Raw genomic sequence first — 57671 nt, 5'->3', positions numbered from 1 at the left:
CGGACTCTGCAATCAAAGAACGCGGAATACCAGTCTCGGCTGCGACAGTGTCTGCGACAACCTGCATCTGCTCCAGAATGTGGAATGCGCCCTCGTCATGCAGGGCATGGACTGCGTCCAGACGAAGACCGTCGACGTGGTAATCCACCAGCCATTGGCGCACTGCATCCAAAATATACGCACGCACCTCATCAGAGTTGTCGCCAGTGAGATTGACAACCTCACCCCAACCCGTCGAACCACCAGCGGTGTAGGGACCGAAAAACCCCACATAGTTGCCGTCTGGGCCAAAGTGGTTAAAGACCACATCCAAGATGACAGCCAAACCCTTTCGGTGGCACGTATCAACTAGCTTCTGTAGACCCCGCGGGCCACCGTAGCCCTCGTGCACGCTGTGCCAGGACACACCGTCATAGCCCCAATTGCGGTCACCGCCGAAAGGCTGCACTGGCATCAGCTCAATGTGTGTTACCCCCAGCTCAATCAGGTGGTCTAGATGTTCCACCAAACCTTCGAAATCACCAGAATCGCTGAAGATGCCCACATGCAGCTCATAAATCAGACCGCCTGGCAGAATCCGGCCCGACCAGGCCGAGTCCTTCCACTTATAGGCACCCAGGTCAACGACCTCGGAGAAACCATGCGGACCATCCGGCTGGGACTGGGAACGCGGATCCGGCAGCGGTATTGTCCAGTCACCGACAGCGGGGGAGGAGTGGTCCCCCGATTCGTCGTCAGGCGCGCCGTATCCCGCATGTGCCCGCAGCGAAAAGGCGTAGCGATCCCCCGGTGTGCGAGCCACATCAGCTTCAAACCAACCAGAGTTGGCGCCGTAGTCATCGGTCGCGTCAGCGATGGGATGCATATCAAAAATCGCCGGCGCGTCAGGATTGCCCAACAGCAGACGAACTTCGGAAGCGTACGGGGCCCAGACTCGGTAGTTGCTCATGGGCACCATGGTAGGTCAGTCAGCGGATTGGCACAGGGAAACGTTTTCGAACACCGCGGATTCGAGGGGAGTCAAAGGTGAGGTCGAGAAAAGTACCGAGCGGCGGTGATTGGGTGTGCACTAAGCCCATAGGCAACAATGGACACTATGACCACCGAGCCATCCACTTCGACCGAAGCGACGCAGAATCAGCGTGACATCGAGCTGATTGTCCCCGCCGACGGTGACATCGTCACGAATGAAATCGAGATTAAGAAATCTCGCTTCATTACGTGGATCGCGCGTGCCGACGACGAAGACAGCGCCCGAGAGGTCATCAATTTGGCCAAGGCGGAGTACCCGGATGCTCGCCACCACTGCAGCGCATACATTCATGAGGTCGTCGGAGGGAATCGGGTGGAGCGATCCTCAGATGACGGTGAACCTGGTGGCACGGCAGGGCGCCCGATGCTCGATGTGCTCCAGGGCTCTGGAATGACGAATGTCACCGCCGTAGTGATCCGCTATTTTGGCGGCATCAAATTAGGCACGGGTGGGCTTGTGAGGGCCTATTCGGATTCGGTCTTAGAGTGTCTAGAAAAAGTCACGCGCATGCGACGCGTGCAAAGAGCCTTGAGGGTAGTGAGTGTCTCCGCCGCAGATGCCGGTCGCATCGAAGCGGAATTGCGTGCTCGTGGTTATGAGATCGTGGAAACGCGGTGGGGCCAGAACGTGGAGTTTTCCATCGCGGTGACTGCCGATGGGATTGCCCAGCTTGACGGCGAAATGCAGGCGCTGACTAAGGGAGCTAGCGAGCCGTCTACGGACGGTGGCGAAATCTGGTGGGAGCTGCGCGCTTAACAGCCACTAACCCTGGTTCGGGGATTCCTCGCCGTTGTGTGCGCCGCGATGGCGCTTGAGAATTTCCACCAGCTCGTCCTTATTTTCCGCAATCTTTTCTGGCCGACCGAAGACGCAGACTGCCGCGACAGTAGCACCGTCTTCCTCCACTGCGATAGAGACACCGTCAACGCCACCGCCTTCGGCAATACCCGGGGCAGCACAGACGCCGGTCTCTGCGATTTCCCCGGCCTGGCGGAGGAAATCATCCACATAGACCTGGTCTTCCGGCCGCGCGGAGTTCAGGTAGGACCACAGTTCGCGCTTCTCAAACCGACTCATCAAAACCCAACCTGCAGAGGTGCGCAACAGCGAGCGCGGCAGGAAGTTCTCCGTCAGGTACTGGTAGCGCATGGATTCACCGACGGTTTTGAGGTAGAAAAGCTTGCCACCAACCGGCAGCGCCAGCACGGTAATCAAGCCAGTTTCGTTGTGAATCGCCTCGAGCTCAGCCGTCGGAACGTTGACCATGCGACGACCGGCCATGACATTGAGCAGAAACGGCGCCATGCCGAGCGTGTAACGCTTGTTGGACTCGTCAAGGTAACCTGTCACAGTCAGACCGTTGACAAGGCCCTGCGTGGTACTGAGCGGATAGTTCAGCGTGTGGGCGATGTCAGTGAGGGTTAGACCTTCGTTAGAGCGCGCAACGAGTTCGAGGATCGCCGCAACGCGGTCGACCATGCGGTGGCGGGGGCGGACAGTTTCTGTCATAGGACTAACACTAGCAATCAACCTACGCCATTGTGTTAATTACCTACCCAAATAGGAATATCTAGCAGGTTTGCTATAGCTGTAGAAATTTTTCCCGAATTGTACGCCCTATCGACCTATGCGATGCGTCAGGGCGACCAGAACGCTCTAATATGTACTCCATGAGCTATCTTCAGCCCCAACCTCAGAACCCCATTGAGCTCCGCAAGAACGCGGTGCGAAAGTACTCCCGCAATGCCGTTGTATGGGCAGGCAGTGGTGTCGTCGGCGGTGCAGTGCTCGGACTTCTAGCCGGAAGCATGTCTCTATTCCTCATCCTGGCAGTAGTCGGCCTGGTCGGTGGTTTTCTCAATTGGCAAAAGGTTCAGCGGATTGTGAACTACAAGGATCCGCAGTAAATGCCTGCTCAGCAGCAATTGTCTACCGAGCCAGTGCGTATTGATGCCTGGATTTGGGCGGTCAGGTTGCTGAAAACTCGCTCATTGGCCGCAGATGCGTGCCGTGGCGGCCACGTCAAAGTCAACGGCGAAGCCGTGAAACCCTCAGTTCTGGTCGTTCCAGGGGATAGAGTGCGACTGTGGGCAAACCACCGCGAACACATTGTTGAGGTCACCAAGACGGTGAAGAAGCGGGTCGGAGCTCCGGTGGCCAGGCAGTGCTATATCGACCACTCTCCGCCGCCGCCCCCGAGGGAGATTCTCGCATCGATGCCGACGCGCGACCGCGGTGCCGGGCGGCCTACGAAGCGCGATCGCCGTCAGCTCGATCGTCTTCGGGGACGTCGCTCATAGGCATCCCGGCCTCCGCTAGTTGCTGCAACCGTGCGCGCAAACGGGCTGGTCGACGCTTCGGGTTATGGCTGGTATCTGCAGTGGCCTTGATGTGCTTTTCACCGCGAGCCGCTAGTAGTAGGTCATCGATAACACGCACATGGCCTGGGTTAAAGCGGTACTTCATAGCCTTGCTTACCGCGCTGAGGCGCTGCGGATTAAGTAGCTCTCGCAGCTGCCCGACAGTGCGAATGCCATTGCGCTCCAGCAGTTCTTCTGCCCAGCCGTAATGTTCTGATTTCGATCGGGGCGCATCTGGAAGCAGCATCGTCAGCACGCCGGGTAGGGTTTCCTCAGTCACCACAATGTCATCGGCTGTGGTCTTTGCCGGAGCTGAGGGCTGTTTGCCCTCTCCCTGCGCGGAATCGTCCGGCGTGGATTCCTCCAGCACGGCAACGACTTGGTCGAACTGCTGATCCGCGAGCTCAATAAGGCCAGCGGCCAGCGCAAAAGCTCGATCAATCCGCGGGTCTGTCGCTCCCTCAGGGGCCTTGTAGCGAATATCGTGCTCAAATTCCGCCCACGCATGCTGCAGCACAGTGCGCAGTTGCACCTCAAACTGCATATCCGCATATGGAGCTAGCTCTGACGGCGCCGCCGTCGACACCTTGCAGATCAAGTGCTGGGAGCCGTATCCCAACCGGCCGCTGATTCGTGTCTCCGCGGTTTTGTCAATCCTCCGCAGCACAGTCAGCGAATCTCCCAGCGCATCCATAATCGCGGGAATCTCCGTCGAATGGTACGTGGTTACACGCACACCGATGATGTCGTGGATACCGTGCCACGGGTCAGGGTAGACGTAGCTGCCATCCGCTTCACGACGCAGGGCCTTCTGCCGCAATGAGCGGAAGGACTTCACCCGCGCCGTGACATTGTCGAAGGCCAAACCGGCATCGGAGAGAATCTCTTTAATCGCATCGACAAAGTCCTGCGCGGCAGTGGGGTGTCGAGTTGCCCACGAGTCGTACTTCGACTGCAGCGCACGTGTAACCTCTCGATCCTCCGCCAACTGAGCCTTGCGGGTCTGATCGCGGGAACCGTCGGCAAGCGAATCCTTCATGCGCTTAGTCGTCATCGTCCTCGCGTACCAGCAGTGCTACTGGGAAGGAGCTGAACAGAGAAGCCACGGTGATGGTGCCCGACCAGGTATGGCCGGTGAAACGGTCGGTCCAGAATCCCTTGGGAAGTGTCACTGTAGTGTCGCCCCAACCGCCTTCGCGCTGCAGTCCCAGCGGACGGCGCGTCACCAGCGCGATAACATCTTCCGGCTCGCCCTTCGGTCCACGCGCCGCGCCGACCAAATGACGCTCGCCGACACCCACGGCGAATACTGGCTGGTAGGCACCGCCAACGAAGGACTCCGGGCGTTCCGCACGCAGCTTCACGCCGTGGTGAGTCACCATCAGCTTTGCGACGTCCGCATCGGCATCCGTAAAGTCCTCCGGCAGCTCAGCGGGGTGCTCTGGACTCTTAGTCACCGACGTGACCTCATCGCGGGCGACCTTATCCAGCGCCGCGACGCGCGCATCGTAGTCGACGAAGCGGCGGTTGTCGGGATCGACCAGGGAGTCCTCTGTGAACTCCGTCCCCTGGTAGGTATCGGGGATGCCGGGGCCGACAAGCTGGAGGAGCTTGCGCGACAGAGACGTGGTCAGGGCAGCTGGCGCAATGGAGCGGACGAACTCTGTGATGGAGTCGGTCAGGGGGCCGTCGAGAAGCGCGTCAATCCAGCTGCGGATGCCGAGTTCGAACTCCTCGACCGGCTCCGTCCAGGAGGTGTGCACATCTGCCTCGCGGATGGCCTTAATGGCGTAGTCGTGGAGGCGTTCGCGCAGTTCATCGGTAATCACGCCGTCGGTCGGCCAGACTCCGATGATGTTCTGCAGCAGGAAGTAGCCGGTGGCATCGTCCGGGGCGGGGGTGATGGCCATCCAGTTGCGGACATTTTCAGCCCAGTCGCCGGAGACATCGGAGAGCTGGAGAATGCGGGCTCGGACATCTTCGCCGCGCTTGGTGTCGTGCGTGGACAGCGTGGTCATGGTTCGTGGCCAGAGGCGAGCACGTTCCGACTGCAACAGGTGGAACTCCGCCGCCGACATGCCGTAGCGACCCAAATCACCGCCGACTTCGTTCAGGCTGATCAGGCGGCAGGCGCGGTAGAAGGTGGTGTCTTCGACACCCTTTGCCATGACCGCACCACAGACCTGCGCGAACCGCGTGGCGGCCTCACCACCGGCTACCAAACCTGCCGAAATGAGGTCGAGGGCAAAGACACGCGAGGGGAAACGCGCTGCCATTTCACCAATGACCGTGGAAGCCACTCGGGACAGGGAGACATAGTCCGAACGGTAGACAGGCATGGCAGCGACCAACTTACGGATGGTGTCGATAAGTACCTCATCGCTGACGCTGGTACCGCTGATAGACCAGTTATCGCGGCGCAGGGCACGTGCTAGACGACGGACTTCTGCAGCCAACTCGTGTGCTGCGACATCGTGCTTGAGCGCCTGCGCAGTTGCCTGCACGGCAGTCTTGTCCCAGGTTGAACCGGACTGCTGCAAAGCCAACATGCTCATGGCGTCTCGGGAGTCGCGGTTGACGAAGACATTGTCGAACTCACGCAGGGCATCGTAACCCGTGGTGCCGTCAACCTGGAGCCTCGGATCCAGTGGCTCTTCGGCACCCAGAATCTTCTCGATAACCAGCCACTTGTCATCGCCGAGTAGACGGCGCAGCTCACTGAGGTATCCGAATGGGTTGCTGAGGCCATCCGGGTGGTCAATGCGGACACCGTCAATGATGTCCGCTGCCAGCAGCTCGCGGATGATGCGGTGTGTGTGCTCGAATACCACCGGGTTTTCCTGGCGGATGCCGGCCAGACCGTTGACGCTGAAGAATCGACGGTAGCCAATGACCCCGTCCTTCCAGTACATCAGGCGATAGGCCTGGCGATCATGTACTTCCTGCGGGGTGCCGTCCTCGGTGCCCGGGCGCACCGGGAATGCATTGTCGTAGTAACGCAGAAGTGGCTCGTCACCAGACGTGTCGAGCTCCAGCTTGTCGATATCCTCCGGGGAGCCCAGAATCGGCAACCCCATCTTGCCGTTGGCACCGTTGTCCTCGTGCCAGTCGATATCGAAGTATGGCTCGAACTGAGAATCCTTGCCATAGGTCAGAACGTCCCACCACCAGGCATTGAGCTTGGGCTCCTCAACACCGAGGTGGTTCGGTACCAGGTCGATAATGATGCCCAGACCGGCCTTGTGCGCCACCTGCGCGAGCTTCTGCAGCTCTTCCATGCCGCCGAGCTCCGGGTTCACCGTCGTCGGATCGATGACATCGTAGCCATGGTTAGACTCCGGTACGGCGGTGAGGATAGGCGACAGATACAGATGTGAAATTCCGAGGTCTGCCAAGTAGCCGACCTGTTCAGCCGCGTCAGCGAACGTGAAAGCGCGCCCGTTTGGGTCGGCCTTGGGGCCACGGAGTTGGAGACGGTAGGTGGACGTAATTGGTCGGCGACTCATGTTCCCCTTTATACCGCCGACCAGGAAAAGCTGCTGCCTGACCGCTGTGGCAGCAGCTAGCCCCAGAGTCTGCGCCCGCCGTCCGAATGCGAATTTCTTCTCGTGAACGTTGCCTAGAAGGGTGGCATTCCGTCATCGCCCGGCAGGGAAGTAGAACCGAACAACGGAACCGACTCACTGGAGTTGTCCCCGGCACTGGCGCTAGGTGTTCCTTCCGCAGTGTCTCCTGCTTCGGACGCGCCATCCTCTTCCGGATTCAGCCCGAGTGCGGTGAAGAGCTCCTTCTCAGTCCAAATCTGGATTTCCTGGCCTTCGGCCTGCAGCTGTCGAGCCCTCTTCTCCTTCGACGTCACCGAATCCCACGGACCGGCGACCAAAATGGTCGTTTTCTTCGTGACACCCTTATTGATATTCGCACCTGCAAAGGCGATCTTATCCCACAGAAACCCCTTGTCATACGGTGCAAAATCGCCGGTCAGTGTCACCCGCTGCTGGTACAGCAGGCCGCTTGGATCCGCGTCCGGATTCGGGTCTGGAATGGTGTCCGGTGTCTTGGCCGCATCCCATTTCGCATTGCGACGCGGCCGACGTGACGGCGCGGAACTGCCGGACTGCGCACCAGCACCAGTGCCCGCGTTGGTCCCGGCACCAGTGCTGGCGACACCGGACGGGTCATAGCGCACCATCCGCACTCGTCCACTGCCAATCTGGCCCAAGCTCAGCGAGACCTTCTGGCTCAAATCAGCCACCGATGTCGCGCGCTGCTGCTCCATCAACCACAGCGCTACCTCAGCACATGCGACCGCATCCGCCGTCGCATCATGATGATTCTCCAGCGACGCCCCCGCGGCCTCCGCCAACGTCGGCAGCTTCAAATTGGGCAGCCCCAACTGCATCTGCCGAGCCCACATATAAGTACACGCAAAATTCAACTTCGGTGCTGGAATGCCTTCCGCCCGGCACGCCCGCGACAGGGCAGTGAAATCAAACCGCGCATTGTGAGCAACTACGTCCAAATCCCCAACGACGTCAATAAACTTCGCCAGCTGCTCCGGAAATGACGGCTCACCGGCCACATCCGCCGCCGTGATGCCATGAATCGCGACATTGGCTTCATCAAAATACTCCAGCCCCTTTGGCGGACGGCACATCCAGGAATAACGATCCGTCACCTTCCCGCCACGCACGACCGCAACACCAAGCTGAATAATCGAGCCGGTGTCTTCGTTCGCTGTCTCTACATCGAACGCCGCAAACGGTGCGATGTCTGACACCGCAACCTCATCCCCAGTAGGAAGCGGTGCAAAAGGCACAGAGTGCTTTACGACGTCGCCCGCGCCCTCAACCACACTCACGCCTTCGGTGACCGCCGCGCGCTGTGCCACCCACGGCATCAACGTGGAAGTAAAAGCATCTGCTGAGTTGTAGAACTCAGGATTCTTGGCTATCTCCGCCACGAGGTCTGCCAGCAACTGCGCTGCTGCCTGACGATGAGGCATCACACGGGCCTTTGGCAAAGCTACCCCGAGGTCTACCGTGCCGGGGAAAAAGCGGTTGGCCGGAGTGTAGACACCGTTTTTACTTGCCGATGCGACCTCGGCAACGTCGGCAAGCGGGAGGGGCTTCGCGGGGGCGGTGCTAGCCGTGTTGATGGTGTGGGTAAGGCGGAGCCCATCTGCGGTAATAGTCACCGTGTCGCCGGTGAGCTCGAAGACGACGGCGGGCTCGGAGGATGGCGTGGTCGTAGTCATGCACTAGATGGTAGCGCCGATGGCGGATTGAGCCCCATAGAGGCTGCGGTACCTGCGGTTCTCGCCGAGTACACATGGCTTCCGACAATGTGGAAATGCCCACAAAAATAGGAATATTTATGGAGCGTTCGGACAGTGGGGGTGTCTGTACCCCTGAAAACCACATGTTTTGGGGGGTTAAATGTCCGGATGCATTTTGAGCGGGCGCTCCTTATACTTTTCGACGAACGGCGGTAACTGGTCGTTCGAGCTTTCGAGCTCAAGCGTAGGGCAAAGCGGAAACAACGTATGCCAGTGAAGCGATGAAATAAGGAGTAAACATTTTGAGCACGCATCCTGTGCACCCTGGTTCTATCTTGAACGATAATTTCCTCGAGCCGCGACACCTCTCTATCTACCGACTGGCTCTTGCCATTGGCGTGCCAAGCTCAACTCTGGAGCGCTTTCGCACCGGCCGCACTGCGGTCACTACTGACCTCGCAAATCGACTGTCCGACTACTTTGACACCGAGCCGGAGTACTGGTTGAACTCTCAGGCGGAGTTCAATATGCGCGCATCTGCGTAAGAAGACTTCACGCCAGCTCGGCTCCCGCGGTGCTGTGTTGACCCAAACCCTGTTTTGAGTTGAACTCAGAGCCGAAAATCCCCTGTCAGTGGAAGAAAAGCCTTCCGCCGACAGGGGATTTTTGTGTAGGAACCAACCCAGGCCCAGGCCCCTACACCCAACGCGGACGCGGCTAGTGTCGCTCGATCAGCACGATGGTAGAACGGGCTGGCACGCGGAGCTCGCCTTCTGGCTCAACGATGCGCTCGCGGGTCGGGCGACCCGTGATCTCTGTGGTGTCGATGATGACTTCCCAGCTGTGTGCGTATTCGGTGCCCGGAATTTGGAACATGATGTCCTCGTGGTGGGCGTTGAAGCACAGCAGGAAGGAGTCATCCTCAATCCTGTGACCTCGGCGGTCAGGCTCAGTGATGGCATCGCCGTTGAGCCAGACCATCAACGACTTGCCGAAGTCGAAGTTCCAGTCATCGGTCGTCATGACACGACCCTCATAGGTCAGCCAGGCAATGTCACGATCGTCGGTTTCCGCACCGAGCGGGCCACCGCGCAGGAAGCGGCGGCGTCGGAAGACTGGGTGTTCCGCACGCAGCTCAGTCAGGAACTGGGTGTATTCGACCAGTTCAGAGTTGGTACGAGTCTGATTCCAGTCGACCCAGGCCAAACGGTTGTCCTGGCAGTAGACGTTGTTGTTGCCCTTCTGGCCACGTCCCATTTCGTCACCGTGGCTAATCATCGGAGTGCCCTGGGACAGCAGGAGAGTGGTCAGGAAGTTACGACGCTGGCGGGCGCGCAGCGAAATGATGCGCTCGTCGTCGGTCGGGCCTTCCACACCGCAGTTCCACGAACGGTTGTGGGACTCGCCATCGCGGTTGTCCTCGCCGTTGGCCATATTGTGCTTCTCGTTGTAGCTGACCAAGTCGTTGAGGGTGAAACCGTCATGCGCGGTCACGAAGTTAATCGACGCAGTTGGGCGGCGGTCATTGTTTGCATACAGGTCCGAGGAGCCGGTGATACGTGAAGCGAACTCGCCGAGCGTGGATGGCTCACCGCGCCAGAAGTCGCGGATGGTGTCGCGGTACTTACCGTTCCATTCAGTCCACTGCGGTGGGAAGTTACCGACCTGGTAGCCACCTTCGCCGACATCCCACGGTTCTGCGATGAGCTTGACCTGGCTGACAATCGGATCCTGCTGCACCAAGTCAAAGAAGGCGGAGAGGCGATCCACATCGTGGAATTCTCGAGCCAGGGTGGATGCCAAATCGAAGCGGAAGCCGTCGACATGCATCTCGGAGACCCAGTAGCGCAGCGAATCCATAATCAGCTGCAGCGAGTGTGGGTGGCGCACATTCAGGGAGTTACCGGTGCCGGTGTAGTCCATGTAGTGCTGGCGATCGCCTTCGACCAGGCGGTAGTAGGCCTCGTTGTCGATGCCTCGGAAGCAGATGGTTGGGCCCATGTGGTTGCCCTCGGCGGTGTGGTTGTAGACCACGTCGAGGATGACCTCAATGCCGGCATCGTGAAATGCGCGCACCATGCCCTTGAACTCGCTGACTGCTCCGCCTGGCTTCTGGGAAGCCGAGTAGTCCTGGTGTGGTGCTAGGAAACCGAAGGTGTTGTAGCCCCAGTAGTTGCGCAGCCCCTTTTCGCGCAGGTGGTCGTCCTGGAGGAACTGGTGGACCGGCATCAGTTCGATAGCCGTGACACCAAGGTCCTTGAGGTAGTCAATAATTGCCGGATGCGCGAGACCGGCATAGGTACCACGTAGCTCCTCCGGGATATCCGGGTGAGTCATGGTCATACCCTTGACGTGGGCTTCGTAAATCACGGTCTCGTTGTACGGCGTGCGAGGTGCGCGGTCAGCGCCCCAGTCGAAGAATGGGTTGATGACCACGGAGGTCATGGTGTGTCCCAGGCTGTCCTCGGTGTTGCGCTTCGAGTGGTCATGAATGTCATAGTTGAACAGTGATGGGTGACCGTCGAATTCGCCGTCGAAAGCCTTGGCGTATGGGTCGACCAGCAGCTTGTTGGGGTCGCAACGCTTACCGTTGGCCGGATCGAATGGGCCGTGTACGCGGTAGGCGTAGCGCTGGCCCGGCATGATAGACGGGATGTAGCAGTGCCAGATATGCGCATCGACTTCTTCCAACTCAATGCGTGTTTCTTCGCCTTCGGCGCTAATCAGACAAAGCTCAACCTTTTCCGCAACGTCGGAAAAGAGTGCAAAGTTGGTGCCAGCGCCGTCGTAGGTAGATCCGAGCGGGTAAGGCTCACCCGGCCATACTTGATAATCGCCGACTGTATTTGCTTGGTTCATGTGACTACCTTAACCGTTTTGTAAAAAACATGAGCCTTTTTCGGTCCCGTGTGGGCGCGCCATCCGTCCCATCTGTCGAGCGCACTTCGCAAAAACGACCCCCAAGGAAAAATTCGAGTCGAACGGTTAAGAGCATAAACTTCGCGCGAAAATAAGTATTTAACCCTGCAAGTGGGCAATTTGACACTCTAAACGCACCTTGGCGGGCGCCGAATCACCAATATTCGCGGTCACCAACGCGCGAAGATTCCCAAAGGCCTTTACTTTTGGAGTTATGAGTCCACGAACCATTGGTGTAACGGAAGTAGCGTTCCGAGACGCTCATCAGAGCCTCATGGCAACGCGAATGGCTATGGAAGACATGGTCGATGTCTGTGAAGAAATGGACAAGGCCGGTTTTTGGAGTGTGGAGTGCTGGGGCGGCGCAACCTTTGACGCCTGCATCCGCTTCCTTAATGAAGATCCCTGGGAGCGCCTGCGGACATTCCGCAAGCTGATGCCGAATAGTCGCCTGCAGATGCTGCTGCGCGGCCAGAATCTTCTCGGTTACCGCCACTACGAGGACATGGTGGTTGACAAGTTCGTCGAGAAGTCCGCTGAAAACGGTATGGACGTATTCCGTGTTTTCGACGCGCTCAACGACCCACGCAATCTCGAGCACGCCATGCGCGCGGTCAAGAACGTCGACAAGCATGCGCAGGGCACGATCTGCTATACGACGTCTCCGCTTCACGACGTCGACGGGTACGTTAAGCTCGCTGGTCGTCTACTGGATATGGGGGCGGACTCCATTGCGTTGAAGGACATGGCAGCGCTGCTGAAACCTCAGCCGGCTTACGACATCATCCGCGGCATCAAGGAAACTTACGGCGAGGACACCCAGATTAACGTCCACTGTCACTCGACCACCGGTGTCACGATGGTGACTTTGATGAAAGCCATCGAAGCTGGTGCGGATGTCGTGGACACGGCAATTTCGTCGATGTCGCTGGGCCCGGGGCACAACCCGACCGAGTCGCTGGTGGAAATGTTGGAGGGAACCGACTACACCACCGACCTGAACATGGATAACCTGATCACCATTCGTGACCACTTCCGCAAGGTGCGTCCGAAGTACGCAGAGTTCGAGTCGAAAACCCTGGTCAATACCGACATTTTCATGTCGCAGATTCCTGGTGGCATGTTGTCGAACATGGAAAACCAGCTCAAGGCCCAAGGCGCGGGTGACCGCGTCGAAGAGGTTATGCGTGAGGTACCGATTGTCCGAAAGGACGCCGGTTACCCGCCGCTGGTGACTCCGAGCTCGCAGATCGTCGGCACGCAAGCTGTGTTTAACGTGCTGATGGGACGCTACAAGGTTATGACGGCTGAGTTCGCTGACCTCATGCTCGGCTATTACGGGCAGTGCCCGGGTGAGCGCAACCCAGAGCTGATTAAGCAGGCAGCGGAACAGACCAAGAAGGAAGAAATCACGGTTCGCCCGGCTGATCTCCTCGAGCCCGAGTGGGACGACCTGGTCAAGCAGGCCAAGGAGCTCGACGGTTACAACGGCACCGCCGAAGACGTCCTGACCAACGCACTGTTCCCATCCGTCGCACCGGGATTCTTCACCACGCGCGGCGAAGGGCCGAAGAACGTCGGTAAGACTGCCGAACAGCTCAAGCGCGAGGCGGAGCAGGCCTCAGGTGCTGCCAATGCCATTCGCGAGCCAATTCGCTACAAGGTTACCGTTGGCGGTCGTTCGCAGACCGTCCAGGTGGAACCCGCCTAGGAACATCGGGAGAAGAGATAGCAATGTCGCAAAGTTCAGCAAACCAGCCGAATTCGGCGGATGCCGTCGCGCCGGGCGTCGATGCCTCGATGGCGGAGCGCCTGGATTATTTGGATGCTCAGCGTCGCCGTGTTGAGTCCGGTGGCGGTGAAGCCCGCCAGGCCAAGCAGCACGAACGTGGGAAGATGACTGCCCGCGAGCGTATCGACAACTTCGTCGACGAGGGCACTTTCCGTGAAACCGGGATGTTCATGACTCACCGCACCACCGACTTCGGCATGGATACTGCCGACGCGCCTGCCGACGGCGTGGTCACCGGCACTGCCGCGGTTCTCGGCCGGGCAGTACACGTGGCCTCCCAGGACTTCACGGTCATGGGTGGCTCCGCTGGTGAAACGCAGTCCCGCAAGGTTGCGGCCACCATGCGCGCTGCTGCCGACAACGGCACTCCGTTCGTTTTCATCAACGACTCCGGTGGCGCTCGCATTCAAGAGGGGATTGACTCTCTGTCGGGCTATGGCCAGGTCTTCTACAACAACGTGTGGCTATCCGGTCTGGTGCCGCAGATTTCCATCATTGCAGGCCCATGTGCTGGTGGCGCTGCCTACTCGCCAGCTCTGACCGACTTCATCATTCAGACGCGCAAGGCGCAGATGTTCATCACTGGTCCGGGTGTTATTAAGTCTGTGACCGGCGAAGAGGTCACCTCCGAGCAGCTCGGTGGCGCTGATGCGCACATGGCCAAGGCCGGCAATATCGACTTCGTTGCCGACGATGACGAGCAGGCCATCCTGATTGCGCAGAAGCTCCTAAGCTTCCTGCCACAGAACAACACGGAAGAGCCACCAATCGTGGATCCGGTATTCGACGCCGAGCCGGATCCAGAGCTACGCGACATCGTCCCCGTCGATGGCAAGAAGGGCTACGACGTCCGCGAGGTCATCATCCGTATTGCGGACAATGGCGATTTCCTCGAGTGCCAGGCGGGTTTTGCCACCAACCTGGTTGTCGGCTTTGGTCGAGTTTTGGGCCGTACCGTGGGCTTTGTCGCCAACCAACCGAACGTGATGTCCGGTGTGCTGGACATCAATTCCTCGGACAAGGGCGCAAAGTTCATCCGCTTCTGCAATGCCTTTAACATCCCGCTGGTCACCCTGGTTGACGTTCCTGGCTTCATGCCGGGCGTCACCCAGGAGCATGGCGGCATCATCCGCCACGGCGCAAAGATGCTCTACGCATACTCCGCAGCGTCTGTGCCCAAGGTGACCGTCGTCATGCGTAAGGCCTACGGCGGTGCGTACCTGGCGATGTGCTCGAAGGACCTCGGTGCGGACTACGTATTCGCATGGCCGACCGCGGAAATTGCGGTGATGGGCGCAGAGGGTGCGGTCAACGTGGTCTTCCGAAAGGAAATTGCCGCCGCGGGCGACGAGGAAGAGCAGGCGCGCGTGCGCGACGAGCGTATCGCCGAATACAAGACACGCTTCTCGACGCCGTATGTCGCCGCCTCGCGCGGACTGGTCGACGACGTGATTGACCCGGCGGAAACCCGCCTGCGTGTGGCTGACGCACTGTCGGTTCTGCGTAACAAGCGCGAGGTTCGCCCGGCCAAGAAGCACGGATTGGGGCCACAGTAATGTCTGACGGCATCGGTGAGATTAAGGAGCTGCGAGCGCTCGTCGCTGAACTGACCGACCGGTTGGATGCGACCTCGACAAGCTTGCAGAAGGCCACGGCACGACTGAATCAGGCAGAGAGCGAGTTGGCTGAACTGCGCAAACGCGTGGACGCAGATATCCCCGAGGATACTGTCATCGCCATTTCGGCAGCGGTGTCTGCGTACCTGGGCAATCGCGGCAAGGTGAAGGCAATTCGATACAACCGCCATAAGACGTGGGCTGCGCAGGGACGCCAGATCCAGCAGCAGCGCAACCTGCGTTAGTTGGAAATTTTCGATAACCGACTTAATTGAGTCTGACTCATTGACTTTTGCTACGTGAGGATTGTTGAGCCATGAAATTGAAAGTGACTGTCGGCGGCATTGCCTACGATGTCGACGTTGAAGTAGTTGAGGAGCCCAAGCGTCTTTCGCCCATCGTGTTGGGTGGATCGTCGAGCGCTTCCGTTGAGCCGGCCACCGCTAGTGTCTCGGGTGTCTCCGCCAATTCGGTGGTGGCGCCACTGGCAGGTTCGGTCAGCAAGATTTTGGTCGAGGAAGGCCAGAAGATTGAGGCTGGGGAGGTGCTGCTCATTCTCGAGGCAATGAAGATGGAAACCGAGATTACGGCCCCGGCTGCAGGCACCGTCGGCTCTATTCATGTTGAAGTCGGCGACGCAGTGCAGGGCGGCCAGGGACTCGTCTCGATTGATTAGCCGCATTAGCCGGGGGTAAAGATTTTGGGGTGAAATCTTTCTAGCCCCGGTTGCTGGAAATACTTAAGGTTGCCTTAATATTTTCCTTATGAATGCCGTTCTTCTCGCCGTTTTGGTGATGCTAATCCTGGCGGTCTGCCGGGTACACGTTGTGCTAGCGCTGTTTATTGGCGCCTTAGTCGGTGGTCTTTCCGCCGGTATGGGGCTCGATGCCACAATGGTTGCCTTCCAGGAAGGCCTCTCTGGTGGTGCGAAGATTGCCCTGAGCTATGCCATGCTGGGTGCCTTTGCCATGGCAGTGGCATCCTCCGGGCTGCCCAAACTGCTGGCCGATTGGCTGATTGCCAAGATCGGCACGGAGGATGAAGGCGCTAAATCTAAGGCAGAGGCATGGACCAAGTGGGGCATGGTCGCCGGCATTTTGGCCATGGCGATCATGTCGCAGAACCTCATCCCAGTTCACATTGCGTTTATCCCGCTGATTATTCCGCCGCTGTTGCCGGTATTTAACCGCCTCAACATCGACCGTCGAATGATTACCAGTGTGATGACCTTCGGTTTGGTCACCACCTACATGTGGGTTCCGGTCGGATTCGGTTCTATCTTCCTGAACGACATCCTGCTGGGGAACATCGAGAATGCTGGCCTTGATGTTTCCAATATCAACATCATGATGACGATGGGCATCCCGGCTCTCGGCATGCTGGCCGGTCTGGCCATTGCCGTATTTTTCTCCTACCGGAAGCCACGGCATTACGAAGATCGGCCGATTGCCCAGTCCTCACACGCAGAAACCCAGTCTGACGAACCGGTGTCGAAGTACCGAGTTATCGTTGCTCTCGTTGCAATCGTGGTGACTTTCGTCGTCCAGATTGTGATGAATTCTATGGAGACCGATGCCGATCCGTTGCTGATTGGTGCACTCACTGGTCTGGCAATCTTCATGCTCACCGGTGCCGTGCGCTGGCGTGAGGCGGACGACGTGTTCACCGCCGGTATGAAGATGATGGCCCTGATTGGTTTCATCATGATTTCCGCACAGGGCTTCGCCTCGGTGATGTCGGAGTCCGGCCAGATCGAGCCGCTGGTGACCGCTACTGCAGAGCTGTTTGCGGGCAACAAGCCTGCCGCTGCATTCGCCATGCTGGTCGTTGGTCTGGTGGTCACGATGGGTATTGGTTCGTCCTTCTCGACGCTGCCGATTATCGCCATCATCTATGTGCCGTTGTGTGTATCGCTGGGCTTCTCGCCGATGGCTACCGTCGCCATCATTGGTACTGCAGGTGCTCTGGGCGATGCTGGTTCGCCGGCATCGGACTCGACGCTCGGCCCGACGATGGGTCTCAATGCCGACGGGCAGCACGACCACATTCGCGATTCGGTTATTCCGACCTTCCTGCACTTCAACCTGCCGCTGCTGGCAGCTGGTTGGGTAGCAGCTCTGGTGCTCTAGCGCCGCGGCTTGACCGTGAGTGTGATTGCTCCAGCGGGGCTTAATGACCTGCGATTCCCTTAGTCCCCGCAACCCCCGCAATTCCGGCGATAAAGAGCTCGGTTCCCAGTGCAATGCGCTGGCGGCCGAGCTCTTTTGCCTGTGCAGCAGCATCTTCAGAGGAAGTCTCGACCTCAAGATCCTTATCATCGGCGTTCTCGCCACTGGTGTCGCCCTTGTTGGAAACGCCCTTGGCGCCGTTCAGGTCAAGCGCGATGGCTGTCTGCTGGTCGACTGTCGCACCGAGAATGAAGTACACGAGGACGGATGCGGTATCAGCCGCTGATGGGGTGCTAATGGAGGTTTCGGGGGCATTCTCCAGGACGTCGGCAAGCAGTTGTTCGGGGCGAATCGTGGCGGTGCCCGTAGCGAGTGCGGCCGAGACGACCTCGGCGCCATCCCGATGAGCGGTGAGGCAGGAGTAGAGCAGCTCGGCGACGGCTTCGATGTCGGCACGCCAATCGCCTGTGGCGGAAAACTCTGTGCAGGGAGCCAAGATGCGGTCAGCGACGGCGCCCAGCAGTGCCTGCTTGGAAGGGTAGTGCCAGTACATTGCGCCAGCGGCAGTACCCAAGTGGCGAGTCAGGCGGCGGATCGTGAGATCGCCGAGTCCGTACTCGTTGAGAATGGTGAGAGCTGCGTCGACAATGATGTCCTTGGTCAATTGCACACTGCCTACCGTAGACGAAAGAAGAATCATCTGGAAGATGTCTCAAGGCTGAAATGGGGAGCGTAAATCCGCGACACGACGGGAATTGAACCCTGTTCGACATTCTGTAGCTGCGGTATTAAGTTTGATAACTGAACAACTTCTGAAACGGTGTTCAAGTTTTATCCCCAGCCTCAAGGAGCGTCACCCCCATGACTCAACAGCAGCAGGACATTTTGGAACTCGCCCGAGAAAAGGTGCTCGGCCGCGGTGAGGGGCTGAACTATGAGGAGACCCTGGCAGTTCTGAACCTCGATGACGACAGCATCGAGGATCTGCTGGCACTGGCTCATGAGGTGCGCTTGAAGTGGTGCGGCGAAGAGGTCGAGGTTGAAGGCATTATCTCGCTGAAGACTGGCGGCTGCCCAGAGGACTGCCACTTCTGTTCGCAGTCGGGTCTGTTCGAGTCTCCGGTGCGTTCGGCATGGCTGGATATCCCGGCACTGGTGGACGCCGCCAAGCAGACCGCAAAGTCGGGTGCGACTGAGTTCTGCATCGTTGCTGCAGTAAAGGGGCCGGACGAGCGACTGCTCAGCCAGATGGAACAGGCCGTCGCCGCCATTCAGGCAGAGGTGGACATTAATGTGGCCGCCTCTATGGGCATTCTGACGCAGGAGCAGGTAGATCGCCTGGCCAAGGCTGGTATTCACCGCTACAACCACAACCTCGAGACCGCCAAGAGCTACTTCCCGCAGGTCGTGACCACCCACACTTGGGAAGAGCGCCATGACACCCTGCGCATGGTTGGCGAAGCCGGTATGGAGGTCTGCTGCGGCGGCATCCTGGGTATGGGAGAGACCCTTGAGCAGCGTGCCGAGTTCGCTCAGGACCTGGCGGAGCTCAACCCGACCGAGGTGCCGATGAACTTCCTCGACCCGCGTCCGGGCACTCCGTTCGCCGGTCGCGAGCCGATGCCAGCCAAGGACGCACTGCGCGCCATTGGTGCCTTCCGTCTGGCACTGCCGAAGACCATCCTGCGTTTTGCTGGCGGTCGTGAGCTCACCCTGGGCGACCTGGGCGCAGAAAAGGGGCTGCTCGGCGGTATCAACGCTGTCATTGTCGGTAATTACCTGACCACTCTGGGCCGTCCGGCGGAGCAGGATCTGGACATGCTTGGCAAGGTACGACTCCCAATTAAGGCCCTCAATGCAACTGTCTAAGCCTCGGACATCTAGCCCGCGCTCGCCGCGGAGTAAGAAAGTCGACTCCACGGAGCTGCTCCAGGCCATGGTGCTGGGAGATGAGCCCAAGTTCGATCCTTTTACCGGCGCCGACCTCGAAGCTGGTGAAGTGCGCGAACGCTCCTATGGTGCAAAAGCTGGACTGGAGGCGCCTCGGTTCTGCCAGCTCTGTGGGCGCCGGATGGTGGTGCAGGTGCGTCCGGACGGCTGGACTGCAAAGTGCTCGCGCCACGGCGAAGTGGACTCCGTTATGTTGGAGCAGCGATAAAAGGCGCTGGTTGTGCTAGTGCGCCATTCGGGCACGCTAGTACCGGATGTGCGCCGTGAGGTAAGTTAGTCAACTATGACTATGAAAAATACCCGAGTCCCACACGTTGAAAAGCAGAGCGTGGCAATGGCCTCGGGTATTGTTCTCTTCTCCGTCGTAACGGGAACGATAGCTGGAGTGGCCTGGGCATTCCTGCGCCCCAAGCAGCAAGTGCAAATGCTCCCGGATAACCAACTAGCGATTATTCAGGAAACTGTTGACGCTGGTTTTATTGGGCTGCTCTGGTTTGTTGCTGTCACTGCCATCAGCGGCCTGGTGCTGGGAATTACTACGTTCCGAAATCGTGCCATCACGACCCCTGTGCAGATGCTCACAGCAATTGGCTGGGCGGGTTTCTCCGCGTTGATGAGCGCAGCAGTGACGTACCTCGTCGGTCAGTCGGTTGCGGCATTGCTCCAGCCGGATCTGGCGGGAATGCAGCCGGGCGATAAGTTCTCGGTGATTCCGGACTTCAAGACCTATGTAGCGCTGCTGGTCGCGCCACTGGTTGCCATGCTCGCACTGTGGTCCCGGGTGTTGTTCCAAACGGACTTCACGGAAGGCAACGAGAGCGCTGCAGACAATGCTACGGGCGCGGATTCGGTCACTAAGTGAGACAGTGAGGTTCTGCGCGGGAGCCGTCGTAAAGCACTATTTCCTACTGAACAGGGGTAGTTATTGGGAAATAGGCTTATACAAGCCTTACAATTTTGGGAAATAGGTTCGTCTTCGATGTCAGTATTCGCCCCGATTTAGGGGCTTTTTCGATATTGTGTGGCGAGCTTAGGTCTCTTGCACTTGCCCGTTTGAGTCCGCTGCGAATGCCTCCGGGGACCGTTGCCGGTAACGGTGACGGCGTTTTCTCCGGTCGTAGCCACAGCCCATTGAAGTAAGGACGTAGTTTTCCGTGAATACCAGCCTTGCGGCCAATGCTTCCAGCCTGCCGCGCCTTGAATCGGATCTGTACGAATCGGTAGTCGATAAAGATGGCCGCTACGGTGGCGTAGTTGCAGATGAGCGCTGGGCCCAGGAGATTAAGCGCCTCGCCCGCGAACGCAATGCCGTAATTCTTGCGCACAACTACCAGCTGCCGGAGATTCAGGATATTGCCGATTACACAGGCGACTCCCTCGGACTTTCCCGCATCGCTGCGGAAACCGATGCTGACGTCATCGTCTTCTGTGGTGTTCACTTCATGGCGGAAACCGCCAAAATTCTGAGCCCAGAGAAGACCGTCCTTATTCCGGACGAGCGCGCCGGCTGCTCCCTGGCGGACTCCATCACCGCAGATGAACTGGCCGAGTGGAAGGCAGAGAATCCCGGCGCACTGGTAGTCAGCTACGTCAACACCACGGCAGACGTAAAGGCTCTGACCGACATCTGCTGTACTTCCTCCAACGCCGTCGACGTGGTCAAGTCCATCCCGGAAGACCAGGAGATCCTGTTCAACCCGGATCAGTTCCTCGGCGCACACGTCCGCCGTGAGACCGGCCGCGACAACATCAAGGTATGGGCTGGTGAGTGCCATGTCCACGCCAACATCAACGGTGAGGAACTCGCGCACCGCGCGGAAGAGAACGCCGATTCGCAGCTGTTCATTCACCCGGAGTGCGGTTGCGCGAACTCTGCGATTTACCTCGCAGGTGAAGGCACCATCGAGCCCGAGCGCGTGCAGATGCTCTCCACCGGCGAGATGCTGACCGAGGCGCAGAAGCTGAAGGAGAACAAGCCCAACGGCAAGGTGCTCGTGGCCACTGAGGTGGGCATGCTCCACCAGCTGCGCAAGGCCGCACCGGATGTCGACTTTGAGCCGGTCAACGACCGCGCTTCCTGCTCGTACATGAAGCTCATCACTCCGGCGGCTCTGCTGCGCTGCCTCGTTGAGGGCACTGATGAAGTCGATGTCGAGCCGGATGTCGCCGACAAGGCGCGCGCTTCGGTCGAGCGCATGATCGCCATCGGTAACCCAGGCGGAGGCGAGTAACACGTTTGGTCTGCGCCCATCATTCGACAGTTGGACACTGACGTGTGACTTCCTCGTCATCGGCGGGGGAGTCGCAGGGCTCAGTGCTGCGCGTCGGGCTCTTGAGCTCGGCCTCGACGTGTTGGTTATCGACAGCGTCGAGTGGCGCGTCGGTGCCCGCAAACAGCTGCGTTTCGCCGATGCTGCCACGAATCTCGCCCAGGGCGGGCTCGCGGTCGTCGGGCTTGACGACGACCCCAGCGGCCATGTGGCCAACGGGTTCGACGACACCACTGATTCCCATATCGCGGATACTCTCGATGCCGGTGCCGGACACTGCGATGAAGAGGCTGTGGCTTCCATCATCCGCGCCGGCGCTGCGGCGACCGAGTGGCTGATTGGGCTAGGCGCCACATTCGACCCGGCGCCGGATAACCCGGCCGTATATTCCCGCACCAAAGAGGGCGGACACCACGCGCGGCGCATCATTCATGCCGGTGGTGATGCCACTGGTGCTGAAATCGAGCGCGCTCTAGAGGCCTCAGTCACCGGCGTGCGAGTACTGCAAAACGCTACAGCGCGCCAGCTCATCGCTGGCAAAGGCGGCCGCGTGCTGGGGGCGCTGGTAGCGGATCCCCGTGGTGGCGGCGCTATTCGCGCAGGCGCCACTCTGCTGGCTACCGGTGGCGTGGGCCATATTTACCGTGCGACCACGGCCCCCTCGGGCGCCCGCGGCGAGGCTATCGGCATGGCCTCCGATGCTGGCGCGGAGATTCGGGACATGGAGTTTATCCAGTTCCACCCGACGGTGCTCTATGACGAGCGCTCGGCATCAGATGGCACCGGCCGACGCCATCTCATCAGCGAGGCGGTCCGTGGTGAAGGAGCCATTCTCGTCGACTCCCGGGGCAACAGTGTGACCGCCGGCGTTGACCCTCGCGGGGACCTGGCTCCGCGCGATATCGTCTCGCGCGCCATCGCGACCCGCATGCGCGAGCTCGGCGAGGACCACGTCTTCCTCGACGCACGTCACATCGACAACTTCGCCGCCCGCTTTCCGACGATTACAGCGGGCCTGACCGCAGCGGAGATTGATCCGACCAAGGACCTCATTCCCGTGGCACCGGCGGTCCACTACACCTGTGGTGGCATTGCCGTCGACCCATTCGGTGCAACTAGCGTGCCGGGTCTCTTTGCGGCCGGCGAATGCTCCGCGACGGGACTTCACGGTGCCAACAGGTTGGCTTCCAATTCGTTGCTGGAGGGACTGGTCGTCGGCAAGCGGGTGGCCGAAAAAGTCGCTGAAACACACGCTGTGCCGGTCGGGGACGAGGAATTCGCAGCGGCCGTTGAAAGCCTGCCGCAGCTACGGCCAGAACTGGAGCCGCGTCAGCTTTTCCGGTTGCAGACGGCGATGCAGGAAGGCGCTGGTGTAACGCGCAATGAGCAGAGTTTGCGGCAGACGTTGGCGGTTATCGATCGGCTCCCGCAATCGGTTCAGGTCGTAGCCGCAAGGAAAGTCGTCGAAGCGGCATTGGCACGACCATATACTTTGGGGTGCCACACTTGGTTTGAAAAGGACAGGGATTAGCTAGCCATGACTCTTGAGAAGGACACTCTGCGCGGGGTGCTGAACGAAAACATCACCCGTGGCCTCATTCGGACGGCACTACAGGAAGACATGAGCTTCGGGCCGGATGTCACCTCGCTGTCGACAGTCTCGGCATCTGCGCAGGCACGCGCCCGCCTGGTGGCCCGGCAAGAGGGCGTTATCGCGGCAATCGATGCGGTGGAGTGGACGCTGCAGGAGGTCATCTCGGGTGAGTTCACCGTCGAAAAGCACGTTGAAGATGGCACCCTGGTGCGTCCTGGCACAGTGCTCGCAACGATTTCTGCGCCGACTCGGGGGTTGCTGACTGCTGAGCGGACAATGCTGAATATCCTCACGCACGCCAGTGGTGTAGCTACTGCGACGCGCCAGTGGGCCGACGCGATTGTTGGCACCGGTGCGCGGGTGCGCGATTCCCGAAAGACGCTGCCGGGGCTGCGCAACCTGGAAAAGTATGCTGTGACCTGCGGCGGCGGAATTAACCACCGCTACGCTTTGGGCGATGAAGCACTGATTAAGGACAATCACGTGGTGGCTGTCGGTTCCGTGTCCGGTGCGTTGAAGAGGGTGCGGGATCAGTACCCGGAGCTGCCGTGTGAGGTGGAAGTCGATACCCTCGCACAGCTCGATGAGATCCTGCCGATGAAGCCGGATATTGTCATGCTGGACAACTTCGAGGTCTGGGAGACCCAGATTGCGGTGCAGCGCCGCTCGCAGATTTCTCCGGCCACGCAGCTTGAGTCCTCTGGTGGACTGACCATCGATGTGGCTCGTGAGTACGCGTCCTGTGGTGTCGATTACCTGGCTGTGGGCGCGCTAACCCATTCGGCCAAGGTGTTCGATGTCGGACTCGACTTCGACGAGCAGTAGCTGAATCAGCCCCCGGTATCGCTTCGCAGCTTCGCCTACAAGCGACGGGCGATTTCTGCGCCAATCTCGCTTAGTGCCGACCCCCAGCGCTCCCGCGATTGCTCATCACAGGTTTCCTGTGCGCGGTAAAGCGCCTTCTCCGCAGCAGCGACATCGCCCAAATGCAGGTGGCACTGTGCAATTTGTGCAAGCAGAGGCACGGCCTGGATATTGAGCTTGTCGGACTGGAAAAGTCCCGCCGCCAACTCCAGGTGATCAATGGCGCGCCCCTGATGTCCTCGACGAATCTCTGCCTGGCCGTTCAAGGTGTGCCACATCGCCCAGCGCAAGTGGCGCGGAGGGGTGTCCGCGGTCGGCTCGAAGCCGTCTTTCTCCAGGTTATCCAGCAAATCCAACCAGTCCGCGGCCTTGTCCATCAGCTTTGGTGCAGAGCCACGGATGGGGCGCCCCAGACTGTCGGTCTGCGGGGCATCAGCCTTGTCGCCGAGCTCCTCGAACCCCTGCATCAGAGTTAGGGCTGCTTCCCAGAGGTTGTTTTCCTCAGCCAATGCAGTGGCGGCGTCGAAAAGCTGCTGCGGGCTAGAAGTCGCGGAATCACCAGAAGTAGTCATGACCTAACACTCTACTTTGTGCCACCGCCAGCACTGAAGTGGGCGGGGCGCTAGTATTCGTCGTCAAGCGACTGAATGATGATGACGTCAAGGGCATCGAGAACAGGATGGCCTTCCCACACGTCGCGGGGCAGAAGCTCTTCGACGCGCCGGGCGTAGGCGGCGGCACCGTCGGAATCACCCGCGTCGAGACGGTATCGAACCCCCGCCAGCAGCGCGCGGGCGGCTTCCTCGCCATCGCCGGACTGCAGGTAGCCCTTCGCGGCGGCTTCCACATGGTTGATGGCCAAAGTGTCGCGGCCAGCGGAGTAGAAGACGTAGGCGGCATCGTCGTGCCAGTCGGCGAGTGACCAGTCGTCGGAGATGAGCTTCTGAGAACGCAGCAGCAGGTCCTCAGCCTCGTTGAGCGTGTGGTCAATGGCGGCGGAAGCGTCCTCGGAGACGATCTCGGCGGTGAATTCGGAGCCCTCTTCGGAAATGACCAGGTCAATGACATGAATGATGGAACGCGCAGCCTGGCGGTAGGCCTTGGCAGCACCCTTGGTATCGCCGTTGCGTTCAAGGTGCTCGCCGTGTTCGATGAGCAGCTTTGCCGCCTGGCGGGGATTATTGCCGAGACCCGCGGCTGTGGAGGCAATAGAAAATGCCGCGTCGGTGCGTTCTTCATCGGCGGTAAAAGCTGACCAGTGCGCAACTGGTTCGGCAAAGCGCAGCGCCTCGTCAACCTCGTCGGCGTCGAGGAGGCTGCGGGCCAAAACGAGCTGGATATCCATGGTGATGGGGTTAACCGGCATGCCCTCGGCGCTGGCGAGCGCGCGGCGGGCAATTTCGGCGGATTCCGCGAAATCGCCGTGGGCGTTGAGAAGCGCACAGAGCAGACGCACGCTGCGAAGCACCGCGACCGTGAGTCCTGCATCGAGACCAGCTTGCACGATTGGGCGTAGCTGGCGGATTGCCTCCGCTTCCTCACCAGCTTCCAGAGAGAGGAAAGCCAGGAATTGGCGTGCTTCAATCGTCGTGGTGACGGGTTCCGACTGAGGGGCTGCCGCGACGCTGGCTGCGATGCGGGCGGCCCTGCGCAGCTCACCACGGCTGTGTGCGAGCTGCGCCTCCAACAGCTTGCGGTCGTCGAAACTGCTTCGCTTTGGTGCCCAGCGTGCGGACCATTCAGAGAGTTGACCGGCGATTTCCGCCCGGCGCGCCAGCGATGCTGCGGCGCCGGCAACAGCCGCGCTGACCAGGTAGTAATAGGCCTCGCCGGGCTGTGGAGTGGTGGCGACGATGTCCTTAGTAAGACTGATCAGCTCGGGGATTTCGGAGTCCTCGGGGCGCCGGCCGGTGATGGCATCACCTGGGTTGGCGTCGATGAAGGCCTCTGCCTCGGCGAATGCTCCGTAGGAGCGTGCGTGCAAGATCGCGGGGCGGATGTTGGCCTCAGTTGCCCAGCGCAGCCACTCGGCGCGTGCAGCAGCGGCTTCTTCTACTAATTCCAGTTGGTCGGCGACTGCGTGCCTGAGTGCGTGGAATTCGCCAACGACATCGGGGGAGTTGGTAGGCGCGTCGGCCAACCAGTGCGTGTGGGCGAATTTGGTGACAGCGCGCCAACTGGTGACGTGGTCGAGCGTGGCACCGGCCTTGCGGGAATTAACCAGCAACTCCGGGAGAGAGTCCGGTAATGCCTTTAGCGGATTGGGCAGGGGAGGAAAGTCCAGGGGTTCGGACGAGTTCTCCGTTGCTGATGCGTTTTCTGAATTCCCTGACGCGTAGTCGGCAGCGATGCCGGCATCCCAATCGCCAACTTGAATTCCAGACTCAGAGTTTTCTTCTTCCCACCAGACCATTGGACTATCTTCGCCCGTGGCATCGGGAAGATGCAAAAACTGCCTTGTTTTTCAGACCTGTGCAGTCGGGTGCGCTGTTAATCCGGGTTTGAAAAGCTACGCATTAGTCCACGAACTTCATCGCGCACTGGGTGATCCGGGCCGACTAGGTCGCCGATGCGAACCGCGAACCGGCGGGCGCGATCCTCATTGTTATCACTAGCAGCAGCACGCACCGCGATAGTCAGTGTGCGGGCGGCGTCGGCAGGGGCGTGGGCTTCTAAGAAAAGCTCGGCAGCTTCGTCGGCGTACTTGTACACGCCGTCGTTGTCCCACACAGACCAGCACAGCAGTGCCTGCGCTTCGTGCCACTTGGCCGATTCCCAGGATCCAACCACGTAGCCGCGTGAGCGTTCCATCAGGTGGTCGGTCAGCTCACTTGTGGCGCCCACGTTACTGAGCGATAGTGCGGCATCCATCAGAGTTTCCGCAGGCGAAATCGGGGACGAGTATCCGGCACGAATATCGGCCAGTGCGTCGAAGAGTACTGCGGCATGCTCAGTATTGCCCTCTTGGACTGCCGATTCCGCCGCAATGGCACAGGAAAAATCAGTACGTGCGGAATCCTGGGTAGGCTCAGACCACTTTGCAACCGACTCCGCTTCCTGGCCGGCATGGTGGAAATCTCCGAGCTCGTACAGTGCCGTTGCCTTCAGCAGCGCGATTTCCATGGTGACTTCACAGTTGGGGTAGTCTGCCGACACATCCTGGGCGCGCTGAGTTAGCTTCAGCATCTCCCCGGCATCGGGCTTGTTGTGTGCCACCTCGAAGTTGATGTCTGCCATCTCACGAACCGCGAGAATATAGTCAGTGTCCAGTCTGTGCTGGTCCGCGACTGCCACGTTGTTTGACAGCATTCGGAACGCGGTATCGCTATTACCTGTCTCTATCGAGTACCGTGCCAAATTCTGCCTCAGCTCAAGGCCCGCGATTACGGAGCGGTTACCGATTGCATTGAGCTGTGAGGCGCAAAGTCGCGCTGCGTCGACGACTTTCCCGGCTCGGTGCAGCAGTGATGCCTCCGTCAGAGTCTTCGCCAGCGCAATCGACTCAAACTTATCCTCATTTGGCAGTGCACGAATCATCTCGTGCAGCTCCCGTGCCAAGTCCTCGCGGTTGACCTTTCGCAGGGCGCTTGCAATCCGAATCAGCGCGTCAGTCAGTGCCGCCCGCTTCTTCCACTGGCGTGGGCTAAACGGCTCCTCCGCTTCTTCGCTTGCCGACGATTCCTGCGGCCGCGGCCCATCCGCATCCGTGGTCACCGCGCTGTGACTGCTGGTTGGGGCATCCAGATCGTCGGCAAGCACGAGTGCCCGGTACGAGGTGATCTCCCTGCTCATGCGTGCGATGAGTGGGATTTCGGTCTCTGCGGCAGCAGAGGTGGGGCCATCGGCGATAAAGGTGGTGTAGCGGCGGGCTTCATCCGCCGCTAGCCGTGCCCGGGCGCGCCAGTACTCCGGGACGTTGTCGTTATCGGATGCCCATACCATCCAGTTCAGGGCGGCATCGTGCGCAGCCGTCATCATGCCGAGCGATTCGGTGACCTCGCGGACTATGCGGTAAAACGCGCCGACGTGTTCGGTAACGCCGTGGGCTTCCGGGTCAGAAAAGAGCTGTGGGTTGTAGAAATGATGCGCGAAAACTGATTCCAGTTGGCGCGTGGCCAGGGAATTGTCGGCTGCGGTCGCGTCTGCATAGGCTGCGACGAGCTCCGGCAAATCCGGGCTGTTTCCTTCCTGGTTCAACAGCTGACCTTTCTACGACTGGTTACTACTTTCCTTAACACTGTAATGGGGCACTGTGGCGGAGCTAACTTGCGCCACAGTATGAGGGGTTAAATGGGGCAATCGGTATGAACCTAACGTGAGAAAGATATGCTTAGTTCATACTCAAGGGTGCCTTTAAGGGCGAATAGTAGCGAAAACCGTGGATAAAGTCTTTGGCTTTGACCCAGATTTTCAATACTTTGTTGTCATTTCTTTGTCACTCTGAAGTGCTCACGTATGAATCCATCGTGCGAATAGGCGGTTACTAATTAATTATGTTGTCCACTATTGATCTTCGCGGTCAGACTCCCACCACCGCCACTCTGCGTCGAGTGTTGCCGCGTGGTGCGGCAGACGTTGATTCGATGATTCCCACGGTCAAGCCCGTTGTCGATGACGTGGCAGTCCGTGGTGTGGAAGCGGCGATGGAGTACTCCGAGAAGTTTGACCGTATTCGTCCGGCATCCATGCGCGTTCCAGCGGAGGTTATCGATGCCGCGGAAGCTGCGCTGGAAGACGATGTCCGCTCTGCTCTGCAGGAGTCCATCGGGCGCGTGCGCGCGTTCCACGCTGCTCAGAAGCCGAATGATAAGACTGTTGAAATTCTGCCCGGCGGCATTGTCCGCGAGAAGTGGATTCCGGTTTCGCGCGTCGGTCTTTACGTCCCCGGGGGCAACGCCGTCTACCCGTCGTCTGTATTGATGAACGTCATCCCAGCTCAGGAAGCTGGTGTGGAGTCCCTCGTCGTCGCCTCTCCGCCGCAGGCCGACAACGACGGCTGGCCGCACCCGACCATCCTGGCTGCCTGCAAGCTGCTTGGCGTGACCGAGGTGTGGGCCGTCGGTGGTGCACAGGCCGTCGCACTGCTCGCATACGGCGATGAAAACGAGAGCCTCGAGCCGGTCGACATGGTCACCGGTCCGGGCAACATCTTCGTTACCGCCGCCAAACGCCTGTGCCGCTCGGTCGTCGGTATCGACGCCGAAGCTGGCCCGACCGAAATTGCCATTCTCGCAGATAACACCGCTGATCCTGTCTCCGTCGCCTACGACCTGATTTCCCAGGCTGAGCACGACGTCATGGCCGCCAGCGTGCTTATCACCGACGACGCCGATTTCGCCGCCACCGTCGACCGCGAGGTCGAAAACCGGTACGAGGTCACCATGAACGCCGACCGCGTTCGTGAGGCGCTGACCGGCGATCAGTCTGGCATCGTGCTTGTCGACGACATGAATATTGGCATCCAGGTTGCAGATGCTTACGCCACTGAGCACCTGGAGATCCACACCGAAAACGCGCAGGCCGATGCCGAACGCATTACCAATGCCGGTGCAATCTTCATCGGTCGCTTCTCGCCGGTGCCGCTGGGCGATTACTCGGCTGGCTCTAACCATGTGTTGCCGACCTCCGGCACCGCCCGCCACGCCTCGGGCCTGTCAACGCACACCTTCCTGAAGTCGGTCCACATGATTGACTACAACGAGGCCGCGTTGAAGGAAGTTGCCGACAGCGTAGTAGTCCTGGCCAACGAAGAACGACTGCCAGCGCACGGCGAGGCCATCCGTGCCCGCTTTGAGACGCTTCTCGGCTCTGAGATCAATGGCGCAGAAAAGGGGAACAACTAATGAGCAACCAGCCTGAGAATCAGCCACAGCCGTCAGTAGCCAAGTTGGCGCTGGCAGATTTGCCACTGCGCGACGAACTGCGCGGCGAGGAAGCCTACGGTGCCCCGCAGCTCGACGTCGATGTTCGCCTGAACACCAACGAAAACCCGTACCCGCCATCCGATGACCTCATCGCCGACCTGGTGGCGCAACTGGAGAAGGTCGCCTCTGACCTCAACCGCTACCCGGACCGTGACGCAGTAGCACTGCGCAGCGCACTCGCCGACTGTGTCACCCGCCAGACCGGCGTGGACATCACCGTCGACCAGGTATGGGCCGCCAACGGCTCCAATGAGATTCTCCAGCAGCTGCTGCAGGCATTTGGCGGGCCGGGGCGCAGCGCAATGGGCTTTGTGCCCAGCTACTCGATGCACCCGATCCTCTCGTCCGGCACGCAGACGGAGTTCATCGGCATCGACCGCGACCCGGAGACCTTCGACATCGACATGGATAGTGCGCTCGCGGCCATTGCCGAGCACCGTCCTGACGTCATCTTCATCACGACTCCGAACAACCCGACTGGCAACCTGACCACGCTCGCTGACCTGCGCCGCATTATTGAAGCCGCGCCGGGCATCGTCATTGTCGATGAGGCCTACGCCGAGTTCACTGAGGAGCCGTCGGCGACAACGCTGCTGGCTGAGTTCCCGTCGAAGCTGGTTGTCTCCCGCACGATGAGCAAGGCTTTCGACTTCGCCGGAGGCCGCCTCGGCTACTTCGTTGCTAACCCGGCATTTATTGATGCTGTGATGCTCGTACGTCTGCCATACCACCTGTCGACGTTGACGCAGGCCGCTGCCACGGTTGCACTTCGCCACTCGGATGCGACGCTGTCGACCGTCGCAAAGCTTGCCGACGAGCGTGATCGCGTCGTAGCCGCCCTGAACAGCTATGGCTACGACGTGATTGACTCGTACTCCAACTTCGTATTCTTCGGTCGTTTCGCCGATGCCGCGACGGCATGGCAGAGCTTCTTGGATGAGGGAGTACTCATCCGCGATGTTGGCGTGCCCGGTCGTCTCCGTGCCACTATTGGTCTGCCCAGCGAAAATGATGCGCTGCTGGCGGCGGCCAAGAAATTGGCAGCGACCGCGCTGGCTTAAGCGAAATGCTGCCGGTACATCCCACTACAAGGAGAGATCTGACTTATGCACTTCAGTGATAAGGACCATCTGGAGGCAGAGCGCACTGAGCGCGTTGGCCGTGTCGAGCGCGCCACCCGCGAATCGAGCATCGTCTGCTCGGTGAATCTCGATGGCACCGGCAAGACCGATATTTCGACCGGTCTGCCGTTCTTCGACCACATGTTGACCGCTTTCGGCTCCCACGGCAGCTTCGACCTGACTGTGCACGCCAACGGCGACACCGAGGTCGATGCGCACCACACGGTGGAGGATACCGGCATTGTGATGGGGCAGGCCTTCGCCCAGGCGTTGGGGGACAAGTCTGGTATTCGTCGCTTTGGTGACTGCTATATCCCGATGGATGAAACGCTGGCACACGCAGTGGTTGATGTGTCTGGTCGCCCGTACTTCGTTGGCACTGGCGAACCAGAGCAGATGTTGACTGCCGTCATTGGTGGTCACTACGCAACGGTTATCAATGAGCATTTCTTTGAGTCCTTCGCCCTAAATGCCCGTATTGCGCTGCATGTTCGCTGTCTCTACGGGCGCGATCCGCACCACATCACCGAGGCTGAGTACAAGGCTGTGGCCCGTGCCCTGCGTGCTGCCGTCGAGGACGACCCGCGCGTCCACGGTGTGCCGTCGACCAAGGGCACTCTGTAGGTCGCAGCTGTAGTAGACGGCCGCTGTAGGAAACCGGAAAATCCGCCTTAGCTGGCATTTTAGGGGAATCGATGGTAACAACGTCTGTAGACGTGCTTTTAGCGCAGGTGTCTACCGCATCGACGCTGAGCACTTATTTTTTGTTCATTGTCGCTGGTCTGCTGGTGGGCGGAACATGGTCACTCTATAAATCCGGATCGAGGGTCGGAACAATTGTCCTTGGTCTCTTATCTGTGATCGCGCTCGCCGGCGCAATTTTGTGGTTGATAGGAGTGATGGAGTAAATGGCGTCCCGGGTGATGGACCGCAGGCAGTTGGACGAACTGGACAGCATGTGGAAAGCGCCCGGACTAGTACCTACGCTAGTCGCCGTGATGGCCGCCTTCGGTGGCTGGTCACTCCTCATGCCTGTCATTCCGCAGGCAATTCTTGACGATGGCGGTGGAACCTCGCTCGCCGGTGCCTACACCGGTGTTTTTATGGCCGCTACCGTTCTCACACAGACGCAGACTCCACGTATGTGTCGCCGTCTTGGCTACGGCATGACCATGCTGATTTCAGGTCTGTTTCTGGGCTTGCCGACGATTCTGCACATCTTTGGCACCGATGCTGCTTTGGTGCTCATCATTGCGGTTCTCCGCGGTATGGGCTTCGGTGCGTTGACTGTCGCCGAGTCCGCATTGATTGCCGAGCTAGTGCCAATGAAATTTCTGGGTAAGGCCTCTGGCGTTCTCGGTGTGGCAGTTGGTTTATCTGAGCTCATTTTCTTGCCACTAGGACTAATCATTGCGGACAAGACGGGTTCTTACACCCCTGTTTATGTCTTGGGCGCCGTCATCTCGCTTGTCGGTTCGTTGATGGCACTCTTTATCCCGAAGATTAAGCCAGCGCCGAAGGAGGGCAAGGGCGGCAAGGAAGACGTCGGCGATCCTGTGCCCGGATCTGCAGCAACTCAGCCGAGCCCCGTTGAGCACGTTGCCACATGGAAGCTGGTGGCCATTCCCGCGCTCGCAATTTGCACGATTGCGATGGGCTTTGGTGGTATTTCCGCATTCCTTGCCCCGGCAGCTCGCGAAATCGATCTGGTCTCCGGTGCGGTTGTGGCTGGCCTGTCGCTGTCTGTTCTCGGTGGCGCGCAGATGGTGTTCCGTTATTTCGCAGGAATCTACGCCGACCGGAAGTCGGAGGCTGGAATTCTGCTGATTCCGGCATTGATCAGTGGTTTTATTGGTCTGCTGATGATGTCCGGCGTGGTTCTCTTTGATTTGTCGGCCTGGCTGCTGCTGGTTGCGGCCGTTTTCTACGGCGCGGGCTTCGGCATAGTGCAAAATGAGGCTCTGCTGCTGATGTTTGCCCGCCTGCCGCGTGACCGTACTGCTGAGGCCAGTGCCTTCTGGAACATGTCCTTTGACTCGGGCACTGGTATCGGCTCGTTCGTTCTGGGAGCCGTAGCCGCGGCTGCACTCCGTCCGTACCCGGCTGTCTTTGCCTTTGCGGCAGCTCTGCTGGCAGTTGGCCTCATTGGTGCGGTGCTCGACCGAATCATCGGAAAGCACCGCGTGGCGGAGTACCAGAACACCCGCGCTACGCTGCGTCGTCTGGGGGATGCCGTGAAGCGTCGTACGCCGGAGGCCGCTGTGCGTGTTGCCCGCCCGGCAAAGAATGCAGTGACGCGTTTGACGGTTCGGGACCGCAAGAAGAAGTAACTACATACAAAGAGACGTTTGAAAAAGAGTGGCTGCGCAAGTTCTTGCGCAGCCACTCTTTTGGTTATTAGATGCAACCCCCGGTGTGGGGTCAGCCGTGCCTGTTTATGCGACGGCGACGTCCATCTCGGTGAAGAGAGCCCGCAGGCGGGTTTCGATATCGTCGATAAGCGACTGCAGCTCATCGTCTGTGAGACTGTCCGGATCTGCGACATCCCATTCCACGTAGCGGTCGCCGGGGACTGCTGGTGTCTCGTCGATGCCCATGAGCACGACAACATCGGCGCGGTGGGAAACGCGGGGAGTAATCGCCTTTTGGGTGAGGCGTGAGGTGTCCACGCCACGGTCGTGAAGAGCCGCGACGACGCGAGGGTTCAGGCCATCCTCTGGATTGAGGCCGATAGTGCGGATAAAGACTTCGTCACCAACCAGGTGGTAGGCCAGGGCAGTGGCAATCTGGCTACGGCCGGAACCGCGACTATCGGCAAAGAGAATCTCTTGGCGCGGGGCGAAGTCCTTGCATCCGCTCGCGGCCTTGATGCGTTCGGTGGCCTCGCGTTCGGCGAGGACGGGGAGGAAGTTAGTCACCTTCGCAGAGTTGGACAGCTCTGCAATGACATCGTCGAGGATGGAATCGATGGTCGCAGCATCGCAGGCTGCACCGTAGAGCCGGTGAAGGTCCTCGCGGACAATGGCAAATGATTTACTAAGAACGGATGCGGTAGTCATGGCGTCGGAGCCTCTCTGTGAAAAAGTAATCAGGGGTTTTAGGGATAAATCAATAACTTAGTTAACCTGTTGTTAACCTTGAGTTTACCAAAGTATTCGGTAGTTGTATACCAGTGCTTCTGCCTATCCAGGCAGTTTTCTTGGGGTAAGTGGCAAACATCGATTCCCAGCGCCTTAAAATGTCCAACTATGGAACAAGTCTCACCTTCGACGAAGACCCCGACCGTTGCCATCCTTGATTACGGCTCCGGTAATTTGCGTTCAGCTGAGCGCGCTGTGGCCACCACGGGTGCCGAGGTTATTGTGACCGCCGATCCGAAGACCGTGATGGAGGCCGATGGTCTGCTCGTTCCCGGCGTCGGCGCCTATGCCGCATGCATGGAGGGTTTGCATCGAGTACAAGGGCCGCGCCTGATCGGCTCTCGACTCGCAGGTGGTCGACCAGTGATGGGAATCTGCGTCGGTATGCAGGTGCTCTTTGACCGCGGCGTCGAGTACGCCGACGGCATCCACGCAGCGGAGACCGACGCATCCGCAGCTGTCACCGGCACCCCGGGTTGTGGTGAATGGCCCGGTACTGTCGAGCGTCTCGAGGCGTCGATTCTGCCGCACATGGGCTGGAACACGGTTGAAGTACCGGAAGGCTCAAAGATGTTTAAGGGACTGGAAGATCAGCGTTTTTACTTCGTCCACTCCTACGGTGTGCGCAAGTGGGACCTTGATACGGATTCTCGCATCGCTCCGCCGCTGGTGACGTGGTCTGCCCACGAATCCGATCGGTTTATCGCAGCCGTGGAAAACGGTCCGCTGTGGGCCACGCAGTTCCACCCTGAGAAGTCTGGTGAAGCAGGGTTGAAGCTGCTGCAGAACTGGGTGGACACGCTGTAGTTGCCCAATCGGTAGTATCTGCCCTAACCGCACTACCTGGTAGGTGGCGGAATTTCGCCACCTAGACCACCTATACTGAGATAACTAGCAACAAGCGTCGTGGTGACTATGGCCACAACGCCCAAAGTCGAAGAGAGTAGAGCCCCCATGAGTTTGACCCTGCTGCCCGCTGTAGACGTAGCCGATGGCCAGGCTGTGCGCCTTGTTCAGGGTGCTGCTGGAACCGAGACTTCCTACGGTGCACCGCTGGAAGCTGCCATGAATTGGCAGAACGCAGGCGCTGAGTGGATCCACCTGGTCGATCTCGACGCCGCGTTCGGTCGCGGTTCGAACTACGACCTGCTTGCCGACGTGGTGGGCAAGCTCGACGTGAAGGTGGAGCTCTCCGGCGGTATCCGTGACAACGCTTCGCTCGAGGCTGCGCTGGCCACCGGTTGTGCCCGCGTCAATATTGGCACCGCCGCACTGGAGAACCCGGAGTGGTGCCGCGAGGTTATCGCCAACTACGGCGACCGCGTGGCCATTGGCCTGGATGTTCTTAACGAAGATGGTCAGTGGCGCCTGCGCGGTCGCGGCTGGGTCTCCGACGGCGGTGACCTCTGGGAGGTGCTGGAGCGCCTGGATGCTCAGGGTGCATCCCGTTTCGTGGTGACTGACGTCTCCAAGGACGGCACCCTGCAGGGGCCGAATGTGGAACTGCTGCGCGAGGTCGCCGCTGCTACCGATGCTCCAATCGTCGCTTCCGGCGGTGTCAGCAGCCTGGACGACATCGCAGCTATTGCCACACTGGTCGATGAGGGCGTTGACTCCGCAATTGTGGGTAAGGCGCTCTACGCAGGGCGTTTCACCCTGGAAGAGGCCCTGGCAGTAGCTCGCGGCTAAAGAGAACACTTTCGTGGCCGGGCCGGGGAGACGTCGTCAAGCGAAAGCGTTAACGAGCAAACGGCACCCCGGCTGAGACGGCGGATGAAGGACTTAGAAAGTATGGATGCCCTGGAACCGCGGGCGATGCTCGCTATTGCTGAAGCGGCGCTCGATGAGGTTGAAGGCCTGTTCACTCAGCAGGTGGGCGCGGACCCGGTTGTCATGAAGCCGCGCGGAGATTTCGCGACGGAGACCGACCTGGAAATTGAGCGTCGTCTGCGCCAGCTCCTCACGCAGTATTCCGGCCTGCCCGTCTACGGCGAGGAATTCGGTGGCAAAGTTCCCGAGGAGCATACCGCCTGGGTCATCGATCCGATCGATGGCACGACGAACTATTCCAACGGCTTTCCGCTGTGTGCCATGCTGCTCACGCTCATGCATGAGGGGGAGCCGGTGGTTGGAATTACCTCCATGCCTCTGCTGCGCCGTCGTATCACCGCAGCTAAAGGTGGCGGAACGTTCGTCAACGGCCGTCGCGTCAACATCGATGCCGAGGCCGGTCGCCCGGTTTCGATTGCCTTCGGGTCCGTCATCGCGAGTACCGACGGCACACTCCCGCGCAAGTGGCGTCAACTGCTGCTGTCAAAGGTGGGCGAACGCTATCCGACGATTCGAATTACTGGCTCTGTCGGCGTGGACTTGGGCTCCACCGCGATGGGGGCATTCGGTGGCACGGTGACTTTCTCACCGCATGTGTGGGATAACGCAGCTGGTGTACTGCAGATATCCGAAGCTGGTGGCGTGGTCACAGACTTGGCGGGCAATCCCTGGCGGCATGATTCCGTAGGCGTGCTGGCGGGAACTCGCGATGTTCATGCCACGCTGCGGTCGATTATTGACCAACTGGGTCGTCCGGAGACTTTCCGGAGCTAAACCGTGGGCGACGCCCCTGAGCTGGGTGGTTGCGCAAACCGTCGAGCCACAACTTTGAGCTAACACGAGGAGAACTTAAAAACTATGTCTCTGGCAGTACGCGTGATTCCTTGCCTGGATGTCAACCATGGGCGGGTCGTCAAGGGGGTTAACTTTGAGAATCTCCGCGATGCCGGCGATCCGGTGGAGCTGGCTCGCCGCTATGGCGAGGAGGGCGCTGATGAGCTGACCTTCCTGGATGTCACGGCTTCCAAGGATGGCCGTGGCACCATGCTCGACGTGGTGCGCCGCACCGCAAGTGAGGTCTTCATTCCGCTGACGGTCGGCGGTGGCGTGCGCAGCGTCGAGGATGTCGATCAGCTGCTCCGCGCCGGAGCTGACAAGGTCAGTGTCAATACCGCTGCGATCGCACGTCCAGAACTGCTCAGCGAGCTGTCGCGTCGCTTCGGTGCGCAGTGTATCGTCCTGTCGGTGGATGCCCGCCGCGTTCCCGAGGGAGGCACGCCGCAGCCGTCGGGCTTCGAGGTGACGACGCACGGTGGTTCACGCTCGGCCGGGATTGACGCCGTCGAGTGGGCACGCCGTGGAGAGGAGCTCGGGGTCGGCGAGATTCTGCTGAACTCCATGGACGGCGACGGCACCAAGGACGGCTTCGACTTGGAGCTGCTGGAAAAAGTCCGCGCTGCCGTCGACGTCCCGGTGATTGCCTCTGGCGGTGCGGGCAAGGCAGAGCACTTCCCGCCAGCAGTGCACGCCGGTGCCAACGCGGTGTTGGCCGCATCCATTTTCCACTTCGGCGAGGTCAGCATTGCTGAGGTTAAGGAAGAGATGGACCGCGAGGGAATCGAGGTACGCCAGTGACTGGTCTAGCCCCGGGCGCTGCAGCTCACGGCGCCGGAGACGATCCGCGTGAGTACACGCTCCCAGCAGATATCGCGAACATCGCCAAGTTCAACGCTGACGGCTTGATTCCGGCCATTGTGCAGGAAGAATCCACTGGTCGCGTGCTCATGATGGCGTGGATGGATTCCCACGCACTGGCATATACCATCGCTACCAAGCGCGGCACTTACTGGTCACGGTCCCGGTCGGAGTACTGGATTAAGGGGCTTACTAGTGGCCATTTCCAGACCGTGACATCACTGGCGTTGGACTGTGATGGCGATACCGTGCTGATGCAGGTAGTGCAGGACGGCGCGGCATGCCACACTGGCTCGCACAGCTGCTTTGACGTGCATCCCGTGTTCGAGGGCTAATCAGTCGATCCGGGTTGCCGAGGTGGGGAATTCGTCGTCAAGCGCGACTACCTCCGGTGAAGTCCGGGGTTAAGTGATGTGCAATCCGGGGTGCGTGGCACAATAGCGGCTATGACTCGTATCACCATGACCACGCGTGAGCGCTTTCGTGAACTGGCTGCACACCATCGGGTCGTGCCCGTGGTTCGCAAGGTTTTGGCGGACGGCGAAACGGCGCTGTCGGCCTACCGCAAGCTCGCGGCCGATCGTCCCGGCACTTTCTTGCTGGAGTCCTCCGATGTGGGGCAGTCGTGGTCGCGCTGGTCGTTTATCGGTTGCGGCAGTCGTGCTGCGCTGACGGTGGATGATGCGGGGGAGGCAACCTGGATTGGTAATGCGCCGTCGGGTGCGCCAGAGGGCGGAAATCCGTTGGATGCTCTGCGTCGCACGCTGGAGCTGCTGCACACGGAGCTTCCACTTGCCGACGACGCTTCGGTGCCCAAGCTCACCTCTGGTCTGGTTGGCTACTTCGGGCATGACATTGTCCGCTACATCGAGCCACACCTGCCGGATACCACTGACAATGATTTGCAGATTCCGGAGCTCATGCAGCTGCTGGTGGAGGATCTGGCTGCTTTTGACCACCACGAGGGCGTGCTGTGGCTGATTTCCAATGCTGTCAACTGGGACGGCTCGGATGAGCGGATTGACCAGGCGTATGACACCGCCTGTGACCGTGTCAATGCGATGGTGGAGCGGTTGTCAGAGCCTTCTGATCTGCGTCCGGCGGAAGTTAGCTTCCCAGAGCCGGTAATTCGCCGCCAGCGCGCCGCCGAGGACCACATGGATCGTATTGAGCGCTGCAAGGATCACATCCGCGCCGGTGATGCGTTCCAGATTGTGCTCTCGCAGCGGTTCGAAATGGACACGCAGGCCTCCGCTTTTGATATCTATCGCATCCTGCGGGTTTCCAATCCGTCGCCCTACATGTTCCTGGTCAACGTTCCAACCAAGGACTTCTCCGCTACCGCTTTTCAAATTGTCGGTTCCTCCCCGGAATCACTCGTGGCAGTTCAGGGCAGTGAGGTCATCACCAATCCCATCGCGGGCACACGTCCGCGCGGTGCCACGGTGGAACAGGACAATGCGCTGGAAGCTGATTTGCTGGCAGACGAGAAGGAAAATAGTGAGCATCTGATGCTCGTTGATCTTGGCCGCAATGACCTCGGACGTGTCTGCCGCCCAGGCAGTGTTGTTGTGCACGACTTCCGTCATATTGAGCGCTACAGTCACGTTATGCATCTGGTCTCTACGGTCACCGGCGAGCTTTCCAGCGACGCCACTGCCGTCGACGCGTTCGCGGCCACCTTCCCAGCGGGAACGCTGTCGGGTGCGCCGAAGCCTTCCGCGCTGAGCATTATCGACAAGTTCGAAGACACGCGTCGGGGTGTTTACGGCGGCACTGTTGGATACTTTGACTTCCGGGGCAATACCGATCAGGCAATTGCCATCCGCACAGGTGTGAAGAAGGGCGATACGGTCTATGTTCAGGCTGGCGGCGGAATTGTCAGTGACTCTGACCCGGTGGCAGAGGATGAGGAGACCCGCAACAAGGCCGCGGCCGTGCTGCGAGCTGTCGCGGCAGCTGAGACACTAGTCCCAGCGGAAAGGAGCTAGGTTTTCGATGAAGTCGACAACGATGCTCTCCGGTGGCCTCATTGGTGTGGCCGCAGCGGGAATGTGGTTGTGCAGCCGTAGTGCGTGGCTGACGGTCGATACTGTTGATGACAAGTCCGGTCCGGCGACCACAGATTTGGTGGGCGCCGTCTGGGCTCCAGAGTTGACGTCGATTGCGCTGGCAATGGTAGCTGCACTGTTTGCCACCACCATTTTGGGCTCACTGGGGCGCCGGGTTGTCGGTGGTCTCGCGGCGCTGCTCGCAATTGCGGCGTCGTGGACTCCGATGACTCTGCTTGCCAGCGGAGAAGACGGTGTGGACTCCCAGCGGGCACTGGATTTGTTGACGTCGGGAAGCGCCTCACAACGCGCCAGTGATGCGGTGACTGTGGCAGACTGGGCGCAGATCTCAGCGATTGAAGTGCATGCGATGGGGCCATCCCTGGCCTTGCTGTGCTGCGCATTGGCGCTGGTCGGGGCGGTATTGTTGGTGCGTCGACCGGGTACTGTGAAGAAGCAGAAGTCCAGCGCGTATGAGACCCCGGAGGTACGCCGTCAGCGTATCGCTGAGGATCTGGAGGAAGACCCGCAGTCGGGTCGAGTTCTGTGGGATGCTTTGGATGCCGGTGTAGATCCTACGGATCTGGATAAGGAGTAAGGCCGTGGCTAACGTTCTGGACAAGATTATTGAGGGCGTGCGGGAAGATCTCGCTGCTCGGGAAGCCAAGATTTCCTACGGTGAAATCAAGGAGCTCTCGCTGAAGGCGCCGTCGCCAATTGATGCCGTGGCGGCACTGGCTAAGCCCGGGGTGCAGGTGATTGCAGAGGTCAAGCGTGCCTCTCCGTCGAAGGGAGAGCTGGCTGACATCCCTTCGCCGGAGGTCTTGGCCGCAGAGTACGAGCAGGGTGGCGCGGCTGTCATTTCCTGTCTGACTGAGGAGCGCCGCTTCCGCGGTTCGCTTGCCGACCTCGATGCCGTGCGCCGCGCGGTGAACATTCCAGTGCTGCGCAAGGACTTCATCGTCACTCCGTACCAGGTCCATGAGGCCCGCGCACACGGTGCCGACCTGGTGCTGCTGATGTGCTCCGCTTTGGATCAGCCGACGCTGGAATCCCTGCTGGATCGCACCGAGTCGCTCGGTATGAATGCTCTGGTCGAGGCGCACACCGCAGAAGAGGTTGAGCGTGCCGAGGCCGCTGGTGCCAAGATCCTCGGCATCAACGCCCGCAATCTAAAGACCCTTGACGTGGACCTTTCCGTGTACGAACGCCTTGCGCCGATGCTGCCGGATCATGTTGTGAAGGTGGCGGAGTCCGGAGTTAAGGGGCCGGAGGAACTGCGCTACTACGCCTCCCACGGTGCCGACGCGGTGCTGGTGGGCGAGGGCCTGGTTACTGCGGGCAAGCCGGGTGAGGCTTGCCGACGTCTCGTTGCCGCCGGTGTCCACCCGACACTCCGCAGCGAGTAGTGATAGACCGCAGTTGCGATAAGCAGCTGTACCGCGCTGCGATCTGCGCCTAGTTTGGTTGCGTGTCGCACCTGTTGTGCTGGCACGCCACAGTTTCTTAGGCCTTATGTCCCCGCAACGGGTGGGGATAGTCCACAATAGATAACTGTGAGTGACCAAGATTTCAAGAATCATGATGCCCGCGGTGACCGCCTGCCCACGATGGGTGAGGTTATCGCGGAGACAACGAACCACGAGTCAGATGCCATTGGGCACTGGGGTAAGTGGGGCGGCCAGTTTGTGCCGGAGGCGCTGATGGCCGTTATCGGTGAGGTCACCGATGGCTACGCGAAGGCCCGCGTTGATCAGGATTTTCTCGATGAGCTCGACCGGCTGCAGCGTACTTATGTCGGACGTCCCTCGCCGCTGTACTACGCGGAGAAGTTTTCCGCTGATATCGGCGCTGACGTCTGGCTAAAGCGCGAGGATTTGAATCACACCGGTAGCCACAAGATTAATAACGTCTTGGGTCAGGTTCTGCTTGCTAAGCGCATGGGTAAGAAGAACATTATTGCCGAGACCGGTGCCGGCCAGCACGGTGTCGCAACCGCGACTGCCTGTGCGCTGCTCGGCCTTAACTGCCGTATCTACATGGGCAAGGTCGACGCAATCCGCCAGCGCCTTAATATCGCTCGCATGCGTTTGCTTGGTGCCGAGGTTATCGAGGTCGAGATTGGCTCGAAGACTCTCAAGGACGCGATCAATGAGGCCATGCGTTTTTGGGTTTCACACGCCGATGACACCTACTACTGCTTCGGCACTGCAGCCGGCCCGCACCCGTTCCCAACAATGGTGCGCGACTTCCAGCGCATCATCAGCGCCGAGGCACGCCAGCAGATCCTCGCGGAAACCGGCTCGCTTCCCGACGCTGTCGTGGCCTGTGTCGGCGGCGGTTCTAATGCGATCGGCGCGTTCCACCACTTCATCGATGATGAATCGGTTCGACTGATTGGCGCTGAAGCTGGCGGTGACGGTGTTGAGACCGGTCGCCATGCAGCACCGATTTCGGCCGCCGGTAATCCGGGGGTGTTCCAGGGCTCCTTCGCCGCCCTGATGCAGAACGAGGACGGCCAGATTACAGAGTCTCATTCGATTTCCGCGGGTCTGGATTACCCGGGCGTGGGCCCGGAGCACTCTTACCTGGCTGATATTGATCGCGCGTCCTACCTGCCGGTGACCGATACCCAGGCGATGCAGGCATTCCAGGACCTGACTCGGATGGAGGGCATCCTGCCCGCTATCGAGTCCGCACACGCGGTGGCTGCCGCCCGACTCATCAGCGGTGAACTGAATGAAGAGCTGGGCCGTAAGCCGCTGATTATTGTCAATGTTTCCGGTCGCGGTGACAAGGATGTCGACACCGCTGCTAAGTGGTTTGATCTGATGGAGGAGTCCTAAATGAGTCTGAGTGACGTCTTTGACAAGGTCCGTGAGGAAAACCGCGCAGCATTCATCGGCTACTACCCAGCGGGTTTCCCGACCACCGATAAGTCGATTGAGAACATCAAGGCGATTGTCGACGCTGGCGCCGACATCATCGAGGTCGGCCTGCCTTTCTCCGACCCGATGATGGATGGCCCAACCATTCAGGATGCTGCCAACGTGGCTCTGGATGCGGGCTTCCGCACCCGTGAGATTATGCGCGTGGTTCGCGAAGTCACCGAGTACGGCGGTACCTGTGTGGTCATGAGCTACTGGAATCCGATTCTCCAGTATGGTCCGGAGCGTTTCGCCAAGGACTTGGCCGCCGCTGGTGGTCGTGGCACCATCATCCCGGATCTTATCCCCGAGGAGGCCGGCCAATGGCAGCGTGCGGCAGAGGCCAATGGTCTATCCAACATCATGCTGGTGGCCCCGTCATCGACCAATGAGCGTCTGCAGCTAACTGCCACCGCGTCGACCGGCTTCGTTTACGCCACCAGCCACATGGGTGTCACAGGTGCCCAGGCCAGCGTCGACTCGGCCGCCGGCAAGTTGGTTGCCCGCACTCGCGAGGTCACCGATACACCGGTGTGCGTCGGTTTGGGTGTCTCCAATGGGGCACAGGCCGCCGAGATTGCCGAGTTTGCAGATGGCGTGATCGTTGGCTCAGCACTGATCAAGGCCGCGATGAAGAGCACCGATGACCTGGTAACGCTCGCCCGCGAACTCGCCGCGGGCGTACGAGGAGAGAGCTAGCGCATTTATGAGTTCCACCCTTGTTCTCGCTGAGACTGCAACGACGTATCTGGCCAACATTCCCTCTCCGCCGCAGGGGGTGTGGCAGTTAGGGCCGCTACCACTGCGTGGTTACGCGATTTCCATCTTGATTGGCGTACTCGTCGGCATTTACTGGATGCAGCGCCGCTACGCGGCCAGGGGTGGAGACCCGGAGTTAGTCCTCGACATTGCCATTGCGGTTATTCCTGCGGGCATTATCGGCGGCCGTCTCTACCACGTCGCCACCGACTGGGAGAAGTACTTCGGCCCCGGCGCCAATCCCGCCGATGCACTGAAAATCACCAATGGTGGCCTCGGCATCTGGGGAGCGGTGGCGCTGGGGGTGCTGGCCGCGTGGGCGGTCGCCAAGTGGCGGAAGGTGCCGTTTGCGCCAGTTCTTGACGCGGCCGCACCCGCAATCATCCTTGGACAGGCCATTGGGCGTCTGGGCAATTGGTTCAACCAGGAACTCTACGGTGGCCCAACGTCACTTCCGTGGGGTCTGGAAATTTACCAACGAGTTGATGAGTTTGGTCGGGTTGCCCCTGTCACCGGAACGTCGACAGGCGAAGTGCTGGCCGTGGTGCATCCAACGTTTCTCTACGAGATGGTGTGGAACGTCCTCGCCTGTCTGGTCATTGTGTGGGCGGATCGAAAGTTCAAGATGGGCGGCGGGCGCGTCTTTGCGCTCTATGTCGCGGCCTACACTTTGGGGCGTTTCTTCATTGAACTCATGCGCGTCGATGACGCAACGCTGATATTCGGTGTGCGTATTAATAACATCACGTCGCTCGTGGTCTTTTTCTGCGCTGTCATTGCTTTGTGGATTCTGCGGTCCAAGAGCCGCGAAACCGCAGCTGAAGTCAGGGGAGAGCGCGAGGCTGCTGAAGCTCACAGTGCTTCCAACTGACGCATAGCCCGTTAAGGGACTAGGCTGGAGGCCGTGCTTAGACGAACGAAGATTGTATGTACCCTCGGTCCAGCAGTTGCTTCGCTGGAGGGGATTACCGGGCTGGTCAACGCCGGCATGGATGTTGCCCGCCTGAATTTCTCTCACGGTGAGCATGAGGACCACGCTCAGAACTACCACTGGGTGCGTGAAGCATCCGACGCTACGGGACATGCCGTCGGTATTCTCGCCGACTTGCAGGGACCAAAGATTCGCCTCGGTCGTTTTAAGGAAGGCTCGACGTATTGGGCTGACGGCGAGATTGTCCGCATCACCGTCGACGATGTCGAAGGCACGCACGACCGCGTCTCCACCACGTACAAGAATCTCGCTGACGATGCCCGTCCGGGCGATCGCCTGCTTGTCGACGACGGCAAGGTGGGCCTGGAGTGCATCGAGGTAGATGGCAACGATGTGGTGTGCCGTGTCATCGAGGGCGGTCCGGTCTCGAACAACAAGGGTGTTTCCCTGCCGGGGATGAACATCTCGGTGCCGGCTCTGTCAGAGAAGGATATCGCCGACCTGCGCTTCGCTCTGAAGCTGGGAGTCGACTTCATCGCGCTGTCCTTCGTCCGTTCGCCTTCCGACGTCGAACTGGTCCATGCGGTCATGGATGAGGTTGGCCGTCGTGTCCCGATTATCGCCAAGCTGGAGAAGCCAGAGGCAGTCGAGTCTCTCGAGGCCATCATCCTGGCTTTCGATGCCGTGATGGTCGCCCGTGGTGACCTTGGTGTTGAGGTGCCGTTGGAAGATGTTCCGCTGGTTCAGAAGCGCGCTATTCAGATTGCCCGCGAGAACGCCAAGCCGGTCATCGTCGCCACCCAGATGCTCGACTCCATGATTTCGAACTCGCGCCCGACTCGTGCGGAGGCCTCCGACGTGGCCAACGCTGTGCTCGATGGCGCAGATGCCGTGATGCTCTCGGGTGAGACCTCGGTTGGTAAGTACCCGCAGTCCACGGTTAAGACCATGGCTCGCATCGTCACCGCCGCTGAGCGCGAGGGGGAAGTTCCTGCGCTGACCCACATGCCTCGCACGAAGCGTGGTGTGATTTCCTACGCAGCTCGCGATATCGGTGAGCGCTTGAATGCCCGCGCTATGGTTGCTTTCACCACCTCGGGTGATACCGCTCGCCGTGTGGCACGCTTGCACTCTCGCCTGCCGCTGCTGGTATTCACTCCGAATCAGCAGGTTCGTTCGCAGCTTGCGCTGACGTGGGGTGCGGAGACCTTCTTGGTGCGCGAGGTTAACAGCACGGATGAGATCATGCAGGTCATCGATGAGCAGCTCTTGACCATGGAAAACTACAACGCTGGCGACACGCTGGTCGTTGTTGCTGGTACTCCTCCAGGAAATGAGGGCAATACCAACATGATTCACGTCCACGTTATTGGCGAGGACGCTCGCTAGCTCTCTGGCGCGTTAGGAAAAGCCGGTAAGCCCTTTTGGGGCTTACCGGCTTTTTGCTTGGAGCCTTTCGACCTGGGCTGTTGGGCTGTTGGGTGGGATCTTTGCGCGGTGCGCGGTGGAATGCGGCCGGCACACAACCCTTACTTTGCCAAGTAGGACAGCACGGCGGCAGCGGCGGCAGAAGTCGCGGAGGTAGCTGTCGGCTTGAAGTCCGGGAGGAATGTCGGCATGTGATTCGACGGTACGTCTTCGACCACGCGGTCGGCAGTAACGGCGGCTTCCCACGTATCCCGAGGTGTCGCGCCAACGGTCCAGTAGACATATGGGCAGTTCAGGCCACGCGGTAGGTCTGAGAAGTCCTCCGACGCGGTCCACGGCACAGCGTCGGTGGAATCGTCGCCGAGCACAGCGTCCATGACCGGGCGAATCGTGGCAAACGCCTCCGAATCATTGTCAGTGACTTCGCCGTGATCGGAGTACTCAATCACAGGATCAATCTCAGTGCCGGAAGCCAGGCACTCGCCACGAACAACGCGCTCAATGCCCGCAATGAGCTTCGCGCGCACATCGTTGGAGTAGTAGCGAATGTTCAGCACAATCTTGGCCTGGCCAGGGATTGTGTTATTCGAATTGCCGGACTGCAGCGTGCCGACGGACAAAACACCAAACTCGTGGGGAGGAATCTCGCGCCCTACAATTCCTTGCAAGCGCAGAACGACTGCGGCAGCCAAGTATGTCGGGTCAATGGCGTTGTGCGGCATAGACCCATGTGCGGAGCGACCAGTCAGCGTGATGCTGATGGTGTCACAGCCAGCAAGTGCCGGGCCGGGCATGGTCATTACCTGACCTGCGGGGCCGGGAACAATGTGCTGGCCGAAGCACACATCTGGGGTCGGGATGAGGTCTGCTAGGCCGTCGTCAATCATGGCCTGTGCACCACAGGCCAGTTCCTCGGCGGGCTGGAACAGGGCAATGAAAGTACCCGACCACTCAGGCTTAGTTGCCGCCATCAGGCTAGCCAGACCAAGCCCGGCTGTCATGTGCATGTCATGGCCACAGGCGTGCATGACGGCGGTGGCAGAACCATCGCGGGCGGTACCGGTGGCAGAGGAAGCGAAGTCCACACCGGTTTCCTCGAACACCGGAAGCGCATCGATATCAGCGCGGAACAGCACGGTAGGGCCGGGGCCATTTTCCATGACACCAACGAGGCCGTGACCGCCGATTCCCTCATGCACTGTGTAAGTGCCCATGTCGCGAAGAGCACCGGCCAGATACGCGGCAGTTTTCTCCTCCGCCTGAGATAGCTCCGGGTGCTGGTGCAGGTAGCGGTAGATTTCCCACTGCCGGTCCAATGGCACTCGATGGGTGGCGATGAGGTCGCGAATGCGGCTCAGTCGTGCTTCATTGTTCCTCACCTGGTTTAAGACTCCTAACTTCTCTCTACTCTGTGCCAGAGAACTACAGCCGCGACCCGTCTTCAACGAGCGGGTTGTATTTCAGCGAGTTTGGCTGGCACTGGCACTCGGTCGCAATGTGAATGCTGTCCGAAATCTTTCCGGTCTCCCGTAAACGGTACATCTCCGGGACAACGCGGTCGCGCAGATCCCATGGGGAGATGGTGTTCAGATAAATCTTGGTGCCACCTTCAAAACCGGCCAAGTTTGAGGTGCGCCACTTAATCATTACGCGCCACGGCATGCGGGCATCCAAATCGACAGGGCGGTGGTGCCATTCCTCGTTACACGGAATGGTGGGCCCGGCAGCGGCATGACATGCGTGAATCAGGTCCGACATTGCGTCGATCTCAGCCCGGGTTTGCAGCCACGGTTCGCAGACATCTGACTTCGAGAAGATCTCCAGCGTCGGGTAGCGGTGTCCGAATCCTGCGAAAGCCACCGCGTGCTCGTTTTCCGCAATAACCAGGTTGTGGCGGGCCGCATAGTCCACCGCGTATTCGTTGTAGATATTCGGGTTCTTGCGCACCGCCTGCACTTCGCGCTTGAGCTGCTCGCCGTGCTCATCGATGGCCACAAGCTGCTTGTGCAAGTGATCGAAGCTGGCGCCTGCCGGTTTTAGCCAGTTTTGGAAAGCGGCCACATAACGTACGTAGCGGTTACGTCGGTACAGGTCAGCAATCGACTCGACGGTAAACGCAATAAGTGCGCGGTGCTCGGCAACGCTCAATGTGCCAGAAGAAGCCAGCTGATTATCGTGAGTAGCGCCGTCGACAAAGTGGCGACGGGCAACAATCACATCGTGGCCGCCGGCGAAATAGCTTGGGGCGCGGCGCAGCAATTCCTCGTCGGAAAGCGCGCTGATTTCCTCTTCACTGCGTCCAGCGGCGCGGTAGCGCGTGCGAATGATGTTGAGCACGTGCTCGCGGCCCTTCGGGTCATCGAGGTAGGCCTCCATGCGTTGCTGAGTTTCGCGGTCGGGCTCGAAGCCGTAGTTTTCCGACCAATAGTCATAGGAGACGATCTCGAACAGGTTGGGCACGCGGCGGAACTCCGCAGTGGTGTCGAAGAGCTGGTCGGGCAGTACTCCGGTCACCGTGCTGTAGCCGCCGAATACCGATTCGTCGAGGACAACGCGGGCCTTCTCCGGCGGGGTTTGCAGCAGGTTGTTCCAGCCAAAGGAGTCGCGGGATCCAAAATCCTCCTCGCTCAATGGCTGCGGATCCGTGTGCTTAATTCCCAACGGCCGATTTCCACGACCTGGGACTGTCCACACCTGGGTACCGGAAAAAGGATTGACTTGCTTCACCGTGCCGTCGGCAAGCGTGATGAGGGGATTGCTGAAAGCCTGCATAAGTCCAACACTACGTCTTTGCTGCCGGTCGGCGCGCCAATGTAGGGGGCAAGGGCTTGACGACGGTTAGCTATTGTCTGGCCGTCTCGCGTGGCTTAGCCTGTGAAGTTATGTCGAAGATTGTTTTTCACTGCCTGGTGAAGCCGACCGAATCGGAGGCGCTGGCCGAGGCATTTCGTACCAAGTTGAGTGAGTTTGACCGCGCCGGGCGAGTTAGTGACGTGGATGTTTCGGTGGCGTCGGCGGACACGGACGCGCAGTTGGTGGAGCAGTGGGAGCGTGAGAACCCGAAGGAGCCGTTGGGGGAGAGGAAGGTATTCCGTTATCTCTTGAGCTTCGATCAGCACGGTGGTTCCCTCAATGAACTCGCTATGGACCTCTCTGAGCTACTGACTCCGCGTGCAGAATTGCCCCCGGACCCGGTGCTGCGTGAGTTCGACGAAATGCTCGAATCTGTTGCGACGTATCCCTGGAATGTTGCCGTATTTAGGTAATTTCCTACCTAATTCGTGAAAAGTGTAAGCCTCCACAGAGTCAGTGATTGGCTTGGCCAACGGGTGTAGCGCGAATCGCTACGAGTTTTCCCAGCAATATGCCGTTGTATAATTATGTCCGCTTCAATATCTACAGTTGCCCAGTCCTTGTGCACACAACCTGTGCCACCGAGTTACGGCAACCGGAAAGTGGTTTACAACCGCTGACGGTTTGTTCTTCGTGGGCGCCATAATGGTTTCGCAGAGAGGTTTATTTTGAATATCGAGCAGAAGGTTTCGGGACTCTATGACCAGATTCTCACCCGAAACGCCGGTGAGCCGGAGTTCCACCAGGCAGTGGCAGAAGTTCTGGAGTCGCTGAAGGTCGTCCTGGAAAAGGACCCACACTACGGTGACTACGGCTTGGTTCAGCGTTTGTGTGAGCCGGAGCGTCAGATCATTTTCCGCGTGCCGTGGGTCGACGACCAGGGTAAGGTCCAGGTCAACCGTGGCTTCCGTGTTCAATTCAACTCTGTGCTGGGCCCGTACAAGGGTGGTCTGCGCTTCCACCCGAGCGTGAACCTCGGCATCATTAAGTTCCTGGGCTTCGAGCAGATCTTCAAGAACTCCCTGACCGGCCTGCCGATCGGTGGCGGCAAGGGTGGCTCCGACTTTGATCCGAAGGGCAAGTCCGAGCTGGAAATCATGCGCTTCTGCCAGTCGTTCATGACTGAGCTGCACCGCCACATCGGTGAGTACCGTGACGTCCCGGCCGGTGACATCGGCGTCGGCGGCCGCGAGATTGGCTACCTGTTCGGCCAGTACCGCCGTATGGCTAACCAGCACGAGTCCGGAGTTCTTACCGGTAAGGGCCTGACCTGGGGCGGTTCCCTGGTTCGTACCGAGGCCACCGGTTACGGCTGTGTCTACTTCACTGAAGAGATGATGAAGGCCAACGGTGCTGACATCAACGGTGCCAAGGTCATCGTTTCCGGTTCCGGTAACGTCGCCATCTACGCCATTAAGAAGGCTCAGGAGCTCGGCGCTACCGTCGTCGGTTTCTCTGACTCTTCCGGTTACGTCTCCACCCCGAACGGTGTCGACGTCGAGCTGCTGAAGGAGATCAAGGAAGTTCGTCGTGCTCGCGTCTCCGAGTACGTCGCTGAGGCTGAGGGCGCTGAGTTCCACGAGGGTGGCAACATCTGGGAGCTCAAGGCTGATGTCGCACTGCCGTGTGCAACTCAGAATGAGCTCAATGGCGAGTCCGCCAAGCTGCTGGTCGACAACGGCTGCCGCTTCGTTGCTGAGGGCGCAAACATGCCGTCCACTCCGGAGGCTATCGAGGTCTTCAAGGCCAACGGTGTCCACTTTGCGCCGGGCAAGGCTGCCAACGCTGGCGGTGTTGCAACCTCCGCTCTGGAGATGCAGCAGAACGCTACCCGCGATTCCTGGTCCTTCTCCTACACCGATGAGCGCCTGAAGCGCATCATGACCAACATCTTCAAGAACTGTGAAACCACCGCCGCTGAGTACGATCACGAGGGTAACTACGTGCTCGGTGCCAACATCGCAGGCTTCAAGAAGGTCGCTAACGCAATGCTGGCTCAGGGCGTCATCTAGTCTGCTAACGTTTCCGCTTTACGACGGATCCTCGGCGACCCCGCCCGTCGAATAGCCAAAAAGCCCACGCTGTAAACTCCCTCCCATGGAGTTATCAGTGTGGGCTTTTGTCTTTATCGTGGCAACGATTTTCATCGGGGCTCTGATGCAGCGAATAGCCGGTATGGGGCTCGGACTGTTGGGAGGTCCGGTCCTCTCACTGGTTGCAGGTCCAGTAGCAGGAATTTTGATTATTAACGTGCTCGCATCGGTCAATGCGATCATGCAGACCATCTCGGTGCGAGAAAACGTCGATTGGAAGAAATTCTGGCTGATTGGCCCGGTGATGGCTCTCGGCGCACTGCCCGGCGCTTGGGTGGTTCACAACACGCCCAGCGGGCCGCTCCAGGTGTTGGTCGGCGGGCTCGTGCTACTCGCGCTGCTAGTGACATCCTTTATGCCTCAGCGCATGCGTGTCGACGGCCCACAATACGCCGTTGCCTCAGGCGTGGCCGGCGGTTTTATGAATACCCTGGCCGGCATTGCGGGCCCAGCCATTACCGTTTACGCACAGGCTTCCCGTTGGCCAGCGCAGACATTTGCAGCCACCCTGCAACCGCTCTTCTTTGTTTCCGGCGCGTTGTCCTTGCTGTTCAAGGAAATCAGCGGTGACGTATCTGTCTTCGCCACCACACCGGTTATCCTCTGGCCGCTGTGTTTGGTTGCCATGATTGTGGGTATATTTTTGGGCACTCGCGTTTCCCGACGAGTGCCCATTGTGCAAGCCCGAAAGCTCGCGGTCATTCTGGCGACTACCGGCGCGGCAGTCACTATGTTTCGCGGAATCTCCGCAACTTTTGGCGCTTAGGCTTGCTGTTCCGCTTGCCAGCCTCTCCTTGCTGTTATTTCAGTAGCTATTACTTCAACAGCGAAGATAGGAAGTTGCGGGTGCGCTCGTGCTGTGGATTACCCAGCACCTCATCCGGGGTGCCTTTCTCCACGACCACGCCGTCAGCCATAAACACGACCTGGTCGGCGACTTCGCGGGCAAAGCCCATCTCGTGCGTCACGACGACCATGGTCATGCCCTTATCGGCCAGACCACGCATGACGTTGAGAACCTCACCGACGAGCTCGGGGTCAAGAGCGGAAGTCGGCTCATCGAAGAGCATTAGCTTCGGCTCCATGGCCAGGGCTCGAGCAATGGCAACACGCTGTTGCTGACCGCCCGAGAGCTGAACAGGGTAGGCATCGGCCTTGTGCGCCAGACCAACAGTCTCCAGCAGCTCCATGGCACGCTTTTCAGCCTGCTCCTGAGAGACACCCTTTACCAGCACTGGTGCCTCAGTAATATTTCCCAGCACCGTGCGGTGCGGGAACAGGTTGAAGTTCTGGAAAACCATACCGATATCGCGACGCTGACGGGCAGCTTCTGCGGCGGAAATCTCGTAGAGGCTGCCGTTCTTTTCGCGGTAGCCAATCAGGGAACCGTCGACGTAGAGACGGCCGGCATTGACCTTCTCCAGGTGGTTGATACAGCGCAGCAGCGTGGACTTACCGGAGCCCGAAGGACCAATGAGGCAGGTAACCGTACCGCGTGGAACTTCCAGGTCGATGCCCTTGAGGACCTCGAGACGGCCGAAGTTCTTCCGAACCTTTTGCGCCTCAACCATCAAATCTTTGGTAGTCATTTACTGCGGATCCTCTCGGTAGAAGTGCTCTTCGTCCTTATCGACAACGCGAGCATTTGCAAGCGGCACACCTTCGGCGTCGGCAAGCGCGGCCAGCTGGCGGGCGGTGAGCTGACGGGTAGCGCCGCGGGCGAAGTAGCGCTCAAGGTAGAACTGTCCGACCATCAGAATCGATGTGATGACCAAGTACCAGGTGGCCGCGACAAGCAGCATCGGCACCGGCAGGAACAGCGCATTGGCGATGTCCGTGGAGCGGCCGTAGAGCTCCAGCGAGAACGGCACTGCGATGACCAGCGAAGTGGTCTTCAGTAGGGAGATGAACTCGTTGCCCGTCGGCGGGATGATGATGCGCATAGCCTGCGGCAGGATGGTGCGGCGGACAGTCTGCCACCAGCTCATACCCAGTGCCTTCGATGCTTCGGTCTGGCCCTCCGGGACAGCCTGGATGCCGGCACGGACAATTTCAGCCATGTACGCGGACTCATTCAAGCCGAGACCGACGAACGCCAACACAAAGGTGTTGGACAGGACGGTGCTGAGATCAACCTCGGTAACACCCAGGTCAACCGTCGAGTAGATAGTGCCGAGGAGACCCCAAAAGACCAGCTGCACGTAGACCGGAGTTCCTCGGAAAACCCACAGGTAGAACCAAGCAACAGTAGACAGCACGGGGTTGTCCGACATGCGGAGTACGGCGACGATAGCACCGCCGACGATACCGATGAGCATGGCGAGGACTGTCAGTGCAATGGTCCAGCCAGCGGCAGCGGCGATTCGTGTGTCGAACAGGTACTGGAAGTAAACATCCCAGTGGTAGGCCTCGTTGCGGGCGGCACCGATGATGAACCACAGGAAGAGCACTAGCAGCACTGCTGCGGTGATCCAGCGACCCGGGTGCGGCAGCGGTTTGGCCTTAATTTCTTCGTTGAGTTCCGCCTGTGTGGCCTCGTAGCGGGCGCCAGACGCAGATGAGTCGCTCACTTAAAGTTCCTCTCCGTTAATAGTGGCGCGTTCCAAAGCACCGTCTTCCAAACCCCATGTGGTCAGGATTTGCTTGTACTGGCCGTTGTCGATGAGGTACTGCAGCGCCTGCTGGAGTACTGGGCCGAGTTCTGAATCCTTCGGAATAGCGAAGCCGAACGGGGCACCATCGTAGATATCTCCGGCAAGTTCGAGTTTGCCCTCAGAGCGATTGACCGCGTAGGCACTGACTGGTGAGTCAGCTGCCAGCGCGTCAGCACGCCCCAGCACCACAGTGGTAGCGGCGGTACCGGCATCCTGGTAGGCCAATTTGTTAATTGGTGGCAAACCGCGATCCAGACAATCCTGATTCTTTACCGGCAGGTCCTCCATGTCAGCGACGGTATTGCGCTGAACGGCGACAGTTTTGCCACAGTAGTTGTCGGAGCTGGCGTCGCTGCCCGGGCGACGTGCCCACTGCAGGCCGGTATCCAGGTAGTCGACGAAGTCGTAGGTCTTGCGGCGCTCCTCATTTGAGGTGAAGCCGGAAGCGCCAACATCAACTGCGCCGGCCGACAGGGCCGGCAGAATCAGTGCGAAATCCTGTTCTTGGATTTCAATCTTCATGTCCAAGACACTGGCCATGGCTCGGATGAGATCGATGTCGAAGCCGATGATGGAACCGGCGGAATCCTTAAATTCTGCCGGGGCGAATGTTGGGTTGGTGCCGATGCGCAATACTTCGCGCTTACGAAGATCTGCTGGGACCTGTTTCGCCAGTTCGGGGACCGCTGCCGGTTTGATCTCTGACCAGCCCTCGGGGTTACCGCTTTCGTCATTGGTGACGCAGCCTGTAAGCCCTAAGAACAAGGTCGCAGTCAGCGTGGCAGCCGCCAATGCGATGGGTCTTTTCATATCTGAATATGTTACCTAGGCACAGGAATACCTTAAATTCGGTACCCCTATTCAGCTGAGCTTCAGGCGGGTGCAGGAAAACCGCACACTTTTCAGACTTCCCGGGGAATAGTCAGCGCCGGTTTTCTAGTTCGCTTCAGCTGCAGCAAAGCCATTTCCAGTGACGTCGAGCGGGCCGACCGCGCCGGAGGCCGGGTCGCTCAGCGCAGCATCGCGGACAGCCTTCGCCACGGCCGGCATGACGCGCGAATCCAGCGCCGACGGAATAATGCGGTCGGCACTCAGGTCTTCTACGCCAACATTTGCAATGGCCTGAGTAGCAGCCAGCTTCATGGCCTCGGTGATCCGTTTGGCACCCGCCTCCAGTGCGCCACGGAACAGACCCGGGAAGGCCAGCACATTATTAATCTGGTTCGGATGATCCGAGCGACCGGTGGCTACCACGGCTCCGTACTTGCGGGCGACTTCCATCGGAATCTCCGGAATCGGGTTGGCTAGCGAGAACAGGATCGGGTCAGCGGCCATTTGGCTAATCGCATCCTCGCCGATACGGCCGGCAGAGACGCCGATGAACACGTTAGCGTCGACAAGCGCATCGTTGATCGAGCCGGTGATACCGCGTGGGTTAGTCATGCCGGCGACCCACTGCTTGATGTCGCTCAGTGGCTCGCGGTCCGGGTGGATGATGCCGCGCGAATCGACGACGACGATGTCGGACACGCCAGCGGACAGCAGCATCTTCGTCGCAGCGACACCAGCAGCACCAGCGCCGGAGATGACCACACGGAGATCCTGGAAGCTGCGGCCGGTCAGCTTGCAGGCGTTGATCAGGCCGGCGGCGATGACGATGGCGGTGCCGTGCTGGTCGTCGTGGAAGATGGGGATGTCGAGCTCTTGATCGAGACGCTGCTCAATCTCGAAGCAGCGAGGCGCGGAGATGTCTTCGAGATTCACGCCGCCAAACGACGGCGCCAGCGCCTTCACCGTCTGGATGATTTCCTCTGTATTGAGGGTATCCAGGACGATCGGCACGGCGGAGATGCCGGCGAACTGCTCGAAGAGCTGGGCCTTTCCTTCCATCACCGGCAGTGCGGCCTTTGGGCCGATGTCGCCGAGGCCAAGCACCGCGGTGCCGTCGGAGATTACTGCGACGTTCTGGCCGGTCCAAGTGTAGGTGCGTGCCAGGGCCGGATCTTCGTGGATGGCCTCACAGACGCGGGCGACACCTGGGGTGTAGCCGATAGAGAGGTCGCGAATTGTCTCGAGCTTCATGGTCGAGTGGGAGCGGAGTTTGCCGCCTCGGTGTGCCTCGAAGATTTCCGCATCGGTGATGGTGGACGGATCCGTGGGGGCGGTGTCTTCCGGCACGGCGTGAAGCGGCGTCTTAGCGGAGTTCGCGTTCGCAGTGTGAAGCGGCGTCTTAGCGGAGTTCGCGTTCACAGCGTGGTCGGGGGAGCTAGAGGGGGAATTCGCAGCAGGCATGATGACAGTCCAAAACGTGTTGAGTACTGAGTACTTTGTACTTTGAGAAAACTCGACCGCGGCGTGAGCTGCTGGTGGGCAGCGCGTAAAGCCGGGAGCAAAGCTTGGCAGGTGATACGTAGTGGTGTGCGTAAAAACTAAACCAGTCTTGCTATGCGGGATTGGTATCTCATTATATGGACGGTGAGGTGGAAAATAAAATTTTTGCGGTTGGGGGAGCGGGGATTTGGGAAGTGTCGTGGGGCTGGCGGCCGCGGGCGTGATGCCGGAACCCCGGCTTTTGCCGAGCCCGACGAGTCCTGCCATGGCGTCATCTATGTCAAGAGCTACGCTGCTGTGTTGTTTGCGATGAAGGTGTGCACCGGGGCTTGCTCGGAAGCGTCTTTGTTGGGAAGTGCCTTCGGTGGGGCGTCTATGTGCTGTCGGGTTCCATATGGGCGGCTGTCGTTGGAGGGGGCTCCACGCCTTGGCCGCTTTTGGCCCTTCTATTGGTTTGGAAAATGTTGGCGATATTATTTGCCGATATTGAGCAAGCGCTGGCCGGGGTTGAAGGTTAGTTTTTAAAGAGATTAACCAGTTCCAAGCCCTGTTCTATGGGGTAGAGGCCTGGTTTTTCTTACCTTCAGTGGTGCCTTATGATTCGCGAATCGAAAATATTTGTGTAGTGCGGAAAGTTGAATCCGGGGTTCCTGGGATAGTTCCAACTGACGACAGAGAGCTGTTCGTTTATTGCAACTTCTACGCAGGAGGCTTCTTACGATGTCCAATTCCACTTTCCCCCAGAACCCGCAGAGTCCACAGAACCCGTATGGCTCCCAGAATCCGTATGTATCCCAGGATCCGCAGGCTTCGCTGGGGCAGCAGTACTACCAGCACAACCCGCAGGATCCGCTCGGCCAGCAGTCCTACCCGCAGGGTCCGTCGGCAGCGGGGCAGGTGCCTCCGGCTCCGAAAGAAAAGAAGAAGGGTGGCTGCTTCAAATGGGGTGGTATCGCCGCGGGCGCTGTCGTGGTCCTAGCTGTGGCGGCCAGCTTGACTGGTGGCGGTGACACTGACGCGGGTTCCGATTCTGGAGCTGCATCTCTCTTTGGTTCGGAGACTGCCGTTGCGGCTGATTCTGGGACTGTTGAGAATGCCGATTTCGCTGAGGCTCCCGAGACAGGTGCAGATGAGCAGCAGGGGCAGACGGGAGAGCAGCAAAAGCAGGATGAGAAGGTCTCGACTGAATACAAGAATGCTCTCCGCAAGGCAGAGATTTACGCGAATCGCATGCACATGTCGAAGGCCGGTATTTATGATCAGCTGACCTCGGAGTATGGCGAGAAGTTCTCACCGGAGGCTGCCCAGTATGCAATGGATAACCTTGAGGCGGACTGGAATAAGAACGCACTGGAAAAGGCGAGAATCTACCAGGATTCGATGGCAATGTCCCCCGATGCGGTTTACGAGCAGCTGACGTCGGAATACGGCGAGCAGTTTACTCCGGAGGAAGCTCAGTACGCGGTGGATAACCTGTAGCAGCGGGCTTCGTTTGTTGATGACGCCAATTGGCCAGAGTCCAGTTGGATGCCTGCTGCAAAAGGACGGCTTCCGCTTCACCAGAATGCATTTGCTGCACACTGAACGGCTGTTGGTGAAGCGGAAACCGTCTTGGCAGTTTTAATGTGTGACCGGGCAGTTGAGCGAGTGTCTGCAGCACAACTTCGGCGCGGTACAATTCGTGCCGTTTATCAACCGCGCCCGCATCGGCGACCGCGGCGGCAAATCAGAAGTAACCGCGACACTGCGCCGCTACGCAGACGCAGCCACCTATCTTGCAGAAGACATCGCTGAGTTTCGAGTCTCCATCACAGAAGAGCAGCGGCAAGCTTTGTTGAGCGGGATTTCCGAGTACTCCGATGGCGATGAAGAAGTTTTCAGAGCGTATGCTCGCCTGTTGAAATCATCGGACTCAAAAGCCATGGAGTAGCCACATTCGCGGGGTGCGAGTCCCCGCCATGGCACTGCCCCGTTCACTCAATCGGTAGTGGCGGGGTTTTCTTATGCCCAAAAACAGATTCGCCCAGGTGTTAACGCAGGATTCAGCAGGCAATATGTGGCTCTTTTTGGCTCATTTATGGTGCAAAATA

Annotated in this window: 53 protein-coding genes (1 of these 53 running past the window's edge); 36 read left to right on the top strand and 17 right to left on the bottom strand. The window is 59.4% G+C overall.

Translation table 11 applies throughout. The annotated features are described in order from the left end of the window. Window positions 1–958, bottom strand: partial view of a malto-oligosyltrehalose trehalohydrolase gene (treZ, locus tag CRD20_RS01210; RefSeq protein WP_070642464.1) — the 5' end (the start) only. 959 nt of this gene lie to the left of the window's left edge; only the first 958 of its 1917 coding nucleotides appear in the window; its start codon is at window positions 956–958; the stop codon falls past the left edge of the window. A 129-nt stretch (window positions 959–1087) separates the two neighbouring features. On the opposite strand from treZ, the gene CRD20_RS01205 reads away from it, so the two are divergent. Further along, window positions 1088–1789, top strand: coding sequence for a YigZ family protein (locus tag CRD20_RS01205; protein WP_016422974.1), 702 nt, complete (start codon window positions 1088–1090; stop codon window positions 1787–1789). A 6-nt stretch (window positions 1790–1795) separates the two neighbouring features. Here the strand turns inward: CRD20_RS01205 and CRD20_RS01200 are convergent, their stop codons facing one another. Then, window positions 1796–2542 carry a helix-turn-helix domain-containing protein gene (locus tag CRD20_RS01200; protein ID WP_016422973.1) on the bottom strand — a complete coding sequence of 249 codons (747 nt, stop codon included), beginning with the start codon at window positions 2540–2542 and terminating at the stop codon, window positions 1796–1798. Window positions 2543–2694: 152 nt separating this feature from the next. Here CRD20_RS01200 and CRD20_RS01195 point away from each other — a divergent pair, with 152 nt between their 5' ends. Together CRD20_RS01195 and CRD20_RS01190 are read left to right on the top strand one after the other, a co-directional pair. Then, the gene (locus CRD20_RS01195) at window positions 2695–2940 is read left to right on the top strand and encodes a hypothetical protein (RefSeq protein ID WP_005510313.1); all 246 of its coding nucleotides are present in this window, start codon (window positions 2695–2697) and stop codon (window positions 2938–2940) included. Further along, the gene (locus CRD20_RS01190; RefSeq protein ID WP_080969602.1) at window positions 2941–3333 is read left to right on the top strand and encodes an RNA-binding S4 domain-containing protein; all 393 of its coding nucleotides are present in this window, start codon (window positions 2941–2943) and stop codon (window positions 3331–3333) included. Here the strand turns inward: CRD20_RS01190 and CRD20_RS01185 are convergent. The 3 genes from CRD20_RS01185 to CRD20_RS01175 form a co-directional block, all read right to left on the bottom strand. Continuing rightward, window positions 3281–4447, bottom strand: a complete 1167-nt coding sequence (locus tag CRD20_RS01185; protein WP_070642466.1) for a GTP pyrophosphokinase family protein — start codon at window positions 4445–4447, stop codon at window positions 3281–3283. The genes CRD20_RS01190 and CRD20_RS01185 overlap by 53 nt on opposite strands. Next, the gene (treY, locus tag CRD20_RS01180) at window positions 4437–6899 is read right to left on the bottom strand and encodes a malto-oligosyltrehalose synthase (protein ID WP_187404700.1); all 2463 of its coding nucleotides are present in this window, start codon (window positions 6897–6899) and stop codon (window positions 4437–4439) included. The genes CRD20_RS01185 and treY overlap by 11 nt, the downstream gene beginning before the upstream one ends. Before the next feature lie 113 nt (window positions 6900–7012). Further along, window positions 7013–8650, bottom strand: coding sequence for an exonuclease domain-containing protein (locus CRD20_RS01175; protein WP_070642472.1), 1638 nt, complete (start codon window positions 8648–8650; stop codon window positions 7013–7015). Window positions 8651–8973: 323 nt separating this feature from the next. Here CRD20_RS01175 and CRD20_RS01170 point away from each other — a divergent pair, with 323 nt between their 5' ends. Beyond that, entirely contained in the window at window positions 8974–9216 is a 243-nt protein-coding gene (locus CRD20_RS01170) for a HigA family addiction module antitoxin (protein ID WP_005510305.1), read from the top strand. Window positions 9217–9388: 172 nt separating this feature from the next. Here the strand turns inward: CRD20_RS01170 and glgX are convergent, their stop codons facing one another. After that, on the bottom strand, window positions 9389–11530 hold the full coding sequence (gene glgX, locus CRD20_RS01165) for a glycogen debranching protein GlgX (protein ID WP_049193987.1): 2142 nt from the start codon (window positions 11528–11530) through the stop codon (window positions 9389–9391). 274 nt (window positions 11531–11804) lie between these two features. Here glgX and CRD20_RS01160 point away from each other — a divergent pair, with 274 nt between their 5' ends. The 5 genes from CRD20_RS01160 (at window position 11805) to CRD20_RS01140 (ending at window position 17127) form a co-directional block, all read left to right on the top strand. After that, window positions 11805–13301 (top strand): methylmalonyl-CoA carboxytransferase subunit 5S, encoded by a 1497-nt coding sequence (locus tag CRD20_RS01160; protein ID WP_049170291.1) that lies wholly within the window; start codon window positions 11805–11807, stop codon window positions 13299–13301. 23 nt (window positions 13302–13324) lie between these two features. Continuing rightward, window positions 13325–14938: an acyl-CoA carboxylase subunit beta gene (locus CRD20_RS01155; protein ID WP_069359174.1), complete on the top strand. Its 1614-nt coding sequence runs from the start codon at window positions 13325–13327 to the stop codon at window positions 14936–14938. Next, window positions 14938–15243, top strand: coding sequence for a hypothetical protein (locus tag CRD20_RS01150; RefSeq protein ID WP_016422965.1), 306 nt, complete (start codon window positions 14938–14940; stop codon window positions 15241–15243). The genes CRD20_RS01155 and CRD20_RS01150 overlap by 1 nt, the downstream gene beginning before the upstream one ends. A gap of 71 nt (window positions 15244–15314) precedes the next feature. Continuing rightward, complete coding sequence (locus CRD20_RS01145; protein WP_016422964.1) at window positions 15315–15674, top strand: biotin/lipoyl-containing protein; 360 nt, start codon at window positions 15315–15317, stop codon at window positions 15672–15674. A gap of 88 nt (window positions 15675–15762) precedes the next feature. Then, window positions 15763–17127, top strand: coding sequence for a Na+/H+ antiporter family protein (locus CRD20_RS01140; RefSeq protein WP_016422963.1), 1365 nt, complete (start codon window positions 15763–15765; stop codon window positions 17125–17127). 40 nt (window positions 17128–17167) lie between these two features. Here the strand turns inward: CRD20_RS01140 and CRD20_RS01135 are convergent, their stop codons facing one another. Next, on the bottom strand, window positions 17168–17836 hold the full coding sequence (locus CRD20_RS01135; protein ID WP_255456364.1) for a TetR family transcriptional regulator: 669 nt from the start codon (window positions 17834–17836) through the stop codon (window positions 17168–17170). Between the two features lie 191 nt (window positions 17837–18027). Between CRD20_RS01135 and bioB the strand changes: the two genes are divergently transcribed. The 6 genes from bioB (at window position 18028) to nadC (ending at window position 23805) form a co-directional block, all read left to right on the top strand. Then, window positions 18028–19035: a biotin synthase BioB gene (gene bioB, locus CRD20_RS01130; RefSeq protein ID WP_016422961.1), complete on the top strand. Its 1008-nt coding sequence runs from the start codon at window positions 18028–18030 to the stop codon at window positions 19033–19035. Further along, window positions 19022–19324 (top strand): hypothetical protein, encoded by a 303-nt coding sequence (locus tag CRD20_RS01125; RefSeq protein ID WP_016422960.1) that lies wholly within the window; start codon window positions 19022–19024, stop codon window positions 19322–19324. Before bioB ends, CRD20_RS01125 begins: the two co-directional genes overlap by 14 nt. 75 nt (window positions 19325–19399) lie before the next feature. Beyond that, window positions 19400–19978 carry a hypothetical protein gene (locus CRD20_RS01120; RefSeq protein WP_069359173.1) on the top strand — a complete coding sequence of 193 codons (579 nt, stop codon included), beginning with the start codon at window positions 19400–19402 and terminating at the stop codon, window positions 19976–19978. Between the two features lie 292 nt (window positions 19979–20270). Further along, window positions 20271–21347 (top strand): quinolinate synthase NadA, encoded by a 1077-nt coding sequence (nadA, locus tag CRD20_RS01115; RefSeq protein WP_070605612.1) that lies wholly within the window; start codon window positions 20271–20273, stop codon window positions 21345–21347. Between the two features lie 10 nt (window positions 21348–21357). Continuing rightward, window positions 21358–22917 carry an L-aspartate oxidase gene (gene nadB / locus CRD20_RS01110; RefSeq protein WP_187404748.1) on the top strand — a complete coding sequence of 520 codons (1560 nt, stop codon included), beginning with the start codon at window positions 21358–21360 and terminating at the stop codon, window positions 22915–22917. Between the two features lie 6 nt (window positions 22918–22923). Then, window positions 22924–23805 carry a carboxylating nicotinate-nucleotide diphosphorylase gene (nadC, locus tag CRD20_RS01105; RefSeq protein WP_049190033.1) on the top strand — a complete coding sequence of 294 codons (882 nt, stop codon included), beginning with the start codon at window positions 22924–22926 and terminating at the stop codon, window positions 23803–23805. Window positions 23806–23840: 35 nt separating this feature from the next. On the opposite strand, the gene CRD20_RS01100 is transcribed toward nadC, so the two are convergent. Genes CRD20_RS01100 through CRD20_RS01090 form a run of 3 tightly spaced genes read right to left on the bottom strand, consistent with a single transcriptional unit; the run spans window position 23841 to window position 28041 of the window. After that, window positions 23841–24416: a hypothetical protein gene (locus CRD20_RS01100; protein WP_049170302.1), complete on the bottom strand. Its 576-nt coding sequence runs from the start codon at window positions 24414–24416 to the stop codon at window positions 23841–23843. Between the two features lie 50 nt (window positions 24417–24466). Beyond that, window positions 24467–26293: a hypothetical protein gene (locus tag CRD20_RS01095; RefSeq protein ID WP_246819577.1), complete on the bottom strand. Its 1827-nt coding sequence runs from the start codon at window positions 26291–26293 to the stop codon at window positions 24467–24469. Window positions 26294–26334: 41 nt separating this feature from the next. After that, window positions 26335–28041: a hypothetical protein gene (locus CRD20_RS01090; RefSeq protein ID WP_070642486.1), complete on the bottom strand. Its 1707-nt coding sequence runs from the start codon at window positions 28039–28041 to the stop codon at window positions 26335–26337. Between the two features lie 296 nt (window positions 28042–28337). On the opposite strand from CRD20_RS01090, the gene hisD reads away from it, so the two are divergent. From hisD to CRD20_RS01070, 4 genes are all read left to right on the top strand, one after another. Further along, a complete protein-coding gene (gene hisD / locus CRD20_RS01085; protein ID WP_070642490.1) occupies window positions 28338–29687 on the top strand; it encodes a histidinol dehydrogenase in 1350 nt (449 codons plus the stop codon). Continuing rightward, a complete protein-coding gene (locus CRD20_RS01080; RefSeq protein WP_187404699.1) occupies window positions 29687–30829 on the top strand; it encodes a histidinol-phosphate transaminase in 1143 nt (380 codons plus the stop codon). The genes hisD and CRD20_RS01080 overlap by 1 nt, the downstream gene beginning before the upstream one ends. Window positions 30830–30874: 45 nt before the next feature. Further along, entirely contained in the window at window positions 30875–31513 is a 639-nt protein-coding gene (hisB, locus tag CRD20_RS01075; RefSeq protein ID WP_005510321.1) for an imidazoleglycerol-phosphate dehydratase HisB, read from the top strand. Window positions 31514–31797: 284 nt separating this feature from the next. Then, entirely contained in the window at window positions 31798–33219 is a 1422-nt protein-coding gene (locus tag CRD20_RS01070; RefSeq protein ID WP_016422949.1) for an MFS transporter, read from the top strand. 105 nt (window positions 33220–33324) lie between these two features. Here the strand turns inward: CRD20_RS01070 and CRD20_RS01065 are convergent, their stop codons facing one another. Continuing rightward, window positions 33325–33948: a low molecular weight phosphatase family protein gene (locus CRD20_RS01065; protein ID WP_016422948.1), complete on the bottom strand. Its 624-nt coding sequence runs from the start codon at window positions 33946–33948 to the stop codon at window positions 33325–33327. 189 nt (window positions 33949–34137) lie between these two features. Here CRD20_RS01065 and hisH point away from each other — a divergent pair, with 189 nt between their 5' ends. The 12 genes from hisH to pyk all read left to right on the top strand — a co-directional run bounded on the left by hisH (window position 34138) and on the right by pyk (window position 45611). Beyond that, entirely contained in the window at window positions 34138–34836 is a 699-nt protein-coding gene (gene hisH / locus CRD20_RS01060) for an imidazole glycerol phosphate synthase subunit HisH (protein ID WP_069359167.1), read from the top strand. Window positions 34837–34983: 147 nt separating this feature from the next. Further along, window positions 34984–35718 (top strand): bifunctional 1-(5-phosphoribosyl)-5-((5-phosphoribosylamino)methylideneamino)imidazole-4-carboxamide isomerase/phosphoribosylanthranilate isomerase PriA, encoded by a 735-nt coding sequence (priA, locus tag CRD20_RS01055; RefSeq protein WP_048734641.1) that lies wholly within the window; start codon window positions 34984–34986, stop codon window positions 35716–35718. A 102-nt stretch (window positions 35719–35820) separates the two neighbouring features. Further along, entirely contained in the window at window positions 35821–36633 is an 813-nt protein-coding gene (locus CRD20_RS01050; protein WP_005510274.1) for an inositol monophosphatase, read from the top strand. A gap of 84 nt (window positions 36634–36717) precedes the next feature. After that, complete coding sequence (hisF, locus tag CRD20_RS01045) at window positions 36718–37494, top strand: imidazole glycerol phosphate synthase subunit HisF (protein ID WP_187404698.1); 777 nt, start codon at window positions 36718–36720, stop codon at window positions 37492–37494. Further along, window positions 37491–37889, top strand: a complete 399-nt coding sequence (hisI, locus tag CRD20_RS01040) for a phosphoribosyl-AMP cyclohydrolase (RefSeq protein WP_048734633.1) — start codon at window positions 37491–37493, stop codon at window positions 37887–37889. The genes hisF and hisI overlap by 4 nt, the downstream gene beginning before the upstream one ends. Before the next feature lie 111 nt (window positions 37890–38000). Beyond that, window positions 38001–39545, top strand: a complete 1545-nt coding sequence (locus CRD20_RS01035) for an anthranilate synthase component I (RefSeq protein WP_187404697.1) — start codon at window positions 38001–38003, stop codon at window positions 39543–39545. A gap of 7 nt (window positions 39546–39552) precedes the next feature. Then, window positions 39553–40203, top strand: coding sequence for a TIGR02234 family membrane protein (locus CRD20_RS01030; RefSeq protein WP_187404696.1), 651 nt, complete (start codon window positions 39553–39555; stop codon window positions 40201–40203). A gap of 4 nt (window positions 40204–40207) precedes the next feature. Continuing rightward, complete coding sequence (trpC, locus tag CRD20_RS01025) at window positions 40208–41014, top strand: indole-3-glycerol phosphate synthase TrpC (protein ID WP_049170320.1); 807 nt, start codon at window positions 40208–40210, stop codon at window positions 41012–41014. A gap of 147 nt (window positions 41015–41161) precedes the next feature. Then, complete coding sequence (gene trpB / locus CRD20_RS01020) at window positions 41162–42451, top strand: tryptophan synthase subunit beta (RefSeq protein WP_080985634.1); 1290 nt, start codon at window positions 41162–41164, stop codon at window positions 42449–42451. Next, on the top strand, window positions 42452–43231 hold the full coding sequence (gene trpA, locus CRD20_RS01015) for a tryptophan synthase subunit alpha (protein ID WP_048734624.1): 780 nt from the start codon (window positions 42452–42454) through the stop codon (window positions 43229–43231). It begins immediately after the preceding gene. Between the two features lie 7 nt (window positions 43232–43238). Continuing rightward, the gene (lgt, locus tag CRD20_RS01010) at window positions 43239–44162 is read left to right on the top strand and encodes a prolipoprotein diacylglyceryl transferase (protein WP_048734621.1); all 924 of its coding nucleotides are present in this window, start codon (window positions 43239–43241) and stop codon (window positions 44160–44162) included. 33 nt (window positions 44163–44195) lie between these two features. Beyond that, entirely contained in the window at window positions 44196–45611 is a 1416-nt protein-coding gene (pyk, locus tag CRD20_RS01005) for a pyruvate kinase (protein WP_016422938.1), read from the top strand. 140 nt (window positions 45612–45751) lie between these two features. Here pyk and CRD20_RS01000 read toward each other — a convergent pair whose 3' ends face one another. Then, complete coding sequence (locus CRD20_RS01000; RefSeq protein ID WP_149420659.1) at window positions 45752–47029, bottom strand: amidohydrolase; 1278 nt, start codon at window positions 47027–47029, stop codon at window positions 45752–45754. Between the two features lie 43 nt (window positions 47030–47072). Next, window positions 47073–48422, bottom strand: a complete 1350-nt coding sequence (locus tag CRD20_RS00995; protein WP_016422936.1) for a DUF4921 family protein — start codon at window positions 48420–48422, stop codon at window positions 47073–47075. A gap of 110 nt (window positions 48423–48532) precedes the next feature. On the opposite strand from CRD20_RS00995, the gene CRD20_RS00990 reads away from it, so the two are divergent. From CRD20_RS00990 to CRD20_RS00980, 3 genes are all read left to right on the top strand, one after another. Further along, a complete protein-coding gene (locus tag CRD20_RS00990) occupies window positions 48533–48916 on the top strand; it encodes a hypothetical protein (protein WP_048734615.1) in 384 nt (127 codons plus the stop codon). A gap of 255 nt (window positions 48917–49171) precedes the next feature. Then, window positions 49172–50515 (top strand): NADP-specific glutamate dehydrogenase, encoded by a 1344-nt coding sequence (gdhA, locus tag CRD20_RS00985; RefSeq protein ID WP_016422934.1) that lies wholly within the window; start codon window positions 49172–49174, stop codon window positions 50513–50515. 85 nt (window positions 50516–50600) lie between these two features. After that, window positions 50601–51362: a sulfite exporter TauE/SafE family protein gene (locus tag CRD20_RS00980; RefSeq protein WP_042388756.1), complete on the top strand. Its 762-nt coding sequence runs from the start codon at window positions 50601–50603 to the stop codon at window positions 51360–51362. Between the two features lie 49 nt (window positions 51363–51411). Here CRD20_RS00980 and ehuA read toward each other — a convergent pair whose 3' ends face one another. The 4 genes from ehuA to CRD20_RS00960 all read right to left on the bottom strand — a co-directional run bounded on the left by ehuA (window position 51412) and on the right by CRD20_RS00960 (window position 55542). Beyond that, on the bottom strand, window positions 51412–52185 hold the full coding sequence (gene ehuA, locus CRD20_RS00975; RefSeq protein ID WP_016422932.1) for an ectoine/hydroxyectoine ABC transporter ATP-binding protein EhuA: 774 nt from the start codon (window positions 52183–52185) through the stop codon (window positions 51412–51414). Beyond that, window positions 52186–53166: an amino acid ABC transporter permease gene (locus CRD20_RS00970; protein ID WP_070652783.1), complete on the bottom strand. Its 981-nt coding sequence runs from the start codon at window positions 53164–53166 to the stop codon at window positions 52186–52188. After that, window positions 53167–54060: an ABC transporter substrate-binding protein gene (locus tag CRD20_RS00965; protein ID WP_069359158.1), complete on the bottom strand. Its 894-nt coding sequence runs from the start codon at window positions 54058–54060 to the stop codon at window positions 53167–53169. 126 nt (window positions 54061–54186) lie between these two features. After that, on the bottom strand, window positions 54187–55542 hold the full coding sequence (locus tag CRD20_RS00960) for an NADP-dependent malic enzyme (protein WP_255468661.1): 1356 nt from the start codon (window positions 55540–55542) through the stop codon (window positions 54187–54189). Between the two features lie 759 nt (window positions 55543–56301). Between CRD20_RS00960 and CRD20_RS00955 the strand changes: the two genes are divergently transcribed. Both CRD20_RS00955 and CRD20_RS00950 read left to right on the top strand, forming a co-directional pair. After that, the gene (locus tag CRD20_RS00955) at window positions 56302–57060 is read left to right on the top strand and encodes an Ltp family lipoprotein (protein WP_187404695.1); all 759 of its coding nucleotides are present in this window, start codon (window positions 56302–56304) and stop codon (window positions 57058–57060) included. Window positions 57061–57208: 148 nt separating this feature from the next. After that, window positions 57209–57511 carry a hypothetical protein gene (locus CRD20_RS00950; protein WP_187404694.1) on the top strand — a complete coding sequence of 101 codons (303 nt, stop codon included), beginning with the start codon at window positions 57209–57211 and terminating at the stop codon, window positions 57509–57511. The last annotated feature ends 160 nt before the right edge of the window (window positions 57512–57671 follow it).

The organism is Corynebacterium sp. LK33 (assembly GCF_014334955.1).
GTDB classification, from domain to species: domain Bacteria; phylum Actinomycetota; class Actinomycetes; order Mycobacteriales; family Mycobacteriaceae; genus Corynebacterium; species Corynebacterium jeikeium_D.
Note: the sequence above shows the minus strand (reverse complement) of the source record. Positions and strands in the feature narration are given on the sequence as shown.

Excerpts from the sequence above, each read along its gene's own strand:
- CRD20_RS01205 (WP_016422974.1), top strand. The coding sequence starts at position 1,088 with ATGGACACTATGACCACCGAGCCATCCACTTCGACCGAAGCGACGCAG.
- CRD20_RS01200 (WP_016422973.1), bottom strand. The coding sequence starts at position 2,542 with ATGACAGAAACTGTCCGCCCCCGCCACCGCATGGTCGACCGCGTTGCG.
- CRD20_RS01195 (WP_005510313.1), top strand. The coding sequence starts at position 2,695 with ATGTACTCCATGAGCTATCTTCAGCCCCAACCTCAGAACCCCATTGAG.
- CRD20_RS01190 (WP_080969602.1), top strand. The coding sequence starts at position 2,941 with ATGCCTGCTCAGCAGCAATTGTCTACCGAGCCAGTGCGTATTGATGCC.
- CRD20_RS01185 (WP_070642466.1), bottom strand. The coding sequence starts at position 4,447 with ATGACGACTAAGCGCATGAAGGATTCGCTTGCCGACGGTTCCCGCGAT.
- treY (WP_187404700.1), bottom strand. The coding sequence starts at position 6,899 with ATGAGTCGCCGACCAATTACGTCCACCTACCGTCTCCAACTCCGTGGC.
- CRD20_RS01175 (WP_070642472.1), bottom strand. The coding sequence starts at position 8,650 with ATGACTACGACCACGCCATCCTCCGAGCCCGCCGTCGTCTTCGAGCTC.
- glgX (WP_049193987.1), bottom strand. The coding sequence starts at position 11,530 with ATGAACCAAGCAAATACAGTCGGCGATTATCAAGTATGGCCGGGTGAG.
- CRD20_RS01160 (WP_049170291.1), top strand. The coding sequence starts at position 11,805 with ATGAGTCCACGAACCATTGGTGTAACGGAAGTAGCGTTCCGAGACGCT.
- CRD20_RS01155 (WP_069359174.1), top strand. The coding sequence starts at position 13,325 with ATGTCGCAAAGTTCAGCAAACCAGCCGAATTCGGCGGATGCCGTCGCG.
- CRD20_RS01150 (WP_016422965.1), top strand. The coding sequence starts at position 14,938 with ATGTCTGACGGCATCGGTGAGATTAAGGAGCTGCGAGCGCTCGTCGCT.
- CRD20_RS01145 (WP_016422964.1), top strand. The coding sequence starts at position 15,315 with ATGAAATTGAAAGTGACTGTCGGCGGCATTGCCTACGATGTCGACGTT.
- CRD20_RS01140 (WP_016422963.1), top strand. The coding sequence starts at position 15,763 with ATGAATGCCGTTCTTCTCGCCGTTTTGGTGATGCTAATCCTGGCGGTC.
- bioB (WP_016422961.1), top strand. The coding sequence starts at position 18,028 with ATGACTCAACAGCAGCAGGACATTTTGGAACTCGCCCGAGAAAAGGTG.
- CRD20_RS01125 (WP_016422960.1), top strand. The coding sequence starts at position 19,022 with ATGCAACTGTCTAAGCCTCGGACATCTAGCCCGCGCTCGCCGCGGAGT.
- CRD20_RS01120 (WP_069359173.1), top strand. The coding sequence starts at position 19,400 with ATGACTATGAAAAATACCCGAGTCCCACACGTTGAAAAGCAGAGCGTG.
- nadC (WP_049190033.1), top strand. The coding sequence starts at position 22,924 with ATGACTCTTGAGAAGGACACTCTGCGCGGGGTGCTGAACGAAAACATC.
- CRD20_RS01100 (WP_049170302.1), bottom strand. The coding sequence starts at position 24,416 with ATGACTACTTCTGGTGATTCCGCGACTTCTAGCCCGCAGCAGCTTTTC.
- hisD (WP_070642490.1), top strand. The coding sequence starts at position 28,338 with ATGTTGTCCACTATTGATCTTCGCGGTCAGACTCCCACCACCGCCACT.
- CRD20_RS01080 (WP_187404699.1), top strand. The coding sequence starts at position 29,687 with ATGAGCAACCAGCCTGAGAATCAGCCACAGCCGTCAGTAGCCAAGTTG.
- hisB (WP_005510321.1), top strand. The coding sequence starts at position 30,875 with ATGCACTTCAGTGATAAGGACCATCTGGAGGCAGAGCGCACTGAGCGC.
- CRD20_RS01070 (WP_016422949.1), top strand. The coding sequence starts at position 31,798 with ATGGCGTCCCGGGTGATGGACCGCAGGCAGTTGGACGAACTGGACAGC.
- CRD20_RS01065 (WP_016422948.1), bottom strand. The coding sequence starts at position 33,948 with ATGACTACCGCATCCGTTCTTAGTAAATCATTTGCCATTGTCCGCGAG.
- hisH (WP_069359167.1), top strand. The coding sequence starts at position 34,138 with ATGGAACAAGTCTCACCTTCGACGAAGACCCCGACCGTTGCCATCCTT.
- priA (WP_048734641.1), top strand. The coding sequence starts at position 34,984 with ATGAGTTTGACCCTGCTGCCCGCTGTAGACGTAGCCGATGGCCAGGCT.
- CRD20_RS01050 (WP_005510274.1), top strand. The coding sequence starts at position 35,821 with ATGGATGCCCTGGAACCGCGGGCGATGCTCGCTATTGCTGAAGCGGCG.
- hisF (WP_187404698.1), top strand. The coding sequence starts at position 36,718 with ATGTCTCTGGCAGTACGCGTGATTCCTTGCCTGGATGTCAACCATGGG.
- CRD20_RS01035 (WP_187404697.1), top strand. The coding sequence starts at position 38,001 with ATGACTCGTATCACCATGACCACGCGTGAGCGCTTTCGTGAACTGGCT.
- CRD20_RS01030 (WP_187404696.1), top strand. The coding sequence starts at position 39,553 with ATGAAGTCGACAACGATGCTCTCCGGTGGCCTCATTGGTGTGGCCGCA.
- trpA (WP_048734624.1), top strand. The coding sequence starts at position 42,452 with ATGAGTCTGAGTGACGTCTTTGACAAGGTCCGTGAGGAAAACCGCGCA.
- lgt (WP_048734621.1), top strand. The coding sequence starts at position 43,239 with ATGAGTTCCACCCTTGTTCTCGCTGAGACTGCAACGACGTATCTGGCC.
- CRD20_RS00995 (WP_016422936.1), bottom strand. The coding sequence starts at position 48,422 with ATGCAGGCTTTCAGCAATCCCCTCATCACGCTTGCCGACGGCACGGTG.
- CRD20_RS00990 (WP_048734615.1), top strand. The coding sequence starts at position 48,533 with ATGTCGAAGATTGTTTTTCACTGCCTGGTGAAGCCGACCGAATCGGAG.
- CRD20_RS00980 (WP_042388756.1), top strand. The coding sequence starts at position 50,601 with ATGGAGTTATCAGTGTGGGCTTTTGTCTTTATCGTGGCAACGATTTTC.
- ehuA (WP_016422932.1), bottom strand. The coding sequence starts at position 52,185 with ATGACTACCAAAGATTTGATGGTTGAGGCGCAAAAGGTTCGGAAGAAC.
- CRD20_RS00965 (WP_069359158.1), bottom strand. The coding sequence starts at position 54,060 with ATGAAAAGACCCATCGCATTGGCGGCTGCCACGCTGACTGCGACCTTG.
- CRD20_RS00960 (WP_255468661.1), bottom strand. The coding sequence starts at position 55,542 with ATGCCTGCTGCGAATTCCCCCTCTAGCTCCCCCGACCACGCTGTGAAC.
- CRD20_RS00955 (WP_187404695.1), top strand. The coding sequence starts at position 56,302 with ATGTCCAATTCCACTTTCCCCCAGAACCCGCAGAGTCCACAGAACCCG.